Origin of the sequence: Ochrobactrum sp. AP1BH01-1, assembly GCF_018066705.1 — a bacterium.
Lineage (GTDB): Bacteria > Pseudomonadota > Alphaproteobacteria > Rhizobiales > Rhizobiaceae > Brucella.
Genome location: NZ_JAGPOU010000001.1, coordinates 286,171 through 343,841, shown reverse-complemented (window position 1 = coordinate 343,841; position 57,671 = coordinate 286,171). Strand labels below are relative to the sequence as shown.

Here is a 57,671-nt window from a genome sequence, read left to right as displayed (position 1 = left end):
GCTCGGCATGGGTGAGCGCACGCATCATCGCCCAAGCCAGCTGTCCGGCGGACAGCAGCAGCGCGTTTCCATTGCCCGCGCCCTCATAAACGATGCGGACGTTATCCTGGCCGACGAGCCAACCGGCGCGCTTGACAGCCATAGCGGCGAAGAAGTTCTCGGCATTCTTCAGGAACTCAACCGTGAAGGGCGAACCATCGTCATTGTCACGCATGACCGGCAGGTCGCTGCCCGTGCGCAGCGCATCATCGAAATTCGTGACGGTGAAATCATCTCGGATACGAGAAGCGGCGAGACGGAGCGGCCAGCGACGTCCGTGCCGGTCGATCAGGCTCCTGCCCGACCGAGACTGCTTGCCGGAATCCGCGACCGCTTCAGCGAGGCATTCGCGATGGCGCTCCGGTCAATGAACGCGCATCGGCTCCGCACTTTTCTGACGATGCTTGGCATCATCATCGGCACAGCATCGGTTGTTTGCGTGGTGGCGCTAGGACAAGGGTCGCAGAAACAGATACTCGATCAGATCAGCGACCTTGGCACCAATACGCTCTATATCAGTCCCGGCAAGGGATTTGGGGATCTGAAAGCCGCGCTTATCACCACGCTCAATCTGGCGGATGCCGCCGAAATAGCAAAACTGCCCTATGTCTTGGCGGCAACACCATCCAGTTCCACCAACTCGACGATCCGCGTCGGGGATAAGGAAGTCAGCGTTTCCGTGAGCGGCGTCGGCGCGGAATATTTCATCACGCGCAACAGCAAGCTGCTGGAAGGCCGGTTTTTCGATCAGCGCAATGTCGATGATCTGGCGCAGGTGGCGGTCGTCGATGAAACAGCCCGAAAGACGCTCTTTCCTCACGAAGCGGGGTCGGTCGTCGGCAAGACCATCCTTCTGAGCAAGGTGCCGGTACGGATCGTCGGCGTGGTCAAGGCCGAGGAACGCGGCATGGGCAGCGCCCAGCGGCTCGAAGTATACGTGCCTTACACCACCGTGCAGACACGCATGACCGGCTCCCGCTCCCTGGAGATGATCCTTGTGCGCGTCGCCGACACCATGGACCCGTCGGAAGCGGAAAAGCTGATAACGGCATTCCTGACCAAACGGCATGGCGAAAAGGATTTCTCGATCTTCAATACCGACAGCCTGCAAAAGACGATTCAGGCTACCACTGCGACGCTGGCCCTTCTCGTTTCCAGCATCGCCGGCATATCGCTATTCGTTGGCGGTATCGGTGTCATGAACATCATGCTGGTCGCCGTGTCGGAAAGAATCAACGAGATCGGCGTTCGCATGGCGATCGGCGCACGCCAGAGCGATATATTGCAACAATTCCTGATCGAGGCGATTCTGGTCTGCCTGATAGGCGGCGTTCTCGGTGTCCTCATCGCTGCCGGATTCGGCCTGCTGTTCGCGCAGTTCAACTCGATGTTCCGCCTCATCTATTCGCCGGCATCCATCGTGATTGCGCTTGTCTGTTCCAGTCTGATCGGCATCGGCTTCGGCTTTATTCCGGCCCGCAACGCCTCCAGGCTCGACCCCGTCGTGGCGCTGGCACGGGACTGACGGGTGAGTCTGCCGGCTTGAACCGGCATTCACCTTCCGGACTGCTCGGAATGGCAAAATTAACAGGCTTCAACAACTACCTGTAATTGTTTTAGTTCTTATAAAACAATATAAGAAAGTGCTTTACAGGTCTGTTCTTATTTAATTTTACGCTGCAACCGATGGTGATATGCGTCGCGATCTGTCTGCGACCGGCGCGATTTGGCTGCAAGAATTTTCTGTCTTTTGGGGTGTTTCAGAAGGGGGTTGTTAACCTTCATTTTTTATTACTTGGGCTCATTCAGGCGACAGTATCTATGGTTCAGGTATCATGCGTAATTTGAGAGAAAATTTCCCCCCATCGACAGGAAATCGTGCAGAGAACGCTCAGGACCCGAAGCAGCCTCGCGGCCAGACGGGAAGCCCCAATCCTGCCAGCGATGATGCCTGGAAAATCCATTTTTCGCTCGGTGAAAATGTTCGCTTTACCCGCACACCGGAAGTCGAGCTTATGCGCCGCCGCGGTGAGGAACTGCCGAGCATCAATGAGCGTCCGCAGGCAAATGGCACCGCGGCTTCGCCAGCGGTCAGCGTTGAAAAGATTGCCGAAGATCAGCCCATGGCTGTTGCCGAACTTCAGAAAACCGTGTCTCAGGGCATGGTTCGTTCGCCGGTGGCGCCCGTTCCTCCTGCGATACCTGCGGTTCCTGTTGCTGTCGTCGCGCGCCCTGTAGAAGCCGCCCCGGAAGTTGTCGCTGTTGTGACCGAGCCTGCTAATCCGGCGCAGCCATCGGCGTTCACCTATCTTTCCGACTCCGCTTTCTGGGAAGGCTGCGGCATCGATACCGCGATTGTGCCTGCTGAGCCTCTCGTCTCGGCTGTGCCGGCAGAACCGCGAAAGCCTTTGCCGACGGTTGAATCCATTCTGGCGCAGTTCCGCATTCGCGAATGGAACAAGCAGCCGGAAGCGGTTGCCGAGGCTCCTGTTCAGCCTGTCGCGGAAACGCCGGTTGCCCCTGCTCCGGTTGAGGTGACTCCACCTGAGCCCGTTGCAGTAGCCAAGGTTGAAGCCCCCGCGCCACAGCCTGTCGTGACCGAGCCGGAGATCGCGCCCGAAGTTGCCGGTGAAGCCACCGAAGATGAGATCGTGCTGACCGTTCCAGAAGCGGAAGAGCATATCGTCGAGGAAGTGGAAGTTCCCGAGCCGGTCATTGAAGCGCCTGCGCCTGTTGCAAAAGCCGCGCCGTCGATTGCGCTTTACCAGCCGCAGCCCCTCCCCCGTGCGGAAGCGCCCGTCATTCACGGCGCCTATGAGTTCCCGCCGCGTGACCTCTTGCAGATGCCGCCCGAACAGGACGGAAATGTCATCACGCAGGAAATGCTGGAACGCAGCGCCGGATTGTTGGAAAGCGTGCTGGAGGATTTTGGCGTGCGCGGCGAGATCATCCATGTCCGCCCCGGCCCTGTCGTCACGCTCTACGAGTTTGAGCCGGCACCGGGCGTCAAATCCTCGCGCGTCATCGGCCTTGCCGACGATATTGCCCGCTCCATGTCGGCGCTTTCCGCCCGCGTTGCGGTCGTTCCGGGCCGTAATGTCATCGGTATCGAACTGCCGAATGCCAATCGCGAAACCGTTTATCTGCGCGAAATGATCGACAGCCGCACATTCGAGGCGTCGAACTATCGCCTGCCGCTTTGCCTCGGCAAGGGGATCGGCGGCGAGCCGATCATCGCGGAACTGGCGAAGATGCCCCATTTGCTGGTGGCTGGCACCACCGGTTCAGGCAAGTCGGTTGCCATCAACACGATGATCCTGTCGCTGCTCTACCGCTTCAAGCCGGAAGAATGCCGCCTGATCATGGTCGATCCGAAGATGCTGGAGCTGTCCATCTATGACGGCATTCCGCATCTGCTCACCCCGGTTGTTACCGATCCGAAGAAGGCCGTTGTCGCCCTGAAATGGGCGGTGCGCGAGATGGAAGAACGCTATCGCAAGATGGCCCGCCTCGGCGTGCGCAATATCGAGGGCTTCAACGCCCGCGCAGCTTCCGCCAAGGGCAAGGGCGAAACCGTGATGTGCACGGTCCAGTCCGGATTCGACAAGGAAACGGGTGAGGCTACCTATATCCAGGAAGAACTCGACCTGACGCCAATGCCTTACATCGTGGTCATCATCGATGAGATGGCCGACCTGATGATGGTTGCTGGCAAGGACATTGAAGGCGCCGTCCAGCGCCTTGCCCAGATGGCCCGCGCCGCCGGTATCCACCTCATCATGGCAACGCAGCGCCCGTCGGTCGATGTCATTACCGGTACGATCAAGGCCAATTTCCCGACCCGTATCTCCTTCCAGGTCACATCGAAGATCGACAGCCGCACCATTCTTGGTGAAATGGGTGCCGAGCAGCTTCTCGGTCAGGGCGACATGCTGCATATGGCGGGCGGCGGACGCATCGTCCGTGTCCATGGTCCGTTCGTTTCCGACGAGGAAGTGGAAAAGGTGGTCAACCACCTGAAGGAACAGGGACGCCCTGATTATCTGGCAACCGTCACGGAAGACGAGGAAGAAGAAGACGCAACGCAGGAAGCCGCGGTTTTCGACGCAACCTCCATGGGCTCGGAAGATGGCGACGATGTCTACGAACAGGCCATCAAGGTGGTGATGCGCGACAAGAAGTGCTCCACGTCTTACATCCAGCGCCGCCTCGGCATCGGCTATAACCGCGCCGCCTCCCTCGTCGAACGGATGGAGAAGGACGGACTTGTCGGCCCAGCCAATCATGTGGGAAAACGCGAAATCCTGACCGGAAACCGCGACTGACCATAGCGAGTTATGAAGAATTGAAGCCGGATCGCACCTGCGATTCGGCTTTTCTTCATGCTTTGCAATAGGTTGCAGACTGTTGCACCCCTGCGCTTGTCAAGATGTAAAATTTGGTTAATACTTAGTTCATTCGTACATTCTTAACAATCGGCCGAGATAGCTTCGGAAGCTGTCTCGCGCACAGAAGACAGGGAGAATGATCGATGAAAAGCATTATTATCGGTCCTGCCGCGAGCGATAAGGAACGCACAGTTACACAGCAGATTTTGCGGCGCATCCATGAGCAGATGCCGAAGCCTTCGGAAGACAAGACACAGGTTTGCAACGTATTGCGCCTGTCGAAGGGCGGCTATTCTCACCGCAGACGCAAAATCCATAAACTTGCCTGATAAGGAAACGATATATATTGAACTCTTGCTCAGCGCCACGCATTCAAAGCGAATGCGGCAGGCGCTGTAATTTTGACCGCCAGGCTGTTCAGCGCGGAAGATCGAGTGCGCTATAGAGTTCAGCGTCCTTTCCTTCACCGGTCATACGCTCCGCCAGAATTCGCCCGGCCGTCGGCCCAAGCGTGAAACCCTGATGACCATGTCCGAAATTCAGCCATAATCCCTTGTGTTGCGGGGCTTCCGCAACGACCGGCAGCATTCTTGGCATACAGGGGCGGCTGCCGAACCATGGCGTGTGCTCCACGGGTGCGCCTATATCGAAAAGTTCGCCTATGGCCTTGACAGACCTGTTCAATTGCTTGTGCCGTGCCACGCTGCCCAGAGGTGTCAGCTCGGCCCCGGTCAGGATGCGCAATCCGGCGCGCATCGGCGTTGCGACAGTCGAATTGCTAACGTCCAGAGCAGGCACCTCCGGTCCAGCGCCGGAAAAATGCTGATGGTATCCGCGCTTGATAACCAGCGGTATTTTATAACCGAAGGTGCGAAGGATTTCCGGGCTCCACGGACCGAGGGCAAGCACGGCTTGACGCGCACTATGAGGTCCTTCTGCCGTATCGATCTGCCAGCCGGAACCATCCTGCCGCAAGCTTTGCGCATCGCCGTGCAGGAAGACGCCGCCGCGCCTGACGAACAGGCTGGCATAGGACTGGACAAGCGCACCGGGGTCGGAACATGACCAGGGGTCGGTCCAGTGGATGGCCCCGGCGAGATCTGTCTTCAAGGCTGGTTCGGCAGTCCGCACGGCCTTGCTGTCCTCAATGACGCTTGCAACGCCAAATTCCTGTTTCTTCAGTTCCGCGTCACGCGCGGAAAGATCGAACGTTCGGGCAGAACGATGCAGCTCACGCAATCCGGTCCGCCTGATAAGGTTCTCAGCGCCCGACGCTTCGATCAGGGGCGCATGATCGTCGCTGGCGCGCCGGATCATGCGTGCATAGAACTGCGAAACCGTGCGGTGGCGTCCGGCTTCCGAGTTATGCCAGTAGCGCCACAACGGGCCGATTTGCCCCGGCATATCGCGAAGCCGCCATGCGACCTGATTATTGACGCCGAACGCCGCCTTCAACAGTTGCAGAGGTGCGCGGGGCAAGGCATATGGGCTGACGGCTTCGGTCTGGATAATTCCGGCATTGCCATAGCTCGTTTCCGCTCCCGGACCGCTTCGATCGACGAGAAGAACGGACCTGCCCCTTTCCTGCAAGGCGAGCGCAGTTCCGACGCCAACCATACCGGCACCCACAACGATGCAATCCGTCATCTTCATCTACTTTTCAGAAATGGTTCGATTCTCTTTCCGCCACTATGGAAAATCCGGCTCGCAGATGACAAGTTCAGCAATCACGTTCTTTTGTGGTTCTGCCCTTTATCGCCATTGCATTTTTGCTATAGAAGGCCACTTTCTCCCTCAGGCTCTGTGGCTGCCGTGATCGAAGGACAGGATGATGCCCTCCCCCCAAAACGAAAACCCCGTCCAGAAGACTTCCTCGCGTTTCTTCCTCGGCCTGATTTCGGTGCTGGGCGCGGTTTTCTTCGTTATATTCATGGGGCTCGGCATCTGGCAGGTGGAGCGCCTGCAATGGAAGCTCGATCTTATTGAAAGGGTCGATGCGCGAGTGCATGCCGAACCGGTCGCAGCGCCCGGAAAAGATGACTGGGCCAACGTCAACCAGAAGGATGACGAGTACCGTCATGTAACGCTTACAGGCACTTATCTGAATGACAAGGAAGTGCTGGTCCATGCATTGACCGAACGCGGTGCGGGTTATTGGGTTCTGACGCCAATGCGCTCGGCTGACGGCGCGCTGACTTTCATCAATCGCGGCTTCGTTCCGAGCGACAGGCGTGATCCGTCAGCACGGCAGGAAACGCAGATTGCCGGAGAGACCGCCGTAACCGGACTGTTGCGTATGCCGGAACCGGACGGGTTTTTCCTGCGCCCCAACGATCCGGCGCGTAACGACTGGAACTCGCGCGATGTTGCAGCCTTTGCGCAGAAGCTCAATCTGGGTCAGGTCGCGCCCTATTTCATCGATGCCGACGCAAATTCCGGTTCGGGAGCGCTTCCCATCGGCGGGCTGACGGTCGTGAAATTCCGCAACAGCCATCTTTCCTATGCAATCACCTGGTTCGCGCTTGCCGCCATGGTTGCCGGTGCCGCCATTTTTCTCTGGCGGCACGAGCGTAAATCATCAAACATGTAAGGCGTGACCGAGCGCCTTCATGCTGGCCTCGGCAAAACCCTCGCTCAATGTCGGATGCGCGTGGATCGTAGCCGCTATATCTTCCAGTCGCGCGCCCATCTCCACGGCTTGCGCGAAGGAGGATGAAAGTTCGGATATGCCGACGCCGACAGCCTGGATGCCAAGGATGAGGCGGTTATCTGCACGTGCGACGACGCGGATCATGCCGTCTTCTCGCTCGACGGTCATGGCCCGGCCATTGGCCTGGAACGGAAAGACGCCAACCTGAATTTCGCGACCGGCCTTGCGGGCCTCATCCGGCGACAGGCCGACAGTCACGATTTCCGGGTCGGTGAAGCAGACGGCAGGAATGCAGCGCTTGTCCCAGACCTGATTGCCGCCCGCGATGATCTCGGCCACCATCTCGCCCTGCGCCATGGCGCGATGCGCGAGCATTGGCTCACCGGTCACGTCGCCAATGGCATAAACGCCGCGCATGGAGGTGCGGCAACGCTCATCAATACGGATAAAGCGACCATCCATATCCAGCCGGATTTCGCTGAGGCCCCAGCCATCAGTCTGCGGCTTGCGGCCCACGGTAACGAGTATCTTGTCAGCCTCGATGGTTTTTGTGGCTCCATCCGCAGTCAGAACTTCCAGTCCGCTCTCGTCCTTCGACAATCCCTTGGCCGAAGTGCTGGTCAGGACTTCGATGCCGAGCGCCTTCAGGCGCGCCATGACCGGACGCGTGAGTTCCGCATCGTATTGCGGCAGGATACGGTCTGTCGCCTCGACCACGGTGACCTTCGCGCCAAGCTTGGCAAAGGCCGTGCCGATCTCAAGGCCGATATAGCCGCCGCCGACAATGGCGAGCTTTTCCGGCACCTTTTCCAGCGACAGCGCTTCGGTGGATGAAATGACCTTTCCGCCGAATGGAAGCGCCTGAATCTCAACCGGCACCGAGCCGGTCGCGATCACGATGTTTTCGGCGTGGATTGTCTGGCGGCCAGTGTCGGTTTCAACGAGAACGGTCTTCCCGTCGAGAAAACGCGCCTGTCCATGGAACATGCGCACACGCGACCGTTTCAGCAGTCCCGCCACGCCGCTGTTGAGGCGGTTGACGATGCCGTCTTTCCATTCGAGCGTTTTGGCAAAATCGATTGCCGGATTCTCGGCAGAAATACCGAGCGCGCCCTTGGAGGCGAAGACGGAAAGGCGGTGGAACTCATCGGCTGCGTGGATCAGCGCCTTGGACGGGATGCAGCCCACATTGAGGCATGTACCGCCAAGCCGCGTCTTCTCCACCAGCACCGTATCGATCCCAAGCTGGCCTGCCCGGATGCCGCAGACATAACCGCCGGGGCCGCCGCCGATGATCAGGAGTTTGCAGGAAATCTCGCTCATTCGATCAGCCTTCTACAAAAATCATCGCAGGCGTTTCCAGAAGGCTTTTCAGCTTCTGCACGAAAACCGCCGCATCCCAGCCATCGATCACGCGGTGGTCGAAACTGCATGACAGGTTCATCATCTTGCGCGGCACGAACTGCACCCCGTCCCACATTGGACGCACGGCCATCTTGTTGATGCCCACAATCGCGACTTCCGGACGATTGATGATCGGCGTCGTGGCTATTGCACCTAGAGGACCGAGCGACGTGATGGTGATGGTGGAGCCGGTCAGTTCCTCCCGCTTGGCGGTGCCATTGCGCGCCGCATCGGTAACGCGCGACAATTCGGAAGCTGCCGCAAACACGCTCATGCTTTCCGCGTGGCGCACCACCGGCACGATCAGGCCGTTCGGCGTCTGCGTGGCAATGCCGACATGCACGCCGCCGAACTGCCGGATGATGTCGGCTTCGTCATCGAAATGCGCGTTGAGGCCCGGCTGCTCCTTTACCGCTTTCACGATTGCCCGGATGATGAATGGCAGAAGCGTGAGGCGCGGACGCCCTTCCTTCTTTTCGTTATTGAGGCCGCTGCGCAGTTCTTCCAACTGCGTAACATCAACCTCTTCAACGATGGTGATATGCGGAATGTGGCGCTTGGCCTCCGCCATGCGTTCGGCAATCTTGCGGCGAAGACCGATGACCTTGATCTCGTTGACCGAGGTGTCGGTCGCATAGCCGGATAAAGCGGGCGGAGTGCCGGTTTCCTGCTGGAAATAAAGGTCGAGATCATCATGCGTGATGCGTCCCGCCGGACCGGTGCCGCGAACCCGGCGCAGATCGACGCCCGCATCACGGGCGCGCAGCCGGACGGAAGGCGTCGCAAGCGGCTTTTCACCTTCCTGACGAACCGGGCCAGCGCCGGAGAATGGGCGGCTTGCGGCTTCGCGCTTAGGTGCTGCGGGTTTCGGAGGAACCGGCGTCTGCAACAGAACAGGTGCTTCCGTGACTGGTGCCGGTTGCGGTTTGGCTGTTTCAGCCTCAGTCGGAACCGGTTTTTCCTCAGTCTTTTCTTCCGTCGCCGTACCCTCGATCTCCAGTCGGACCAGTTCGGACCCGACCGCGATCTTCTCGCCTACCTCGCCATTGATAGCGATAACCTTGCCGCCGCGTGATGAGGGAATTTCCACCGTTGCCTTGTCGGTCATGACGGCTGCGAGAAGATCGTCCTCGCGCACGATATCGCCAACCTTCACATGCCATTCGACAAGTTCGGCCTCGGCAACGCCTTCACCAACATCGGGGAGCTTGATCGTAAAATGTGCCATGTTTCCCTCCCCTCAGGCTTCCATGATCGATGTAAGCGCTCGGCCCACGCGGTCCGGACCGGGGAAATAAGCCCATTCCTGCGCATGCGGGTAAGGCGTATCCCAGCCGGTGACACGGATGATCGGCGCTTCCAGATGGTAGAAGCAATCGCGCTGCACGAGTGCGGCAAGTTCCGCGCCGTAGCCGCAGGTCAGTGTCGCCTCGTGCACGATCACGCAACGCCCTGTCTTCTTGACCGACGCCATGATGGTTTCGGTGTCGAGCGGCAGAAGTGTGCGAAGATCGATTACCTCCGCGTCAACGCCGGTTTCCTCGGCGGCGGCGAGCGCCACATGAACCATCGTGCCATAGGCGAGCACCGTCACGTCGCTCCCTTCACGGCGGATAGCGGCCTTGCCGAGCGGCACGGTGTAGTAGCCTTCCGGCACATCACCGAGATCGTGTTTTTTCCAGGACGTCACCGGGCGGTCATGATGCCCGTCGAAAGGCCCGTTATAAAGGCGCTTCGGCTCGAACATGATAACCGGGTCGGGGTCTTCGATCGCCGCCAGCAGCAGGCCCTTTGCATCGGCGGGCGTGGATGGCATGACGGTCTTGAGGCCCGATACGTGGGTAAACAACGCTTCCGGGCTCTGGCTGTGCGTCTGCCCACCATAAATGCCGCCGCCGGACGGCATGCGGATGACGATGGGACAGGTGAACTCGCCCGCCGAGCGATAGCGCAGGCGCGCCGCTTCCGAAACGATCTGGTCATAGGCCGGGTAAACATAGTCCGCAAACTGCACTTCGATACAGGGGCGAAGGCCGTAAGCGGCCATGCCGATGGCGGTGCCGACGATGCCGAGTTCGCTGATCGGCGCGTCAAAGCAGCGTTCCTTGCCGTATTTCTTCTGGAGGCCAGCCGTGCAGCGGAAAACACCGCCGAAATAACCCACATCTTCTCCGAACACGACGACGTTTTTATCGCGTTCCATGGCGATATCGTGGGCGTTCTGGATCGCCTCGATCATGGTCATTTTCGTCATGGATTAAAACCCCGCTTCCTGACGCTGGCGGATAAGATGCGGTGGCGTTTCAGCATAGACATCCTCGAACATGTCGCGCATGGATGGCTTGCGGCCGTCGTGCAGCGTACCAATGGCTTCCGCCTCGCGCTGTGCTGCCACCACCAGATCCATCACCTCGGCTTCGGCCTGCTTGTGACGCTCGTCCGACCAGACGCCGCGCCTGATAAGATGGTTTTTCAGCCGCAGGATCGGGTCGCCAAGCGGCCAGGCGTCGCTTTCGGCCTTGGGGCGATAGGCGGATGGATCATCCGAGGTCGAGTGTCCGCCAGCACGGTAGGTCACATATTCAATAATGGTTGGCCCGAGATTGCGCCGGGCGCGTTCCACCGCCCATTTTGCAACCGCATGGACGGCCAGATAGTCGTTGCCGTCGACACGGAGCGCCGGAATGCCGAAACCGTGGCCGCGTGCGGCGAAAGTGCCGGACCCGCCGCGTGCAATGCCCTGAAAGGTCGAAATCGCCCACTGGTTGTTGACGATATTCATCACCACCGGAGCCTTGTAGGTCGAAGCAAAGACCAGTGCCGCGTGGAAATCGCTTTCGGCAGTCGAACCATCGCCGATCCATGCGGCGGCAATCTTCGTGTCGTGGCTGATGGCGGATGCCATGGCCCAGCCGACGGCCTGCGTATATTGCGTGGCAAGATTGCCGGAAATGGTGAAGAAGCCGTGCTCCTTCGAGGAATACATCACCGGGAGCTGACGCCCTTTCAGCGGGTCGTGCTCGTTGGAGAAAATCTGGTTCATCATGGTGACGAGCGGATAATCGTCGGCAATGAGCAGTCCGGCCTGACGATAGGTCGGGAAATTCATGTCGCCCTTGCGCAGAGCCTTGCGGAAAGCGCAACTCACCGCCTCTTCGCCCAGATGCTGCATATAGAACGAGGTTTTGCCCTGACGCTGAGCCATCATCATGCGCGCATCGTAGGCGCGCAGGATCATCATGTGGCGAAGGCCTTCTTTCAGTTCGTCGTCGGTGAGCGTCCCCGCCCACGGACCAACCGCCTCGCCATCACGATTGAGTACGCGAATGATGCTGAACGCCAGATCGCGCATTGCTTCCGGCTTTTCGTCGATTTCCGGTCGCCGGACACTGCCCGCACGCGGGATTTTGACATGGGAGAAATCCGGCGCGTCACCCGGACGCCATTCCGGCTCGGGAACATGCAGGGATAGTACGACATCATCGCTCATGCGGGGAACCCTCGAAACTGGCCTCGCCACTGGCCTCGCGAATTTACAGAATGTCGAAGGGGGGAATTTCAAACTGGTTCCGGATCCCCGGACCCGCTTTCGGCGCGTCAATATCACGCCGCCGATCTTGCTCCTCCCATGCGACATGGCGCCGATTTCCTCCTTCGGCACCATCCGCATTCAGGGTGGAACGGGTTCAAAAATAAAGCAAGATTATTTTTCGTGCCCCTTGGCACTCTTTCGTGAAACGGGTTCGCTCCTACCCTGACCAGGGGCGAGCTCCATTGGACGAAACAAGCTTAGTTCCACGATTTAAAAGGGATTTCAACTCGAATGTTTAGCATCCCGATACCGCAACATTATTGCTTTTGATTGACGATAACGTCAGTACCAATTGGTACTATTCCGGCTCGTTCGAGCCATCCCGCCATCACTGACGATACCGCGTGAGGCGTTTTGTCCATATAGGCCCGGCACGAATTGCAGCCACCGGACGACGCCGATTCTCCAAAAGAAAAGCCGCACCCGCGAGGGTACGGCTTCAATAGAAACTACGACATTTGGGTCTAGCGGATCGCCTTGCCGTTCGCATCGAACCGATGCACCTTGCCGTCATCGGGTGTGATGAAGATCACGTCGTCTTCATTGTAGTGATGCTCGCCGAAGAGCCGCACTGTGATCAGACCCGCTGCTTCTGTTTCGACGTAAAGGATCGTGTCGGCGCCAAGATGTTCGGCATGGATGACCTTGCCTTTCCATCTGCCGCTGTCGCGGCTGACGGAAATATGCTCAGGCCGGATACCGACCGTCTTCGCCCCGGCGTCGCCGATGCGGGTGCCGTCAACGAAATTCATCTGTGGCGAACCGATAAAGCCCGCGACAAAGAGATTGTCCGGCTTGTTATAGAGCTCCATCGGCGAGCCGACCTGCTCGATCCGGCCGGCATTGAGAACGACGATGCGGTCGGCCAGCGTCATGGCCTCGACCTGATCGTGCGTGACATAGATCATCGTCGCCTTGAGTTCGCGGTGCAGCTTGGCAATCTCGAGCCGCGTCTGGACGCGAAGTGCTGCATCGAGATTCGATAGCGGTTCATCGAACAGGAACAGCTCCGGTTCGCGCACAAGTGCGCGGCCAATTGCAACGCGCTGGCGCTGGCCACCCGACATTTCGGCCGGACGCCGGGCCAGATAAGGATCGAGCGACAGCATCGCGGAGGCCTTGGACACGCGCGTTTCGATTTCAGCCTTGGGCGCGCCTGCCTGCTTGAGTCCAAGCCCCATATTGTCCTTGACCGACAAATGCGGGTAAAGCGCATAGGACTGGAACACCATCGCAATGCCGCGCTTGGAGGGCGGCGTGACGGTTACGTCCTCACCATTGATGAGCACCTGACCGGAGGAAACGTCTTCCAGGCCGGCAATGGAACGCAGCAGCGTTGACTTGCCGCAGCCGGAAGGTCCGACGAAGATGATGAACTCCCCATCCTGCACTTCCAGATTGATGTCTTTCAGGACTTCCTGCGCACCGTAGCGCTTGTGTACCGATTTGAGTAGCAGCGATCCCACGTATCAAATTCCCTTATAGCTTTACCGGCTTGCCGGTGCGCACGCTTTCATCCGCTGCAAGGCAAATGCGCAGCGATTGCAGCGCGTCATCCATATGGCGGTTGAGATCGATATCCTCGCGGATGGCCTTCAGCATGTAGGCCTGTTCGCGTTCGCAAAGTTCCTGATGCCCCGGTTCGTCGGCCATGGACAGATCAGTGTCAGGCTTCAGAAACTTGCCGTCAGTCCCTCGCTCGGCGCGATGAACGCGAATGGTCGAGGTTTTCGTATGCGCGTCCACATCGTCAGATTTGGTCACGGCCTCGTTCATGACGATCGACACGCAGCCATTGGGTGAAATCACATCTTTCACGAAGAAGGCGGTCTCTGACATCATCGGACCCCAGCCCGCCTCATACCAGCCCACCGTGCCGTCATCGAACAGCACTTGCAGATGGCCGTAATTATACATGTCCGGCTTGATCTCGTCGGAAAGACGCAGGCCCATGCCGCGCACTTCGACAGGCTTAGCATCGGTAATCTGGCACATGACATCCACATAATGCACGCCGCAATCGACGATTGGCGATGTGGTGTTCATCAGGTTCTTGTGGGTTTCCCAGGTCGCGCCGCTCGACTGCTGGTTCAGGTTCATGCGGAAGACATAAGGTCCGCCAAGCTGGCGCGCTTCCGAGATCAGCCGCATCCACGACGGATGATGGCGCAGGATATAGCCGATGACGAGCTTGCGCCCGTTGGCCCTCGCGCAGTCGATCACGCGGCGCGCATCTTCGACCGTCGTCGCAAGCGGCTTTTCCACGAAGACATGCGCGCCCTGCTCCATCGCCGCGACAGCATAATCCGCATGGCTTTCCGAATAGGTGGCGACGCAGGCGAGATCCGGCTTCAAATCCTTCAATGCTTCGTGGAAGGAGGGATGGATTTCATAACCCGCCAGTTCGTCCGGAACCGCGACCTTGGTGCGATTGACGAGGCCGACGATCTCGAAGCCGGGATTGCGGTGGTAGGCCAGCGCATGGCTGCGGCCCATATTGCCGAGACCGGCAGAAAGTACACGGACAGGATTTTGCATTGCAGAACTCATTTTACAGCCCCCGCGGTAATGCCGCGGATCAACTGCCGCGAGAAGAGAACATAGAGGATGAGGATCGGGAACATCGCCAGCGAAAGGGCCGACAGGACGGCATTCCAGTTGGTGACGAACTGACCGATGAAAAGCTGCGAACCGAGCGTTACCGTCTTGGTGGCTTCGCTTGGCGCAAGGATCAGCGGGAACCAGAGGTCATTCCAGATCGGGATCATGGTGAAGACGGCGACCGTTGCCATGGCAGGCCGGATCAGCGGCAGCACCAGCTTGAAGAAGATCGCATATTCAGACATGCCATCTATTCGCCCGGCATTTTTCAAATCGTCGGACACGGTTCGCATGAATTCCGACAGGATGAAGATCGCGAGAGGCAGTCCCTGCGCGGTATAGACGAGGATCAGCGCCGTCAACGTGTTGACCAGACCGACCGCCACCATGCCCTGCAGCAATGCGACGGTGCCGAGCCGGATCGGGATCATGATGCCGATGGCGAGATAAAGCCCCATCAGCGTATTGCCCTTGAAGCGGTATTCAGCGAGCGCGAAGGCCGCCATCGCCCCGAACAGGATCACAAAGAAAATGCTGACGACCGTGACAATGGTGCTGTTCTGGAAGTAGGTCAGAAACGAGCCCTGCTTCAGAACGGTTTCATAACCGATGAGGCTGAAACTTTCCGGTGTTGGAAACTGTAGCGGCGTGCGGAAGATCGCATTGCGGTCCTTGAAGGAATTGATCAGCGTCAGCGCCACCGGAAATACGGCGATCAGCATGTAGAAGATCAGAGCCGCATGAACGAGCGTGGTGCGAATGGGCGATGTGCGTGCTTTCGACATGATCTCGTCCTCAGAACTGGTAGCGGCGCATGCGGCGCTGTATGCCGAACAGATAGAGCGACACGCCGGCCAGAATGATGAGGAACATCACGGCGGCGATGGTTGCACCCATTGACGGATTGCCAAGCTGCAGCTGGAAGCCGAAGAACGTGCGATAAAGGAATGTGCCCAGAATATCCGTCGATTTGTCCGGTCCCGCCAGCGCGCCCTGCATCGAATAGATGAGGTCGAACGCATTGAAGTTGGCAACGAAGGTCATCACCGAGATCAGGCCGATGGATGGCAGGATGAGCGGCAGCTTGATCTTGAAGAACTGGCTCCAGCCGGTAATGCCGTCACATTCCGCCGCCTCGATGATTTCATCGGGAATATTGAGAAGGGCCGCGTAGATCAGCATCATCGGAATGCCGACGAACTGCCAGACCGAGACGAGCGACACCGTGATGAGAGCCGTATCGGCCTTGCCGAGCCACGGGCCGAACAGCCATTTCAGGCCTACCAAATCCATCATCCATGGGGCCACACCCCAGATCGGCGACAGGATCAGTTTCCAGATAAAGCCAACGATGACGAAGGACAGCAGCGTCGGAAGAAAGATCGCGGTGCGGTAGAAGGCAGAAAAACGCAGCTTCGGCAGGGACAGCATTGCCGCCAGCAAAATGCCGATGGGGTTTTGAACGAGCATGTGAATGCAAAAGAAAATGACGTTGTTTTTCAACGCATTCCAGAAATCACGCGACCAGTTCGGATCGCCGAAAAGCGCCTGAAAGTTTGCAAAGCCTACGAAAGTGCGCTGTCCGTCGACGACATTGAAGAATGCCTGCCGCAAGGTCTCGATCAGCGGCAGCACCATCACGGCCGTATAGATGAGGACGCAAGGCAGGAGAAATACAAGTATATGCCAACGCCTCGGGCGTTTGTGCACGATACCTGTCATGTCGGCAGATTGGCTCATATAGGCATTCGCTCTTCAAGAGCATTTCCGGCAAGCACATGAACTTGGCGGTCGGAAATGCGTAAAACCGATGACTGGCGTTCTCGTTCGAAAGGGTTCGTGCGAACCGGAGAGAGCCGCAGCTCCTCCTCTCCGCACGCTCGCGTCATTTTTAAAACTGACACGGAATGCTCCGAAAGCAAAATGGCATGTCGATACGCCAGACGAAAAGATATGGGCGGCGCGCCCCCGCGATCGCCGCCCATGAAGCCCAGCGTTTTTACTTCGCAGGCTTGTACCAGCTGTCGAGGCCTTCCTGCAGCTTCTTCGCAGCATCTTCCGGCGTTACCGTGCCGTTGATGACATTGGCCGACTGAACCCAGGTTTCGTTTTCGAGGTTCGGCGTGCCACGCGACAGAATCTGGTAGGTCGAGCGAATGGTCGGCTTGCACTTTTCGCGCCAGGAAACAAATTCCTGCGCCAGCGGATCGCTCATCTTCACCGCCGTCGAGTTCAGGCTGAAGAAGCCCGGCAGCGCGTTGGCGTAGATTTCTGCGAATTCAGGCGAAGCAACCCAGTTCAGGAACACCTTTGCCTGTTCTGCGTGCTTGCTCGAAGCGTTGAGGCCGAGGCCGATGTCGTTGTGGTCGGAGATGTAGCAGGTGTCGCCTGCATTCTTGACCGGCGGCGGGAACGCGCCCATCTTGAACTGCGCCTGCGTGTTGAACAGGCCGATTTCCCACGAGCCAGCCGGATAGATGGCCGCACGACCGAGCGTGAACAGGTTCTGGCTGTCCGGATAGGTCTGTGCCTCGAAACCGTCGCCCAGATAGTCCTTCCACTTGGCGAGAACCCTGAAAGGCTCGACCCATGGCTCATCGGTGAGCTTCTGCGTACCGGCGATCAGAGCCTTGCGGCCTTCTTCACCCTTCCAGTAGGTCGGTCCGATGTTCTGGTAGCCCATGGTTGCGGCTTCCCACATATCCTTCGTGCCCATGGCCATCGGAATGTAGTTGTCGTCTGCCTTGATCTTTTCGAGAACCTCAAAGAATTCGGCTTCCGTGGCCGGAGCCTTGAGACCCAGCTTGTCGAAAGCTTCCTGATTATAGATGAAACCATGAATGACCGAAGCCATCGGCACGCAGAAGGTCTTGGAACCGTCGTCGGTGGTCCAGGCGGACTTGGCGACATCGGAGAAGTTCTTCATGCCTTCCAGATCGGTGAGATCCGAAAGCTTGCCCTTGTTGAACAGTTCGAGCGAGGTGTCGAAAGGACGGCAGGAAATGAGGTCCCCGCCCGAGCCCGCGTCGAGTTTGGCATTGAGGGCCGCATTATATTCGGTAGGCGCGCTCGGCGCGAAATTGATCTTGATGCCAGGATTCTTGGCTTCAAAGGCCGGAATGATCTTTTCCTGCCAGATCTGCAGATCGTCGTTACGCCAGCTTTCAACCGTCAGCGTAACGTCTTCGGCCAGCGCAGCCGATCCCGACGCCAGAAGCGTGGAACCCAGCAGCATGAGTTTCAACGTATTACGAACCATTTGACCTTCTCCCGTTTTTTGAGCGCGGATGCGCAAAAGAGGCGAAAGCACGCCAGACCGTTCGGTGCGATCATTCCTCGCGTTACAGGAAAGGCACCGGCCCCCGCCGGTAATCTCCCTCCCAATTCCGCGTGACCTCGCCCTCAGCGGCCCACAGCGACATTGCGCTCCCCTTCTGCTGAAATTAATGCCAAAAACGTACCAATTGTCCAGAGAAGTTTACAACTTTCGCGCAGAAAAATTTAAAGCAGTCTTTTTTCTCAAGTTCTTTCAAGGAATTAATCAATTTTTTCACAAGCCGACAAAACTGCTTGGTTAATGGTATTTTTTTGGTATCTTCAAGCTGGAGGTATCTTCATGACTGAATTCTTCATTGGCGTTGATGGCGGCGGCACGGGATGCCGCGCTGTCGTGGCGGGTAGCGATGGTGCGATTCTGGGTTCAGGGCGCAGCGGCTCTGCCAATATCGTCACCGATCCGCAGACGGCGTTGATCAATGTGATCGCGGCGATCGACAACGCTTTTGAGGATGCCGGGCTGGACAAGGTGCACTATGCGACCAGTCACGCGGTTCTGGGCCTTGCGGGCGGAAATGTCGAGGGCGCGGGCCTTCCGATAGAACGCGGCCTGCCTTTCGCGCATTCGGATGTGGAATTTGACGGCGTGATCGCGCTTCAGGGCGCACTTGGCGATCAGGATGGGATCGTCGCCATTCTTGGCACTGGTACGGCCTATATCACACGCCGGAACGGCCGCATTCAATCGGTCGGCGGCTGGGGTTTTCCCTTGGGCGACCTCGGCAGCGGCGCGCGGCTCGGCCAAAGCCTGCTGCAGGAAAGCCTGCTGGTGCATGACGGCATTCATCGGCGCACACGTCTGACGACCGATCTCCTCGATGAGTTCGACAATAATCCGGACAATCTGGTCGAGTTTGCCTGGACGGCAAAGCCCGGCGACTTCGGCAAATATGCTCCGCGTGTTTTCCAGTATGCGAGCGAAGGCGATGAAACGGCGCGGATGCTGCTGGAGCGTTCCGCCGGTTATATCAGCGAAACGCTCGACATGCTGATCAACCAGGGTGCGGAACGCATCAGCCTGCTCGGCGGCATGGCGCCGCTTTATGTGGAATGGCTGCCGCCCCATCAGCAGCAACTTCTCGTCAAGCCTGCGGCGGATGCCCTGACGGGCGCTCTTCAGCTTGCCCTCAAGCGATATGGACCGCAAAATGGAAAGGCGCGCGAATGAGCGGAAATTTCAGCGCTTTCCTGCCCAAGAACCTGCAAGGTTCCGCCCCCTCTTCCGGAGGGCCGCTTTACATGCAGCTGCGCCAGTCGCTGGAAGCCGCAATCCGCGCCGGACAGCTGGTTGACGGCGAAGCCCTGCCGCCGGAACGCGACATTGCCGAATATGCCAGTATCAGCCGTGTCACGGTGCGCAAGGCCGTGGACGACCTGGTGAAGGCCGGGCTTCTCGTGCGCCGTCACGGTTCAGGAACTTTCGTCGTGCGACCGAGCGAGCGCGTGCAGCAGTCGCTTTCCATGCTGACCTCCTTCACGGAGGATATGGCGCGTCGCGGCATCACCACGCAGTCCAAATGGCTGGAACGCGGTCTTTACTATCCCTCGCCTGAGGAAATGATGAAGCTGGGCGTTTCCTCGGAAACCCGCGTTGCACGCCTTGGCCGCCTGCGCATGGCGAGCGATCTGCCGCTGGCCATCGAAAGGGCCAGTCTTTCAAGCGAAATCCTGCCCGACCCGGATGCGGTCAAGGGTTCGCTCTATGCCGAACTGAGCCGCACCGGATTTCGCCCCGTTCGCGCTGTGCAGCGCATCGCTGCCTGCAACATAAAGGACCCTGATGCGCGGATTCTCGGCGTCAAGGAGGGAGACGCAGGCTTGTCCATCGAGCGGATTTCCTATCTGCCGTCTGGCCGCGTGGTCGAATTCACGAAATCGCTCTATCGCGGCGATGCCTATGATTTCGTGGCCGAACTCACAATCCCCCAACCTTGAGCCGATAATATCAATGAAAACGGCCCGTTTCCGGGCCGTTTTGTTGCATATCACTGGTGTTTCTTGCCTTCGCGAGCCAGATCCGCAGTCGGATCTGCTGACAAGCGCTTGCGCGCCCGGTCATCCATCAGCTCGTACCACATGGCGTTGAGCACGGCGAAAGCGGCTGCAAGCGGAAGCCCCAATAACCAGGAAAAATACCACATATCGCTTTCCTTCCCGATTAGAGCGCGTTTCGATCTGATTGCATCTGATCGGCGCTCTATCTCTTTGTTTTAACGCGCATCTTTTCCGAAAACGTTTCACACTTTTCGGGATGCGCTCTAATAGGCGTGGTTGCTGTCGTCTTCGATCATGTCCTTTTCGACCTTGCCCCACAAAACCTTGTAGACCCAGGACGTGTAGACCACGATCAGCGGCAGGAAGATGAGTGTCACGACCAGCATGATGAACAGCGTCATATGGCTGGAAGACGAATCCCATACCGTCAGGCTGGCGCGTGGATCGATAGATGACGGCAGAATGAACGGAAACATCGATACGCCGACCGATGAAATGATGCCGAAGATCGACAGCTTTCCAAACAGCAGCGGTGCGATTTCCCGGCGGCTACGCAGTGTCACAAAGACGGCAAGCGCTCCAAGGATGCCGAGCGCCGGAGCGATCAGCAGGATCGGATAGTTCGCATAGTTGGCGAACCATGCGCCGTGGTCCAGTTCAACGGTCTTGCGCAGCGGATTGGACGGCCCATCCGTGATAACGGCACTCGTAATCCGATAGCCCGAAATCCAGAGCCAGCTGATCACCCCGGCCACAACATAGAGAATGACCGTCAGAAGCGACGCGATGCTGCCATAGAACCGGGCGCGTGCCTGAATATCTCCGGTCGTCTTCAGCACCAGCCACGAGGCGCCATGCATGGAGAGCATCGTCACTGAAAGCACGCCGCAAAGCAGCGCGAACGGATTGAGCAGGCCGAAGAACGAACCTTCATAGAATATCTGGAGATCGTCAGCCAGGCGGAACGGAATGCCCTGCAGGACGTTGCCGACGGCAACGCCGAAGATGAGAGCCGGTACGAAGCCGCCGATGAACAACGCCCAGTCCCAGCCATTCCTCCAGGCTTCGCTGTCACGCTTTGAGCGATATTTGAAGCCGACCGGGCGCAGGATAAGCGCGAACAGGATGGCAAACATCGCCAGATAAAAGCCTGAGAAGGACACCGCGTAGAGCGGCGGCCAGGCGGCGAATATCGCGCCGCCGCCCAGAATGAGCCAGACCTGATTGCCTTCCCAGACAGGACCGATCGTGTTGATGATGATCCGCCGCTCGATATCGGTCTTGCCGACGACCGGCATGAGAATGTCCACGCCGAGATCGAACCCGTCCATCGCGGCGAAGGCAATCAGCAATACACCGAGCAGTACCCACCAGATGATGCGCAGGGTTTCATAGTCCAACAAGTCGCTGAGTATCATGGTCCTTACTCCGCAGGTGCGATGCTGGCCGGTGCGAGAATTGCTTCCGGCTTGCTGTCTGGTTCAGGTCCGGCCTTGATGGCGCGGATCATCAGGCCCATCTCGATGATGAAGAGAACCGTGTAGATCGCTACGAACCCAAGTATGGTCAGCAGCACTGTCGACGCCCCGAGATTGGAGACGCCTACTGCCGTCGGCAATATGCCTTCGATCACCCAGGGCTGACGGCCGAATTCCGCAACGATCCAGCCCATTTCGGCTGCAATCCACGGCAGCGGTATCGCAAATACGGCAATCCGCAGCAGGAAGGGATAGTGGTCGAGTTTGCGACGGGCAGACAGCACGAAGAAGGTGGCCGTCAGCAGGATCAGGAAAAAGCCAATGCCAACCATGATGCGGAAGGACCAGAACAACGGAAGGACGCCAGGAACAGTGTCGTTCGCCGCCTGCGTGATCTGCTCGTCGGTTGCCTGACGCGGATCATCGACATAGCGTTTCAGCAGAAGCGCATAGCCCATCCACTGGCTGTTATCGGCAAAAACGTCCTTCACATCCTGCGGAACGGCATTCGTATCGCCAGCCGCACGGATTTTCTGCAAGGCGTCATAGGCGACGATACCATTCCTGATATGGTTTTCGGCGTTCTGGACAAGATCGTTGATGCCCTGGATAGGCGTTGTGAGAGAGCGCGTGCCGATCAGCCCCATGACCCACGGAATATGCACCGCGAAATGGGTTTCGCGCGCTTCCTGGTTCGGGAAGCCGAATACGGTGAACGAGGCCGGTGCCGGTTCCGTTTCCCACATGGCTTCAATGGCCGCGATCTTCATCTTCTGGTGTTCATTGGCCAGATAGCCGCTTTCGTCGCCGAGAACGACAACCGAAAGCGAAGCGGCCAGACCGAAGGACGCCGCGATAGTCATGGAACGCTTGGCAAGTTCTACAGAACGTCCTTTGAGCAGATACCAGGCGGAAACACCAAGAACGAAAATGGATGCCGTGACATAACCGGCGGAAACCGTGTGCACGAACTTTGCCTGCGCGACCGGGTTCATCAGCACGGCGAAGAAATCGGTGATCTCCATACGCATGGTTTCGGGATTGAACGCCGATCCGACCGGATTCTGCATCCAGCCATTGGCGATGAGAATCCACAGCGCCGAGAAATTGGAGCCTGCCGCCACCGCATAGGTTGCCATGAGATGCCCGACTTTCGACAGGCGATCCCACCCGAAGAAGAACAGGCCCACGAAAGTCGCTTCGAGGAAGAAAGCCATAAGCCCTTCGATAGCGAGCGGTGCGCCAAAGATGTCGCCCACATAATGGCTGTAATAGCTCCAGTTCATGCCGAACTGGAATTCCATCACGATGCCCGTTGCGACGCCCATGACAAAATTGATGCCGAACAGCGTACCCCAAAATTTCGTCATCTGCCGCCAGATGAGTCGCCCCGTCATAACGTAAACGGTTTCCATGATGGCGAGCAGCACGGAAAGACCCAAGGTCAGAGGTACGAAGAGGAAGTGATAAAGTGCCGTGATTGCAAACTGCAATCGCGACAGGGAGACAATATCGAGTTCCATCTCTTTAAGCCGGTGATCCGGCCCTCCTGGTGTTATGAGCTGCGCCTAAACGCTGCCCCCTTTTGAAAGCGGACGGTTCCTGAAAACCGGCATTCCCGCCTCAATTCCAAGTGTCAGTCCAAACATTGGCCCAAGCACCGGTTCAACTCCGGGCACGATGCATTTGCACCAATGCCGGTACGGCTCACCTCATGGTATCGAGGATGTCGCCAAAACGTGATGTCCTCTTACCTGCAGACTCAATTAGAGCGCCTTGATTTAAAACAATGATCCGCTCACAAATTCGCGCTTCGCGGCCAATATGCGTGGCGATCAGTAATGCGCGCGCACCTGCCTGCTCCTTAAGGCGTTCAAGAACATCCTCCGCAGTCGCATTGTCGAGACCTTCGGTCGGTTCATCCAGCAGCCATAGCGGCGCATCGGTGAGGAAAAGCCTTGCAAGGGCCAGCCGACGCGCCTGTCCGCCCGACAATCCCAGACCACCCTCGCCCAGCATGGTGTCGAGCCCTCCGGGCAAATCCCTGATAAATGCGCCAAGACCCGCGGCATCCAGGGCAGCCATCATGTCCTGATCGCTTGCATCGGCGCGTGCCAGCCGCAGATTGTCGCGAAGACTGTCCTGAAAAAGTTCGGTCCGCTGTGTGAGAAGACGCGCCGGCAACACTGCGGCGCTGCCCTGCGTAGCCGGAATTTCTCCGGCAAGCAGGCTGAGCAAAGTCGATTTACCTGCGCCGCTTGTGCCGACGATGGCAACATGCTCACCGGCTCCGATATCGAGCGTGATATCTTTCAGGACATCATGTTCGGCGCCTTCATGCCGAACGGTCACGTCTTTCAGCTCCACCGCCGAACCCTTCCCCGGCCTTTGAGGCCGTGCCGGTTCAGGCTCATCCGTCAGTTGGGGCGCGATACGCTTCGCTGCGAGTACTGTGCGACCAAGTTCCATAGCGCCGCGCCGCAGCGCCGAAAAAGGCTCCATCGCGCCAAGGATGACAAGCATTCCGAGCGCTGCGACGGGCGCGCCTATCGTCTCTGCCTGCATCAACAACCCAACGGCGACGATGCCAACCGAAAGCAGGGCTGCATGAACGATCCCGAACCCTGCTCCTGCCATGATTTCTATGCGGTTCAGCCTGCGATCCGATGCGGCGACGTAGCGATCAGCGCGCGCCAAAGCGAGCTTCTGGTCTTCCAGACGCCCCGCCATCAGAAGTTCGGTCTGACCGGCCACGAGATCGACCGTGCGGGCACGCAACGCTTCCGTACCTTTAGCCCGCTGGCGCATGGATTTTTCGGAACGGCGGGCGGCTGCAAGCGGAATGCAAAGGCCCGTTGCGAGCAGAACAATCGCTATCACTAGCCCAAAAATCGGGTTCATAAGGCCGAGCGCAATACCCGCAACAAGTGCGGTGGCAAGCGCGGCACCAACGGGCACCACCACACGCAGATAAAGAGAATCGAGCGCATCGATGTCTGCGGTCAGGCGGAAGAGAAGACGAGCCGGGCGTTTCAAGAGTGCATCCGCAGCTTGTGGACGCGCCCAGTTGCGGAACAGCTTTTCGCGCAAGGCCGCAAGGATCGCAAGCGTTGCATCATGCGTTACGAGCCGTTCGAGATAACGCGATCCGGTGCGCAGGATGGCAAGCAGGCGAATGCCGGCGGCGGGAGCGAACACATCGAACACAACTGCCGTTGCCACGCTCAGGCCAGCGATTGCCGTTGCAGTTATGAACCAGCCCGACAGGCCGAGAAGTGCAATGCCCGCGAGGACCGTTACGGTTGCCGTCGCTATGCCGGCAAGGAGAGCCGTTCCCTTGGTGTGGAAAAAGAGCCGCAGAATTGGCTGCAATGACTGGAAACCATTCATTCTGCTGCCCTCCTCTGCCAGACAGGATCGTTATCCGCGCTACTATCCAGTCGGACGATGCGATCCATCCTGTTCGCAAGGGTTTCGTCATGGGTGGCGACGATCAGTGTTTTGCCCTGGGCGAGCCTGAGCAGGCTGTCGGCAATGAACTTTGCCGTTTCCTGGTCAAGATGAGCAGTCGGCTCATCGGCCAGAATAATATCTGAAGCGGGATCGATGGCTGCGCGGGAAAGCGCCAGCCGCAGGGCCTCACCGCCGGAAATGCCGGCTCCGTTTTCGCCGATCAGACTGTTACCGGTAACACCAAGAACGTGACCGAGTGCCATGTCGTCGATGACGGTGCGGATGGCTTCCGCGTCGGCGTGCCGGCCAAGCGTGACGTTCTGACGGGCCGAACCAGCAAAGACGTGCGGGTTCTGCCCTATCCAGCTCATTCTTGAGCGGAGTGCTGCTGCTGTTTCATCCGTCAGCGCAATACCGCCGATCTCTATCCGGCCAGCCTGCGCAGCGGTCAATCCGGCAACAAGTGCAAGAATGGTGGATTTCCCGTAGCCGCTTGGAGCCAGCAGCGCCACGTGCTCGCCAGCCTTGATGTTGAGGCTGAATTTGTCGAGAACCTCGGCGTCGATCCCATAACCGAAGTCGATATTGTGCAAGGTGACCGCAGGTACGCCGCCAATTGCTGTCTGGCTTTCGCTCTTCCCGACAACGGTCATCGGATGTTCTGCCAGCTTTTCCAGCGCGTCGATGGAAGCTTCGCCCGCCGCGCGGTCATGCCAGACGGCGGATAGATCGCGCAAGGGTTCGAAAAATGCTGGTGACAGAAGAAGGACGAAAAGACCTTCCGCCAGTGTCAGTCTGTGGCCCCATGCTCCGAAGTTGAGCTGTCCCAAGAGGTGGAAGCCGATATAGACCGCGACCATGGCAACGCCGATGGCGGCGAACAGCTCAAGCACGGCGGACGACAAAAATGCGATACGCAGGACGGACATGGTTTTTGAACGCAAGGTCTCCGCATTCTCGCGCAACCGGTTTGCGGTCGCATCCACGGCATGGAACGTGCGGATTGTTGCAAGGCCGCGCAGGCGGTCGAGCAGAAAGCCGTTCATACCGCCAAGGGCGATGAGCTGCTTTTCGCTGGCAGCTTTTGCGCGCCAGCCGATCAGCGCCATGAAGATAGGTATCAGCGGGGCCGCAACCGTCAGGACAAGCGCCGCAGTCCAGGAATACCAGAGGACGACTGCAAGTATGGCCAATGGAACCAGCATGACGCGAATGCGCACGGGCACGAAGCGCGAAAGATACGGAACGACCATTTCGGCCTGTTCGGCAAGAATGCTTGCGGCTTCACCTGACGACGGGCGCGCTATATCAAGGGGCGAACGCCGGGCCAGCGCCGAAACGGCGTTGGTCCGCAGCCGGGAAAGCTCCTGCCGGGCGGCATCGAAAGCCTTTGCTGCGCCTGCGCTGTCGAGAATGCTGCGCAGGCAGCCGAGAACGAAGATGCCTGCTGCGCTATAATAGATGGAAATATCGAAGCCGGTATCGGCCAGCCGCCCCATCGCATAAGCGAGAATGCCCGCTTGCGGCAGCCACAAAAGCGCGGCCAATGCCTGAAGATATGCCCCCCGCTTCAGCAAGGACGGGACAGGACGGCGTTGCGGGCGGCGCGAGCCTTGCTCTACGCCTGTCGCTTCGCCGCCTTCTGTCGTCAATGTTTCCGTTCGGGGGACAACGGATGTCACTCTCGCTTAGGCTCCTTTTTGGCCGATGTTCGTCCGCGTCCCAGCGCCACGATCCTGTCCGTGGTTTCAAGGAAGCGGGTCACCTTGGCGCCAAGCGCCAGAAGACTGGTCAAACGGTCTGTGTCGAGCCGCTTGACGTCGTCGTACCAGTTGGTCAGCCTTTCGATCAGGCCGTACATGTCCTTCATGCGATCCTGCGCATAAATATCGCTGTCGCCCTTGGGCTGCTCCATCAGGATCTCACGCAGAACTGTAAGCGTGGGATCGATCTCGCGCTTCTTGCGTTCCTCGGCGAGCGTGCGCAGGATCTGCCACACGTCGTCGGGCGTCGTGAAGAAATCGCGGCGATCGCCCGGAATGTGCTTCAACAGCACCAGGTTCCAGCCTTGCAGTTCGCGGATACCCATGGAAACGTTCGAACGCGACACACCGAGAGCATCAACGATCTGGTCCGCGCAAAGAGGCTCAGGCGATATATAAAGCAGCGCATATATCTGCCCTACGGTGCGGTTGATGCCCCAACGGCTGCCCATTTCCCCGAAGTGGAGCACGAACGACTGAACGATTGGCGACAATTCCAAAATTCTCTCTCCCGTAAATTCTGAATTTTCAGAAATTACTGAAATTCAGATAATTCAAATGGTCTGTTCCTTCAATCCGCTTATCCCGGGCAGAGGCCCGAATGGACAATTGGCCGCAGCCCCGGGGCACTCCTCCAAATGCCCGAAAAGACGATAGGCCGCTGCATTCGATCCGCAGTCGATCGGCATTGATGCCAGGGATTCGGCAAATGGCAGATATTGTTTCCAGTCGGCAGGATAGCCGGTCTTGAAGCGAACTCCAAAACAGGTCTCCGGTCACGCCGGAAGCGATAACCGCCGCTTCCTCGACGGAGCAGCGGATTTCCCCATTTGGTGCGGCGGAAAAAGCTGAATTTCCGCCCTCTCCGCACCCTCAAGCATTACCTACAGACCTATAGCGGGTCGGAAGATGAAGGCAGCTCCTTGCTGTCCTGCGTTCTGTCGCGATGAATCACGGCGCGGCTGAGCAGCATGAGCGTTACCGGCGTTGTGACGATCACAAAGACGGTAATGAGCACTTCATGCAGAATCGGCTTCGATTGCAAGATGGAGAAAAATATAATCGACGCGATCAGGATGCCGCCCGCCCCGAACGACGAGCCGAGCGTGGGAGCATGAACACGCTCGTAAAAGCTTTTGAAGCGGACAAGGCCGATGCATCCGACAAGCGTGAGAAAGGCTCCGCCGAGCAGGAAAAATGAAATGACGATAGCGGCCCAGACGGGAATTTCGCCTGCGTTGATCATTCGATAACCTCCCCGCGCATGAGGAATTTCGAAAGCGCCACGGTGGCGACAAAACCCAGAAGAGCGATGATCAGCGCCGCTTCGAAATAGATGATGCTCCCCGTGCGAATGCCGAACGTGATCAGAAGCAGCAGCGCATTCAGGTAGAGCGCGTCCGTCGCGAGAACACGATCCTGAGCTCGCGGACCGACCAGAAGACGGTAGACCGCGCAGGCCATGGCGCCGAGAAGCATCAGCTGAGCGGCAAGCAGGGACCAGAAGATGATGACTGCGCTCATGCGGTTTTTTCCTCTTCCGTGATATCTGACGCGCCGAATATCTTGATGAGCGGCTGCTCATAGCGTCCCTTGATCGTATCCCGCCACGCCTGCGCGTCGTCCAGATCGAGCACGTGGATCGTCAGCTCGCGCCTCGCGGCGTTGTAATCCACCCATGCCGTGCCCGGCGTCGCGGTGATTATGCAGGCGAGAACGGCAAGCGCGGTTCGGTTTTCCAGGTCGAGTTGAATGACGACAAAGCCCGGACGCCGCTTGCGCTTGCGCGACAGGATGATGCCCGCAACTGCAATATTGGACTGCAGTATGTCATAGCTTATGGCTCCGAACAGCCAGAGCATCGTCCGGATTGATCGAATATGGTTCTTCTGCGGCTGCAAGGCCGTCATGATCATACACGCCACCAGTGCGATGATCACGCCGAGCAGAAGCTGGGCCCGTGTGAAGCCGTTCAGAAGCAGCCAGAACAGGAGCAGCGAGACGAACAGAAGCGGATAAGGCAGGATTTTCTTCACTGGCCCTCCTCCTCCGTTTGCGCGCCTGCGCGCGGCGCATTAAGGACGCTGCTGATATAGGATGCAGGATTGTGCAAGGAACGCGCTGTTTCGTCCATATAGCGCATGGCCGGGCCGGCTTCGATCGTGAGCGCCAGACAGATTGCCAGAAGTCCCGCAATCGGCACGACTTCGCGCACCAGAACGCGGGGCACGTTGCCTTCGAGCGAAGCCCAGAAAGTGCGAATGCCGGTACGCGTCATCGCGATCAGTGCCGAGAGGCCGGATAGGAGAACAAGCGCAATCAAAGCCCAACTCGCCGGGCTGACGGGCATCGCAAGCTGTGGCGTCGGACCGTCACCGTTGAAAACCGCTGCGAGGATGAGGAACTTGGCGATAAAGCCGGAGAATGGCGGCAGGCCGATCAGCAATATCGCACATATGCCGAAACACGTACCCAGGACGGCAAGGGTCGCAGGCAATACCGCGCCGACTTCGTCCTCTTCTTCCTCCTCCTCGTCGTCACCATAGGCTTCCATGGTAACGGCAAGAACGTTGGCGGCGGCGTCCTGCCCGCGTTCGATCAATTCGATCAGCAGGAAAAACGCCGCAATGGTGAGCGTGGAACTGACCATGTAGAAAAGTGCAGCACCAGTCATGGCCGTATTGCCGCTGCCGACGGCAGCCAGCAGCGTGCCGGAGGACACGAGGATGCTGTAGCTTGCGAGCCGGCCCATCGCCTGCGACGCAACGACACCGATCAGGCCGAAGGCAAGTGTGACCATCCCGCCGAAATAGAGCCAGTCGTTGCCGAAGCCGTAGGAGGATCCGGCGCCGATGCCGAACATCAGCGGCGAAAGGCGCAGAAGCACGTAGATGCCGACTTTGCTCATGATGGCAAAGACCGCCGCCACTGGCGCCGCGGCTGCCGTATAGGTTGGGGCGAGCCAGAAATTAAGCGGCCACATGCCTGCCTTGACGAGAAACGCAACGCCCAGAACCGCGGCGCCTGCCTCAAGCAGCATTCGATCTTCGGGCGCTACCTGCGAAATTTTCTGCGCAAGATCGGCCATGTTCAACGTGCCGGTTACGCCATAGATCAGGCTGACGCCGATCAGGAACAGCGATGAGGCAACCAGATTGACGGCGATATAATGCATCCCGGCCTTCACACGCGCCGGACCGGACCCGTGCAGCGCCAGGCCATAGGAAGCAGCCAGCATCACCTCAAAGAATACGAAAAGGTTGAACAGGTCGCCGGTCAGAAATGCGCCGTTCAGTCCCATCAGCAAAAGCTGGAATATCGTATGGAAATGCGGACTGGCCTTGTGCCAGTGAGCCAGTGCAAAGCTGAGCGAGGCCATGCCGAGCAGGCTCGTCAGCACCAGCATCAGGGCTGCAAGCCGGTCCAGAACCAGCACGATGCCGAAAGGTGCGGGCCAGTTGCCAATCAGGTAAACCAGAGCGTCGGGCGCCTTGTCGCTCGCCATGCCTGCAAGCGTGACGGCAATCGCGATCAAAGCAAGTGTCGAGATCGAGTTGATGGCCATCTTGAGCTTGCGCTTGCGTTCGTCGAACAGCAGCAGGATAGCTGCCGTGGCAAGCGGCAGGACAATTGGCGCAACGATGAAGTGTGTTTTCCAATCCAACATCAGTTCTCCTTGCCGTCCACGTGGTCCGTACGTGTCAACCCGCGTGAGGCGAGAAGCACGACAAGGAAAAGTGCGGTCATTGCGAAGCCGATGACGATAGCGGTCAGAACGAGCGCCTGTGGCACCGGATCGGTATATTGTGCGGCCTGAACGTCAGCGCCGCTATCGAGCACGGGGGCCGCATTGGTGCGCAGCCGCCCCATCGAGAAGATGAAGAGATTGACGGCGTAGGAAACCAGAGACAGGCCGATCGCCACCTGAAAGGTGCGCGGGCGAAGAATGAGCCAAACGCCTGATGCCATCAACACGCCGATTGCCAGAGCAAGAACGAGTTCCATCAGTTCTCCTCCTTCGTTGCGGCCAGTTTCTCGACGCGGTGTTTACGGAGCGATTGGTGAGCGAGAGCGATCAAAACGAGGACGGTGGCGCCCACCACAAGGGTGAAGACACCGAGATCGAATAGCAGGGCACTGGCCGTCGGCATTTTTCCAATATGCGGGATTTCAGTGTAGCGGAAGAAGGTGGTGAGGAACGGATAACCGAAGAACCACGACCCCGCACCCGTCGCCGCCGCAAACAGAAGGCCGAGCCCGATCCAGCGCAATGGAAGAATACGCAAGCGGTCCTCGACCACGCGCGCGCCTGATGCCAGATATTGCAGCAGGAACGCGATTGCGAGCGTAATACCGGCCGCAAACCCGCCGCCCGGCAGATCATGCCCACGCAGGAAGAGATGCACCGCCAGCACGATAATGACGGGGAACAGCCATTGCATGATGACAGATGGCACGGCCAGATAATCGGCCAGTGTTTCACCGGCCTTGCGGTCGGGCGCTGCCTCGTCATAGGCGTCCTGAATCTTTTGCTGGGCAGTCGATCCGGTCGTGTCTGGCGCGGGACGGAAACGTCTCAGCAGGGCAAATACCGTAAGTCCGACAATGCCAAGGACAGCGATTTCTCCAAACGTATCGAAAGCGCGGAAATCAACCAGAATGACGTTGACGACGTTCTTGCCGCCGCCGCCCGAATAGGCGTTCTCGAGGAAATAGTCGCCGATGCTGCTGGGCGATATGCGCGTCATCACCGCATAGGCGATGATGGCCACCCCTGCCCCGCTGCCTATGGCGAGCAACAAGTCGCGATAGCGGCGGATACGCGGGCCGATCTGTACCGGAAGTGGATCGGGATCTTCCCAACGTTTCGGAAGCCAGCGGAGCCCGAGCAGCAGCAGAACCGTGGTGACGATCTCAACCAGCAACTGTGTCACCGCAAGATCGGGCGCGGAAAGCCAGACGAAGGTGATGCAGGTTACAAGGCCTGCCCCGCCGAGAAGGATCAATGCCGCCAGCCGATGGAACTTCGCCTGATAGGCGGCGCCGATGGCGCAGGCCCCGCCGAGTATCCAAAGTCCGGCAAAGACCGGATCCACCGGCTGTGCGCCGAGCGAACCCGGCTGCAGGCCGGAGGCGAAAATCGGCCAGGCGGCTGCAAGGACAGCGACCGCCACCACGATACGGAGCTGCGGCTGCAGACGGCGCGTACTGAGGAAGGCTTCCGCCTTACGCGCCCAATTCCACGACAAGGTCACCAGAACGCGCTCGAAAATGCGCTGCCCCTGCAAGTGCCGGAAAAGCGGAGGACCGTCCTCACTGGTTGCGAGATAATTCTTCAACATCCAGTGCAGAAGTACGCCGCCGATCATGGCGATGATACTCATCATCAGTGGCAGGTTGAAACCGTGCCAGACAGAGAGACTATATTCTGGCGTTGCCTTGCCCAGCACCGACAGTACAGCCGAATGCAGGAATGGCCCGATGGACAGGCTTGGAATGATGCCGATCAACAGGCAGAGAAGAACGAGAAGCTCGATCGGACGGCGCATCCAGTGCGGCGGCTCGTGCGGCTCATGCGGCAGATCATGCGGAGGCGGCCCGAAGAACGTCGAATAGATGAAGCGCACCGAATAGGCGACGGTGAAGATACTCGCAATCGTGGCCACGTAAGGCGTTATCGTATCAAGCCACGAGACCATATGGGTTTCCACCGCCTCTGCGAAGAACATTTCCTTGGAAATGAACCCGTTAAGCAGGGGCACGCCAGCCATGGCCGCGCTCGCCACCATGGCGAGCGTCGCCGTATAGGGCATGGGGCGCAAAAGCCCGCTCAACCTGCGCATGTCACGCGTGCCGGTCTCATGATCGATGATACCGGCGGCCATGAAAAGCGATGCCTTGAAGATCGCATGGTTGACCATATGGAAGATCGCAGCGACTGCGGCCACCGGACTGCCAAGGCTGAGCAGCACGGTAATCAGGCCGAGATTGCTGATGGTCGAATAGGCGAGCAGGCCTTTGAGGTCTTGCTGGAAAACCGCAAAGAAACTCGCGATCAGAAACGTGATCAGACCGGCCGAACCGACGATCCAGAACCACTCTTCCGTTCCGCTGAGAACCGGCCAGAGACGGGCGAGCAGGAAGACGCCAGCCTTCACCATGGTTGCTGAATGCAGATAGGCCGAAACGGGCGTCGGGGCTGCCATGGCGTTTGGAAGCCAGAAATGGAACGGGAACTGCGCGCTTTTCGTGAACGCGCCAAGCAGGATCAAAATGAGCGCAACGCTGTAAAGCGGATGCGTCCGGACGATATTGCCCGCCGCCAGAACCTTGTCGAGATCGTAGCTCCCGACGATATGACCCAGGATCAGAACGCCCGCCAGCAGGCAGAAACCGCCGATACCGGTCACGGTCAGTGCCATGCGCGCTCCGTCGCGGGCACTGGCATTGTGATACCAATAACCGATCAGCAGGAACGAGAAGATGCTGGTCAGTTCCCAGAACACGGCGAGCAATATCAGATTACCCGACAGAACGACGCCAAGCATGGCCCCCATGAAGGACAGCAGGAACGAGAAAAACCTCGGTACCGGGTCTTCGGGCGACATGTAATAACGCGCATAGATGACGACCAGCAGGCCGATGCCCGTGATAAGCATGGCGAAAAGCCAGGCAAATCCGTCCATGCGGAAGGTGACATTGAGGCCGTAGGCGGGAAGCCATTCCACGGTGCCGCGAAGCACCTTGCCATCCGACACGATGGGATAAAGGCTGGCGGTGACGATAAAGGCGACAAGCGCGATTGCTGCTGTAAACCAGGCAGACCCGCTACGATCCGCCCCTCTGAAAAGCCCGGTTATGGCGCTGCCGAGAAATGGTAGAAGGACAAGCAGGAAAAGCATTCTGCCGTCCATCGTCATGCGCCACAGGCCTCCTAGCCGAAATCAAGGTTGATCCGAAGCAGGCACCGCTCAAGAAAACAGCAACAGAATCGCTCCGGCAAGTTGTAGAGAGGAATCATATGTTCCGATGGCCTTATTATGGCGGGTCACAGAACATTATGGCAATAGCTTTCAATGGCTTATCGTACAGATTTGAATCATTTTATCGTTCCTTGCGCCGGAAAATCTATAATCCATCGACCGCTACGAACCGCGATACCTGACGACTGATCATATTGACCTGAAAACCTTTCAGCCGGATGACAGAAATCTTGTCATGAATTTTGCTGCAAACGCGGCTTCATCCTTCAAGTAAAATCGCGGAAAGCCTCTGAGCCTGGATGCGGATATCCGGCACGGCTGTGACTTCCCAGAACGCGCCTTTGGTAACCGGTCCGATGGCGAAAAACGGGCCTGACGGCTCTCCGCGCGTGTTGACGACCTGCAGATCGCGAGTAACGTCCAAGCCAAGGTCGAGCGCGTCTGGCAGGGCCAGTCCATGCTCCATAAGCCCGATCAGTGCGGCGTTGCGCGTCGTGGAAAACCGTGGATTGCCTCCACGACAATCGATGACGGTCGCTGCGTGCAGCTTTTCCACCGCTTCACTACGCCGGCGGCGATAGCGGACTTCCATTGTGTCGCCTTCGGCGCGCACCGATACCAGACGGCCTGCGATGACATTAAGTTGCCCTTTGTTCATGGCGGATTCGATACGATCTGCTACTGCGGGGGCCATGCGATGCCGATGGACATCCCACCATGGACGCAGATGCCGGAGAAGGCTGCGGCGCTGCGACAGCGGCAACCCTGCCCAGATATGCTGTGTGTGCGGACGCAGACCATCCATCACGCCACGCCAGCCGGAACCGCTTTTTTCCGCTTCAAGCATCATGGCCCGCACGCGCCGCATAAGCTTGGAAAGCCCAAGCGATACCGGGAGGTCATCCGCGGAGACAGGAAAAGTTTGTGCGGCGGCATGGCGCGCGGGAAGAAGTCCGCGGCGCGAAATCGCGTATATTTCAGCACGATGCCCATTATCCAGCAGCGACAATACGCTGTCGACCATAGAAAGGCCCGTACCGAAAATCGCAACCGGAGCATCCGCCGGCACATCGAAATAACCATTGCTTGACCAGTATTCCGTAATCTGGTTGCCGGATTTCGCGATCGCAGCCTCATTGCCCGTTGCAAGAATGACCGCATCAGCCACGAAGGTTTCGCCGGCTTCGGTGACAACGGCAGGTCTGCCGCCTTTCAGCGTCACGTCAACGATGCCGGTCTTTTCAACAGTCAATCGGGGATTGCCCTCGGAAAGATAAGGCAGGACCAGTTGCTCCAGATAGGAGCGGTAGATTTTACGCGGCGCAAAACTGTGCGGTTCCCACCGGTCGCCGCTTGCCTGCAACCAGTTCACGAAGTGATCCGGCTGATCGGGAAACGCGCTCATATTGCTGGCGCGGACATTGAGCAGGTGGCTCGGATTTTCCGTCGCGTAAGCTATCCCCGCCCCTAACCGACCCGACCGTTCGAAAATTCGCACGGTCGATTCCGGCGAACGCCGGAGTAACTGTGCGGCCAGTATGATGCCGCTTGCTCCGGCTCCAACGATGATAAATGACTTCAAACTATTGTGACCTCATCCCATTTCACGACAACGACCCGAAAAGAGCGTCGTCAAATCCGGCTCCATAAATCTCACTAATTTAGTTAGATTCCAATAAAGAACCGCTCTTGTAAACCCCGCAAAACCGGGAAGATCGCTGTGCAAGCAGTGCGTGATGAACCCGTATTCGTTCCAAACGCATAGCGGGAAAGTAAACAGTCAAAGAAAACTAGCCACGTATCGTTGACAGTGTGTTTCAGAAACACGGGCTGGCCTCCCCCGCTCGAATAACAATATCTAGCCCAACAACATCCCAACAGGTTGCCTCGAAAATCCCAAGCCAGGCACCTGCCAGACCGCTGAAACACAGGACCCTGTCATGAATAATTCCCTGCTGAATTCCATCAAGAAGCGCCGGACGCAGTATGCTCTGGGCAAGTCCCTTCCGCTGTCGAACGAAGATGTGGCCGAGCTGATCCGCGAAGCGGTCAAGCACACGCCTTCCTCCTTCAACTCGCAGAGTTCGCGTGCCGTGATCCTGTTTGGCGCCGAGAGCGACAAGCTGTGGAACATCGTGAAGGACACGCTTCGCCAGATCGTTCCAGCCGACGCTTTTGCGCAGACGGAAGCCAAAATCGACAGCTTCGCTGCCGGTGCCGGTACGGTCTTGTTCTATGAAGACCAGAACGTCGTTAAGGGCCTTCAGGAAAACTTCCCGCTTTATGCCGACAACTTCCCGGTCTGGTCTGAACAGTCGGGCGGCATGGCGCAGCATTCGGTGTGGACGGCGCTTGCCAATGCAAACATCGGCGCCAGCCTCCAGCACTACAACCCACTGATCGATCAGGAAGTTGCCCAGACCTGGGACGTTCCTGCCACTTGGAAACTCCGCGCCCAGATGCCGTTCGGCTCAAACGAGCAGCCCTTTGGCGAGAAGGCTTTCATGGATGACGCCGACCGTTTCAAGGTCTTCTTCTGATCGTCCTTTGCATCAAAAAGAGAGCGAGCCGGAGGATTTTCCTCCGGCTTTTTCGATTCAACGGTGAAATACTTCATCAGGCCGTTGTCCCCTCTCCAAAAGCTGGATGTAATGCGAAGGCTTCAAAGAGAGTCGCAAGCAAAGCGGCAAGCTTCTGAAGCTTCATCAATGCGAGGCCCAATCGCACGGCATGTGCAGATTGCGCAGCTCGAAGGGGGGAAGTTGCATGACAACCGTAATACCGCCATTTGCTCATATCTCGAAGGCAGCCCACATTAAGCACGGCCTTGCACGAAAGCTGCTCCGCGCTTCCATTCCGGCTGCGCTCGCGTTCACGCTGTTTCTTTCAGCGTCACCGAAAGCGGTGGAAGCCGCGACGCCGGCCGACACGCTCGTCATTGCGATGAGCATCGATGATGTCATCTCGCTCGACCCGGCTGAAATCTTCGAGATCACCACATCCGAAATTCTGACCAGCACCTATGAGCGGCTCATCACGACCGACACCAAGGACCCGACCAAGATCATCCCCCAGATTGCCGACAGCTGGACCTTTTCCGACGACGGCAAGTCTATCACGTTCAAAATCCGCAAGGGTCTGAAATTCGCCTCCGGCAACCCGCTGACCGCGCAGGACGCCGCCTATTCGCTGCAACGTGCCATCAAGCTCGACAAGAGCCCGGCGTTCATTCTCAGCCAGTTCGGTCTCACCCGTGAAAACGCCGATCAGAACATCGTCGCGACCGACGACGAAACGCTTGTGTTCACCACCGGCAAGGCTTTTGCGCCGAGCTTCGTTCTCAACTGTCTCACTTCCAGCGTTGCGTCGATTGTCGATAGCAAGCTGGTGAAGGAGCATGAACAGAAGGCGGAAAAGACCAAGGATTATCCCTACGAAACCGATTTCGGTTATGAATGGCTGAAAAACAACTATGCCGGTTCCGGTCCTTTGGCGCTCAAGCAATGGCGTGCAAATGAAGTGCTGCTTCTGGAGCGCAACGAAAACTATGCCGATGCAAAACCGGCAATGAAGCGCGTCATCTACCGGCATGTGAAGGAAGGCGTTTCGCAGCGTCTGCTGCTTGCGGCGGGCGATATCGACATTGCACGCAATCTGGAACCCGGCGACATAGAAGAATTGAGCAAGGACCAGAAGTATCACGTCATCAACGCACCAAAGGGGCGCGTCTATTATCTGGTGGCGAACCAGAATGTACCCGAACTTGCAAAGCCCGAAGTCAGGCAGGCGCTCAAATACCTGATCGATTACGATACGATCGAAGCGAAGCTCATCAAGGGAATCGGCCGGACGCACCAGTCCTTCCTGCCTCTTGGCATGTTCGGCGCGGTCGGTGACAAGCCGTTCACCTATGATGTCGATAAAGCCAGAGAACTGCTCGCCAAGGCAGGCCTCAAGGACGGCTTCAAGGTGACATTGGATGTGCGCAATACCCAGCCATTTGTCGGCATCGCGGAAAGCATCCAGCAGACAATGGGCAAGGCCGGAGTTCAGGTGGAAATCCTGCAGGGCGACGGCCGGCTGACGACGACCAAGGTTCGCGCGCGCAAACATCAGATGGCGCTTGGCATCTGGGGACCCGATTACTGGGATCCGCACACCAATGCCGTCACCTTCACCAACAATCCAAACAATGGCGAAGATGTCTCAATGCGCACGAGCGCGTGGCAAGCCCATTGGGATATTCCGGAATTGACGGCGGAAACCATGGCCGCCGCTGAAGAGCGCGATACCGCCAAACGGGAAGCGATGTATCACGATCTTCAAAAGAAGTTTCAGGAAACGAGCCCCTTCGCGATCATCTATCAGCAAATCGAAACAGCTGTGACCGCTCCGAATGTGCATGGATTCAACATGGTCGCCGATGCCAATTATGTTCAGACTGTAACGAAAGACTGATACGAAACGGAAAGGCCGGGCAAAGCGCCCGGCCTTTTTTAGAGCGGTTCCTGTTTCAACAGAGCCGCCGGAACCGCTCTATCTATTTGTTTTGTCGCATTATCCAACGCAAAACCGCTTCGCACTTTTGCTGGAAATGCTCTAACTTCCCTCCTCGAAACTGAAGGGCGGCAATTGCTCCAGTGCCGATTTCAGCGCTTCCGACCAGCTTTCCGATACGGTTTGATAATAAGGATCGGTAGCCTCGAACCGCTTGCGTGTTCCGGGCTCGAAACTGTCGGCTTCATAGATCTGCATGTCGAGCGGCAGCCCCACCGAAAGATTGGCTTTCAGTGTGGAGTCGAACGAGACGAGCAACAGCTTCACCGTCTCCTCGAAACTCATCTCCTTTTGATAGGCGCGGACGAGGATGGGTTTGCCGTACTTGTTTTCACCAATCTGGAAGAAGGGCGTGTCTGCTGAACTCTCGATGAAGTTGCCTTCCGGGTAGATATAGAAAAGGCGCGGCTGGCCGCCCTTGATCTGCCCGCCGAGAATGAACGAGGCGCCAAATGCATCGGCGTTCTGACCTCCGGTTGCGGAGTTCTGGATCACTTCCTTGACCGTATCGCCGACAAGACGTGCCACCTGAAACATGGAGGGCGCATCGAAGACCGACGGGTGTCTGTCTGCCGGAGCCTTCATGCGTTCTTCCAGAAGACTTGCCACCGCCTGGGTTGTCGCGAGATTGCCTGCTGAAAGCAGAACGATCACCCGTTCACCCGGCTTGGACCAGCTTCGCATCTTCGGGAAGACGGAGATATTGTCGAGCCCGGCATTCGTCCGCGTATCGGACATGAACACAAGGCCACGATCGATTTTCATTCCAACGCAATAGGTCATGAGCAATATCCGGCAGGCAACAGGCTATCCAGAGGATCACTGCCCTACATTGATGTGAACCGCAAGGCTTTCCATAGCACTGCCGAGCCGCACGCCCGAAATCGGCGCTGCATCGCGGTAGTCGAGCCCGGTTGCAATCCGCACATAGCGGTCGTTCGGGCAGATATTGTTGGCGGCATCGAACCCAACCCATCCAAGGCCGTCGATATGAGCTTCCGCCCATGCATGGCTTGCGGTCTGTTCCTCGACGCCTTCCATCATCAGATATCCAGAGACATACCGTGCCGGTACGCCTAACTGCCGAGCCGCCGACAGAAAGATATGGGTGTGGTCCTGGCAGACGCCTTTGCCGGATTCCAGTGCATGTTCGGCATCCGTGGAAACACTCGTCGTTCCGGGCATATAGGCGACTGCCTTGTGTATGGCGTTCATCAGATCGTGCGTCAGGGCAAGCCGTTCCTGCCCGGTCTCGAGATCGCCAGCCAGAGCCTTGATGCGCTCGCCCGGCATTGTCAGCGGCGTCTCACGCTGAAAGAGCCATAGCGGCGCAAAGCCATAGACAGGCCCGAGCACGCCGGCTCTGTCTTCCACGTCGATGCTGCCGCTGGCGGTTATGATGATCTCGCTGACGTTTCGTGCGTGCTGGACAAGGTCCGTCTTGTTGCCAAAACCGTCGACATAGGAAACCTCCGGCTCTCCGCCTTCGATTTTCAGCTCCCAATGCCTGACCACCTGACCGGGCACCGTTGGCGGACGCAGCCGCAACCTTTGCACGGCATAGGGAACCGGATGCTCATAGCGATAATGCGAAACGTGCCGGATATTGAGCAGCAAGCGAAGACCTCAATTGAAATTATAGGTTTCAGCGATCTCGTTGCCGAGCCGGTTGTTGCGGGTGATGAATTCGGTCAGGAATTCATGCAGGCCCATATCGAAGATCGCAGATATGTCCTGATTTTGCAGGCTCGCATAGATTTTGTCCGCTGTCTCGTGGCAGGCCGCGCGATTGTCATAATCTTTGGACAGGTAATCCAGATGTTCGGCAATGCTGCGATAGCAATAATGAAGCGACCGTGGCATGCGGCCGTTGAGGATCAGATAGTCAGCGACCTGCGCCGGACGGTAGTCGCCATCATAGACCCACCGATAGGAACGATGCGCCGAAACAGAGCGGAGAATGGACTCCCATTGGTAGTTGTCGAGCGTCGTGCCGACATAGGAAATGGCGGGCAACAGAACATAATATTTCACATCGAGAATACGGGCCGTGTTGTCGGCGCGTTCGATGAACGTACCGAGGCTTGCGAAATCAAAAATTTCGTTGCGCAGCATCGTGCCGTGAAAGGCGCCGCGAATGAGCGCCGTCTCCCGCTTTATCTGGTCGAGAAGTTGCGGAAGATCGCTTTCCTTCAATGGCTTGCAGAGCGACTTTTTCAGTGACATCCATGCTTCGTTGACGCTTTCCCACGCCTCACGCGTCAGTGCCGTGCGCACCATGCGGGCATTGGAGCGGGCGGTTTCAAAGCATGTCATCACGCTTGATGGATTGTCCGCATCGCGCAGCAGAAAATCTGCAACATTGGCGGCGTTATAGACATCATATTTAGCGGAAAAACCCTGGCTTGCACCCGCCGAAACCGCAACCGATGACCATTCTTCCGGTGCATCTGACGTTTTCGTCAATGCCATGCGCAATCCCGCGTCAACGAGACGTGCCATGTTTTCGGCGCGCTCGATGTAGCGGAACATCCAGTAAAGTCCGTTTGCCGTACGGCCAAGAAGCATAAATCATTCCCCTTTTCGCGCCCTGATCTTTTCGTCAGTTGCAGCACGTCAATCCAGTTGTTTCAGTCGTCGAGTACCCACGTATCCTTGGTTCCGCCGCCCTGGCTGGAATTCACGACGAGCGATCCCTCCTTCAAAGCCACGCGCGTAAGTCCGCCGGGCGTGATGCGGATGCGATCCGAGACCAGAACGAAGGGACGCAGATCGACATGGCGCGGCGCCAGCCCGCTCTTGGTGAAGATGGGCGTCGTTGAAAGCGCCAGTGTGGGCTGCGCGATATAGTTGCGCGGCCTTGCTTTCAATTTTTCGGCGAAAGCATCGCGTTCGGCCTTTGTCGAAGCCGGTCCGACCAGCATTCCATAGCCGCCCGAGCCGTGGACTTCCTTGACGACAAGCTCGGCAAGATTGTCGAGCACGTATGCGAGGCTGTCCGGTTCGGAACAGCGCCATGTCGGAACGTTTTCGAGAATGGCCTTGCGGCCCGTATAGAACTCCACGATTTCCGGCATATAGGAATAGATCGCCTTGTCATCGGCAATGCCGGTTCCCGGTGCGTTGGCAATCGTGATATTCCCGGCCCGGTAGACATCCATGATACCGGCAACACCAAGTGTCGAATCCGGCCTGAATGTCAGCGGGTCGAGAAAAGCATCGTCGACACGCCGGTAGAGCACATCGATGGCGCGATAACCTTGCGTCGTGCGCATCGCCACACGTCCATCAACGACGCGCAGATCGCTTCCCTCAACCAGTTCGACGCCCATCTGATCGGCAAGGAATGCATGTTCGAAATAGGCGGAATTGTAGATGCCCGGCGTAAGCACCGCGACGGTCGGCACACCCTGCGTACCAGGAGGGGCAACACTGGCGAGTGACTGGCGCAGCAATTGCGGATAATTCTCGACCGGACGCACCTTGACGTTCTGGAACAGCTCTGGAAAGAGCTGCATCATCGTTTCGCGATTTTCCAGCATATAGGAAACGCCGGATGGCGTGCGGGCATTGTCCTCCAGAACATAGAACTGGTTTTCGGCCGTGCGCACGATATCGACGCCGATAATATGAGTATAAACATTGCCCGGTGGACGGAAACCGATCATTTCCGGCAGGAAGGCCTCATTTCTGGAAATCAGCTCTTTGGGAATGCGCCCTGCCCGGACGATCTCCTGCCGGTGATAAATATCATCGAGAAAGGCGTTCAGCGCCATGACGCGCTGCTCGATGCCCTGTGACAGACGCCGCCATTCCTGCCCTGAAATAATGCGCGGGATGATGTCGAACGGGATAAGGCGCTCGCCCGCCTCCTGATCTCCGTAGACGGCAAAGGTGATACCCGTTTTGCGGAAAACGCTTTCGGCGTCATCGCTCTTCTGAAGAAGTTTGTGCGGGTCTTGGCTGTCGAGCCATTGCTTGAGAAATTCGTAAGGCTGGCGGACATTCCCGCCATGGTTGAGCATCTCGTCGAATGGCTTCACTTAATTCCCCTTCTTTTCCCCTATTATTCGGTCCGGACTCAGGGAAAAGCAAGCATGGAAATCATGCAAAAGCGCAAAGCTGGGTTGCGCAACTTCATGGCGACAAATGTTCCGCAACGCGATCTAATACGCACGCGAATGCAATATCAGCGATAGATCAGCCCGGTCGATGGGCCTTTACGACTGCCGGATCGGTGTCGATCCACCCTGCTCCAATGAGATCGAGACAATAAGGCACCGCTGGAAAAATCGCCTGCAAGGTCATGGCAATCGAAGCGGGCTTGCCGGGAAGATTGAGGATGAAGCTTTTGCCGCGGCTGCCTGCCGTCTGGCGGGACAGAATGGCGGTCGGGGTCTGCTCAAGGCTGACGCGGCGCATCAATTCACCAAAACCGGGCAGTTCCTTGTGCAAGACGGCCTGCATGGCTTCCGGTGTTTCATCACGTTGGCTCGGTCCCGTGCCGCCCGTCGTCAGGATGAGATCACAGGCCTCGTTGTCGCTAAGATCGATAAGCGTATCGCGTACAGATTCCATACCATCGGGAATGACACGGCGGATCGTTTCATAAGGCGTGACGACAGCGCTCTTTATCCATGCTTCCATGGCCGGGCCGCTCAGATCTTCGTATTCACCGCGACTTGCGCGGTCGGAAACAGTCACGAAACCGATCTTTACCATCACATCCTCACTCAAACGTCAGTGGTCTTATAAGCGTTCGCCGGTTTGATGTGAAGGTTTGTAACCGCAAATGAAAACGCCGCCTGAAGGCGGCGCTTTGCATATGATACAGGTCAGAAGTTACGGCGTAACGTCGAAGCCGAACCACTTTTCCGACAGGCGCTTGATCGTGCCGTCCGCCTTTGCTGCTTCGATGGCTTCATCGAACATCTTCTTCAACTCGGTATCGTCCTTGCGCAGGCCGACGGCAACGCCACGGCCCAGAATGCCGCCCTTGAAGAAAGGACCCGTCATGACAATGTCTTCATTGCCCGGCTTCTTGGCAGCGTCGGTGAGGTAAGCGAGCGAAGCCACAATCAGGTCAACACGTCCGGACTTCAGGTCGAGGTCATGCTGTTCCGTGGTCTTGTATTCGCGGATGTCGATATTGTCCTTGAAGTATTTGTCGAGCAGCGTCAGGCCGAGCGAAGCGGTCTGAACGCCGACAGTGCGACCCTTGATTTCAGCCGATACTTCATCGATTGCCTTTTGCGCAGCAGCTTCATCCTTGGCGAGATAAAGGGTTTCGCCGGTATGGGGCAGCTTTGCGTAAGGGCTGTCCTTCAGCGTTGCGAAGGTCTGCGGCGTCAGGCCGTAGGAAATCGAGAAGCTGATGGTTTCTTCGCGCTTTGGCGTTGCCGTCAGGCCAGCCATGATCGCATCGAACTTGCCGGCATTGAGCGCGGGAATGATGCTGTCGAAAGGCTGCGCAACCATCGTGCACTCGACCTTCATGCGGGCGCAGAGGTCCTTATAGAGTTCGACTTCATAGCCATCCAGCGAGCCATCGGGCTTGGTGAAGTTGTACGGGCGGAAAGCGCCTTCCGTGGCGATGGTGATCTTCGTCCATTTCTTTTCCTCGGCATGGGCCGAGATGCTCGTCAGAGCAAGAGCGGAAATGAACACGGCTTTGAACAGTCCGATGGTCTTCATTGCAGTTATCCTGTTGCGGGTGTTTCTGTCCGGCTGGCGCCGGAACACAGAATTTGGAAATCGAAGCGGCTCCGCTAAGGGAAGGTCATCAGAACCGCTCTGACTATCTGATTTTATCGCCAGCCCTTCGCAAAGCCGTTTTCGGGCCTTGCCGGGAATGTTCTAGGCAGCGTTCTCATGGCTGATGAACTTGCGGAAACGTTCCGACTTCGAATTGCCGAACACGTCTTCGGGCGCGCCGTCTTCCTCCACCAGTCCCTGGTGGAAAAATACCACGCGATTGGACACGTCGCGCGCGAAACCCATTTCGTGCGTCACCACCAGCATGGTGCGGCCTTCTTCGGCAAGTCCGCGCATGACGCGCAGCACTTCACCGACCAGTTCCGGATCGAGTGCCGAGGTCGGTTCATCGAACAGCATGACCTTCGGCTTCATCGCCAGCGCGCGGGCAATCGCGGCGCGCTGCTGCTGGCCACCCGAAAGGTGGGCCGGATAGAAATCCCGCTTGTCGGCAATGCCGACCTTCGCCAGCAGGGCTTCTGCTTCCGCCACGCATTCTGCACGCGGACGTCCCTGCACATAGATCGGCGCCTCGATGATGTTTTCCAGAATGGTCTTGTGGGACCACAGATTGAAGCTCTGGAATACCATGCCCAGTTCCGAACGAATGCGCGAAACCTGCTTCTTGTCCGTCGGGTAGGCTTCACCCTTCGCATTCTTCGCCATGCGGATGGTTTCGCCCGAAACCGTAACCGTGCCCGACGTTGGAATTTCGAGAAGATTGATGCAGCGCAGGAAGGTCGACTTGCCGGAACCGGAAGAACCAAGGATCGAAATGACCTCGCCCTCGCGCGCTTCGAGCGAGATGCCCTTCAGCACTTCGTTGGCGCCAAAGCTCTTGCGCAGGTTTTCGACTTTCAGCGCCACCGGTGCATTGGGGGAAACGATTTTGCTCACGATGTTTGTCCCTCGGAGGAAAGCTTGACGACCGGCTGGCGCAGATAAGGGGTGAGCCTGTATTCTGCGAACATCAGCACACGTGTCAGGACGAAGTTGATGGCAAGGTAGATCGCACCGGCGATCACGAAGATTTCTATGGCCCGATAGCTCTCGGCGATCAGCTTTGCCGCGATGCCGGTCACTTCCATGAGCGTGATGATCGATGCAAGCGAAGTTGCCTTGATCATCGAGATCATCTCATTGCCATAACCCGGCAGCGCCTGGCGGATGGCAAGCGGCATGACGATGCGGCGGAAGCAGGTGATGGATGACATGCCACAGGCTTTCGCGGCTTCGATCTGCCCATGCGGCACCGACAGCAAGCCACCGCGAATGATTTCGCTCGCATAGGCCGCATTGTTCAATGTCAACGCAATGATCGCACACCAGTAAGGTTCGCGTAGGATGGGCCATACAAACGAATAGCGAATGACCGGAAACTGGCTGAGACCGTAATAGATGATGAATATCTGCACCAGAAGCGGCGTTCCACGAAACACGAAGACGTAAAGGCGGGCAATCCAGTCCAGCACCCTGACGCCCGACAGGCGCATCATGGCAAAAAGCAGCGCCAGAATGGCGCCGAAGACGATGGAAGTTGCCGCAAGCTTCAACGTCAGCGGCACACCGCCCAGCATCTGGAAGAATGCATCGGAATAGAATTCGAGGTTCATTTTGCCCTCCGGACGCCGCGCGAGAAGTGGCGCTCGGCCAACTGCAGAAGCCCGCCGGAAACCGACGAAATCAGCAGGTAGAGCGCACCGGCAATGAGGAAGAAGTTGAAGGGCAGACCTGTCGAGCCAGCGCCGATCTGTGCCTGGCGCAGAAGCTCGACCACGCCGGCAACGGATACCAGCGCGGATTCTTTCAACGAAACCTGCCAGACATTGCCAAGGCCCGGCAATGCGTGCCGCAGCGCGAGCGGCGCGATGATACGGCGGAATTTCAGCATCCGGCCCATGCCGCAGGCGGTTGCCGCTTCGATCTCGCCCTTGAATACAGCCCGGAATGCGCCGCGGAACACTTCGGTATGATGCGCACCGCAGGAAATGCCGATTGCCAGTACACCTGCCAGAAAGCCCGGAAAGCCGATGAAGCCTTCCGCACCAAAATATTTGCCGAGAGCGGTAACGGCTGCGCTCCCACCGAAATAGAACAGATAGATTACGAGAAGATCCGGTATGCCGCGAATGATCGTGGTGTAGCCGTCGGCGACGGTGCGCAGCGTGCGCCCGCCGGAAATCTTCGCCCAGGCGGCAAACACGCCGATGGTGGCGCCAAGCAGGAAGCCCAGAACAGCAAGGGCCACGCTCACAAGCGCGCCCATCATCAGCACATAGCCCCAGCCGTCCGGACCGAAACTCAGAATATCGAGAAAGCCCATCTGCTTCATGATGCGCCAGGCCTTGTGAGAATAGAGGGGTTGAATGTCATTTGGATTGTCAAAAACTGTCTGCCTGTCTGCATTATTTCGCACTTTCGGGCAGAGCGGGTTGAACGCTGTCCGGAGTTGGATTGACGAAAACGGTTCCGCCGAGCCGTTTTGCGTGATCCTGCTTTGCTTTCTCGATCTGCGCCGGATCGCGGAGCAGCTCGATGGCCGTGCTGCCCATGACCTTCGCAGCATGGGCCATGCCCTTGTGCGCTGCCGGCAGCTTGCCCTGAGCTACCATCTGCCACGAATGAAGCGGCGTACCGATCGCGCAGGTCGCACCGCGCATCTGCACCGTTGGAACAACCCAACTGACGCTGCCCACATCGGTGGAGCCGACGAGAGTATTGTCGCCCTTATAGGGCGTATAGATATCTTCGCAAAGCGATAAGCCCTCTTTTGGCTCCACGCCGAAGCGGCGGAAGGCATCGGAAATATCTTCCTTCGAAAGCGTCTTCTGAAAATGGCTTGCGGTTTCGCGGTCCTGATCGTCGAAGTCCGGAGGTCCGAGACGCTCAAGCTGCATCTGCATCAGCTGTTCAAGTGGGGTATTGCCGATCAGGTCGGCATCGCCGCTGATAATCTCGCTGCGAACCGTCGTTTCGGTCATCAAGGCGGCGCCGTCGGCGATCTTCTTGACACGCTCCACAAGCACCTGCATTTCCGGCAGGCTGCGGGCGCGTACCAGATAGCGCACCGTTGCCTTGGCCTGCACGACATTTGGAGCGACACCGCCCGCATCGGTCACGGCGTAGTGAATACGGGCTGTCGAGGGCATATGCTCTCGCATATAGTTCACGCCAACATTCATCAGTTCAACCGCATCGAGCGCACTGCGTCCCAAATGTGGCGCCGATGAAGCATGGGCGGCACGACCGCTGAAGTGAAAATTGATTTCATTGCAAGCAAGCGAGACCGGATCGTTCACGCCCGCGAATGGCGCTGGGTGCCAGCAGAACGCGATATCGACATCGTCGAACAGCCCCTCGCGAACCATGAAACCCTTTGCCGAGCCGCCCTCTTCAGCGGGGCAACCATAGTAACGCACGCGGCCCTTGATGCCCTGTGCAGCAAGATAATCCTTTACGGCGGCAGCCGCGAGCAGTGAACCCGCACCCAGAAGGTTGTGACCGCAGCCATGTCCGTGCCCGCCTGCTTCGACAGGCTTCTCTTCGACCAGCCCCGATACCTGGCTCAAACCCGGCAGCGCATCGAACTCACCAAGAATGGCAATGACCGGACCATCCTCGCCAGCTTCGCCCATTACAGCCGTTGGCAACCCTGCAATGCCGCGTTCGACGCGAAACCCTTCGGCTTCCAGCATTGCGGCGTGGGCATCGCTCGATTTGTATTCTTCGTAATTTGTTTCAGGATTATCCCAAACCGTATCGCTCAGTTCGAAATATGCGGCGCTCTTGGCGTCGACGATATCCCAGATATCGTGATGGTTTTTCAATTTGGCTCCATCGCTCATTTTACCGCCGCCGCACCAGATGGTCGCGGACCGGAGGTTTCGGCATCAAGGTTGCCGATCCTTCCTTGGGCTGCAATTTTTGATGATGCTGATAGAACTCGGGCCCCGCTCCCGCAAGGGCAGATCGGAAAGTTGAAGCAAAATTGCATATTTTCAGGCGGTTTGCCGCCCTCTATTTGCCGTTCCGGTCCAGTTTCCCCGATTGAAGTTGGCTTCCGGCCTCCCACACGCCTCAACATTCCTCGCACCTGTACTGAGGAGTACCCGAGAGAAATGGCGATGAGTAGCCGTGATATTGATCAATATTTTCGTAATTTTTCTCAAAATGATATGTTTCACATCACAAAACGGCGAAACGCAGCCAATACTGCCCCGTTTCCCTTGAGTATCCCTTGATGAAAAGTTAGTTCGTGGAGCGAACCGAAGTTCCAGGGCAACATTTATGATAGAGACAAAGAAGCTCACAAATTTCACCATACGGCCGCTCGAAAGAAGCGAAGTGACGGACATCTGGCAAATTGATCGCAGCGAAATCATCGAGGAAATGTATCGTCTGGAAGGCGAACAGCTTCTGCTGGAGCCGCGGTTTTATGATGTGCGCGGCTGGCCGGAAGGCGAAGCGGAAATCTACACGCCTATCCTGCTCGACTGTTACGACCATCAAGGCGTGTTGCTCGGGGCCTATCTCGGTGACACTCTGGTGGCCGTCGCGGTAACGGATGTGCGCCCTGTCCGCGCCTACCCCGAACTGTACCAGCTTGGCTTCATGCATGTCGGCAATACCATCCGGGGCCTGGGGCTTGCAGGCGAACTCTACCGGCGCAGCATGGCCATTGCGAAGGAAGCCGGAGCGAAAGGTTTCTATATTTCTGCAACGCCCACTCGCCGGACCATCGATTTTTATCTGAAGCAGGGAGCGAAAGTCACGACGACACCCGATCAGCTGCTCTTCATGCGCGAACCGGAAGATATTCACATGATCCATCGCTTCAGCGACCAAGCTTCTTGACGCGGAACCGAAACCGCTATCATCGTCAGCCATGCGTATTCTGCTCGTAGAAGACAATCTTACCCTTGCAAACTGGCTGGCAAAAAGCCTGCAGCAGTCGAACTATAGCGTCGATACGGTGCACGACGGGACCGATGCGGAACAGGCGCTCGCTTTCACGGAATACGATCTGGTGGTTCTGGATCTCGGCCTGCCGGACAAAACCGGGCTCGACGTGCTGAAACATGTCCGCAGCAGAGGCAATGAAGTGCCTGTCATCATATTGACGGCCAACGCAAGCCTTGATGGACGTATCCGGGGATTGGATACCGGTGCTGACGATTATCTGGCAAAGCCTTTTGAACTCAGCGAGCTCGAAGCGCGCATCCGTGCCCATCTTCGCCGGTCCAGCCAGCGCACAGCACCTGTCGTGACCTGTGGCCTGCTGCGTTTCGACACCAACACCCGGCTGTTTTCGCTTGGAGATGAGCCGCTATCACTTGCGCCGAAAGAACATGCAGTTCTTGAACAGCTTCTCCGGCGCATTGGAACCACTGTCAGCAAGACAACGCTTGTTCAAGGCATTTACAATTTCGACAGTGAAACTGACGAAAACGCCATCGAGATTTACATTCATCGCCTGCGCAAGAAGCTGGAGGGCAGCAAGGTCGAGATCGTAACTTTACGCGGCCTCGGCTACCTTTTGCGCGAAGCGAATTGATATGGAACGCCTGTTCATCCGCCTCTCCCAAAGCCTGCGCGCGCAACTCGTTTCATGGATTGTGATCCCGCTGATTGTGGTGGCCGGGATCAATCTTTGGACTGCATGGCGCGCGTCGGAAAATATGGCCGGGATCGTGTCAGACAGAATGCTGACGGCGTCTGCGCGTGCTATCGGCGAAGCGACTGCCGCATCGCACAATGCCATCGATGCCGTCATCCCGCCGGTCGCGCTCGAAATGTTTTCAACTGGATATGGGGACCGGGTCTATTACCGGGTCGAGACATCGGATGGGCGTTTGCTGGCAGGTTTTCCCGATTTACCCAAACCGGCTGAAATTGCCAATTACGACCCAACTCATTACGAGGGCAATTATCGCGACCATCCCTTGCGCCTCGTCGTCCTGCGTCATCCTGTTGCTGCGCCATCCAGCCTGCCTCAGGCCGTTGACGTGGTCGTGGGCGTCACCCTTTCGGGATACACGGCCATGCAGCGGGAACTATGGTTGAACTCCGTGCTGGAGCAATCCCTGCTTATTATTGTCGCCGGAGCCCTATCGCTATTGGGCTTGCGCTTCGTGTTGCGCCCACTGATCCGGCTTCGCAACGAAGTCCGTAATCGCACATCGGAACTGGAACCATTCGATCCGCAGACCGTCCAGACCGAACTCCGACCTCTCGTCACAGCGCTCAACCAATATATGGAACGCGTGCGCAAGCAGATGTCGGCGCAGCACCGTTTCATCCAGAACGCAGCACATCAGTTGCGTACACCGCTTGCAACACTTACGACGCAGGCCAGTTTCGCAGAACGGGCAACCGGTGAAGATGACCGCAAGGATGTTCTGGCAGGCATCAAGAATACGGCCATGCAGCTATCGCGGCTGGCCGGACAATTGCTGACGCTTTCCCGCGCCGAACCGGGCAGCAGGCGTCCCCGTGCCGATCGGGTTGATCTGGCGGCAGCGGGGCAACAAATTCTGGAAAGCCTTGCGGGCAAAGCCTTCAACCGCCAGATCGATCTCGGCTTCGAGCTTAATGCGACCAAGCCGATCATTTCCGGCGATGGCACCATGCTGCGGGAAATGATCGTCAATCTGGTGGACAACGCTCTCACCTACACGCCCGAAGGCGGGAGGGTAACGCTCATGGTCGAACAAGACGGGACCAAGATCCACATACGGGTCGAGGACAATGGACCCGGCATCCCGGCTGGCGAATACGAACATGTTTTTGAACGTTTCTACCGCGTTCCGGGCACAGTTGCGGAGGGAAGCGGGCTCGGTCTTGCCATTGTACGTGAAGTTGCCGACGCAGCGGGCGGCGATGTGAAGCTTTCCCAAACGAAAGGCGGCGGGCTTACGGTGACTGTCACCATGCCCGCCGCCTGACACATAGCAATTATCTGGCTATCAGCTTCCCTGTTCGGAAAGTGCCTGTGGACGCCATTTCACCAGATGGTTTTCAACCAATGTGATGATATATTCCACGACGAGTGCCAGCACCGCCAGAATGATCATCGCAGCAAAGACGCCGTTGGCATTGAATGTGCCCTGTGCTGTTGAAATCATCAGGCCGACGCCCTTCTTGGCGCCAAGGAACTCACCAACGACAGCGCCGACGAGCGCAAAACCGAAGCTGACGTGAAGGCTGGCCAGAATCCAGCTCATGGCTGACGGCACGATGACGGTGCGTGTGATCTGCGACCGGGATGCACCCAGTATCTGCGCATTGGCAATGAGCGCGCGGTCGGCTTCGCGCACGCCCTGAAACGCATTGGCAAACACGACGAAGAACACCATGACCACGGCCAGCGCTACCTTGGAAGCCATGCCGAGACCAAGCGCGATAATGAAGATCGACCCCAGCACGACGCGCGGGATGGAATTGGCAATCTTGATATAGATCGAGAACACATCGGCGAGAAACTTGTTGCGGCCGAGCAGGATACCGCAAATGACCCCACCAACAGCGCCGATCAGGAAGCCAAGCGCGGTTTCCTCAAGCGTTACGATAATCTGTTCAGAAAGCGGTCCCTGTGACGTGCCTTCGGTGATCCATATCCATATCTGGTCGGCAATGCCGGACGGACTTGCAAAGAAGAAAGGATCGATCAGGCCGGTCCGTGCGCCGAGTTCCCAGCCGCCCAGCACGGCGACGAGAATAGCAAGGCGTACGAGGATAACGACCGCGCGACGACGGCGCATATCGGCACGAAATTTTGCTTCAGTGCGGGCAAGTTCGTCGGCACTTGCATTGACCTGCAAGGTTGCGGACGCGGAGAGAGCTTGTGTTGTCATATCATTTCTCCGGTTAGTTTCCGTTCGCCAAGGCGCGCTTCTGGCCGATCTGCACTTCCTCGCGCAAATCGTCCCAGATGACCTTGGCGATATCGACAAACTGGCTGTCGTAGCGGATGTCTTCCATGACGCGCGGGCGTGGTATGTCGATGTCGTAGACGCTCTTGACTGTAGCCGGGCCTGCGGTCAGCACATAAACCTTGTCGGCGAGCGCAATTGCTTCTTCGAGATCGTGCGTGACGAAGATGACGGACGCGCCGGACTGCTGCCAAAGATCGAGCAATTCGCCCTGCATCAACGTGCGGGTCTGCACATCAAGCGCGCTGAACGGCTCATCCATGAGCAGGATCTTCGGTTCGTTGATGAATGTCTGGGCCAGCGCCACGCGCTTGCGCATACCGCCCGAAAGCTGGTGTGGATAGTGCTTTTCAAAGCGGGCCAGACCGACGCGGGCGATCCAGCTACGCGCTTTCTCATAGGCTTCTTCCTTGCCCATGCCGCGATAGCGCGGGCCGACGCTCACATTGTCGATCACATTGAGCCAGGGGAAAAGAGCATCCGCCTGAAACACGAAACCGATATCAGGGCTGATGCCCTCGATAGGCTTGCCCATCAGGCGAACTTCGCCTGCACTTGGCTTGGCAAGACCGGTCACGAGATTAAGCGTCGTCGACTTGCCGCAGCCGGTCGGACCGACAACACAAGCAAATTCGCCCTGCGCGACATTCATGGTGAAGTCGCGCAATGCGGTCATCATCTTGCCGTCGGGGGTGACGAAACGGCGGGTTACGTTGTTGAGCGCGATTGCAGGCACGCTATTGCCAGCTTTCTCACGCGCAATGGTTCTGGTGGCTTCCATCAGCATGGGTTCCTCGCGGGTACGCGGCACCGCTCGCGCGACATCTTGCTGGAAATGCTCAGTCGCGTCTCTGCAATGCGGTTGAATCTGTGGAGGGCAGCGTGACTGACGCTCATGTTTGAACGTCAGTCGAAGGCCGTTTATTTCGCAGCGTCGAGCGTTGCGTTGGCCTTGTCCACGAATTCGGTCGTAAAGGTCTTCGACAGATCGATCTGCTTTTCCGGAAGCGGCTTCTTGAAGGTCGCTAGAACCTTGAGCACGGTTTCCGGGCCGTCTTTCGGCATCCGGCCGTCTGGCGTGTACTGTGCCTTACCCTCGGCAAGTCCCTTTACGTAAAGGTCCTTGTCGCCGACGTAATAGTCCTTGGGCATCTGGTCGGCGATTTCTTCGGCACTGTGCGAAGCGATATAGCGCATGGTCTTGACCAGGGCGTTGGCAAGTTTCTGCGCGTCTTCCTTGTGCGTCTCAAGCCACGCACTCTGCACGTAGAACGACGCAGCCGGGTATGGTCCGCCAAGTGCTTCGATCGTCTTGTCCGGTGTGCGCATGTCGACCAGCACCTTGGCGTCGCCGCTCTTCAGCATATTGGCGACGGTCGGCTCCGTGGTCATGCCTGCCTGAACGGCATCCTGTTTGAAGGCAGCAATGAAAGTATTGCCCGCACCAACTGGCAGCAGCGTGTAGTCACCCTGCTTGAGGCCATTGCGTATGGCAAGGTACTGGGTCAGGAAGTCCGTGGAAGAGCCGAGACCGGTGACGCCGAGAGTATGCCCCTTGAAATCGGCGGGCGACTTGATCTGGTCGGCATACTTGCTGGAGACGAGCTCCACCTCACCCGGTGCCTGGCTGAACTGGACGATGGACTGAATGAACTTGCCCTTCGATTGCAGATCGATCGTGTGGTCGTAAAAGCCCACTACCGCCTGAGCTGCACCCGCCAAAAGTTCGTTTTCCGCATCCACACCCGCGCGGCTGTTGATCAACTCGACGTCAAGTCCTTCATCCTTGAAGTAGCCGAGTTTTTCCGTCAGCACTGCCGGAAGGTAAATCTGCTTTTCCATGCCGCCGACGATCACCGTCAGCTTTTCGGCATGGGCCGCGCCTGCGCCAATTACCATCGCGCCGCCGATAACGGCCGCGCCAAACAGATGGCGACATGAATCGATAGAGATTTTCATCTATGCTCCTCCGAGAGCTCCTGTCGGCCCGGCAATGCCAGACCCCTCCTGATATGTGCCGATTCCTCAATCGGTTCTAAACGGTTACAGCAGGCAAGCTTTCAATCAGCTTTCAACAAACTTGCAGCGAGTTTTCCAATCCGAGTTCGGAACCAGGGATTATCGCTATTTGTATCGGGAATAGCCGTGTCGCCAAAACACTATCGTGATGCGCTTGATATCGCTGTCACAAAACGATTGGTTGCTTTCCCCTTAAATTAGGGGTTCAATCAATCAAACGGGGAGGACCCCATGCCATTTCGCGGTAATAGATATCAAGGAACATATGCGCCCGGCGATCTTCAGGTGCTTCAGGCAGCCTACAACCGCTGTTGCGCATTTCTGGATCGGTGTCCCACAACCCACGTTGATAAAGAAACACTGGCGCGAGTGATCATAAGTACATATGAAGCCGGTGAATACGATCCAGAAAAAATCGCGGAAATCGTAGCTAAGCTCGAACTCGCCCGCGCTTAAGGTCAGTCAGTGTTGTGCAAACGCCCGGGTGAAGGACATCTATGTAATTCTCGTGCACTTGCCACACCTGAACATTTTACATAAAGTAAACAATTCTTGCCTATAAAGTTTTGCAATTGGCTATATTTTAGTATAGCTGATCGCACGGATTTATAGGCGGCGGGTGGAATGATCCGTCAGCCAGCCATATGCGGAATGCATAGAATGCCATTTTCGAGAGACTACTACTTCGGGCGCTTCAAACCCGCCGAATTGAAAGAGCTGCAAGCGGCTTATGTGAAGTCGTGTGAAGCAATGGCGCGTTGCCCGATTACCTCTCCCCATAAAGACGAGATGGCGCGAGAAATCATACAGATCTATGAGTGCGGTGTCTGCGAGGCGGAGAAAATCGCAGAACTCATGGTGCAGATTGAGGCGGTCAAGCCGCGCCCGGTGAGCGAACTGTTGCTCGCGCAGGTAAGCGCGATCCAACCCAAGACTGCCTGATCAATATCAATTCCATGCAAACACCCGGATGCGACGACCGCATCCGGGTGTTTTTGTTCAGCGTTGCGCAACGGGGCGAACGAGCGGTGTTACGCGACGGATTGTGACGCGACGATTTTCCTGTTCTGGTGCCTGGGTGCGAATTTTGAGGAAACGTTCGCCATAGCCCTGAGTCACGAGATTTTCGGCCGGAATATCATAGACTTCCGTCAGGAGGTTGGCGACTGATTCAGCTCGTTTGTCCGACAGGACCAGATTTGAGCGATCCGATCCGACCGCATCGGTATGTCCTTCAATGAAGAAGGTCTCCCCCGGATCCTTTGCCAACACCTTTTGCATGGCGGTTGCAACCTTGCGCAGCGTCTTGGCTTGCGACATCGAAACCTCGGCGCTTCCCGTCGCGAAGTGGATCGTATCCAGATCGATGCGGCGCACCTTGTCACGCAGACGGGCGGAGTGACGAACTTCGTCAATTGTGTAGACGCGCTCCACACGCTCCACCGGTGGCATGGCGAGAAAATCATAGAAATCACGGTCCGGATCGTCCGCAACGTCAATGATGTAATCTCTCACCGGAATGGTCAGACGCATCGGGGGCAGTTCATAACCCACATCAATAATCGAAGCGCGCGGACCGTCGTCATATTCGGGCGCATAGATCATCAGATATTCGTTGCCGTCGCGGTCGATGCGGGAACGCTGAAGAATATCGCCGTAACGATCATAAATCGTGACGATCTGGTTCCCGCCGGGACGAACGATGGTTTCGCGGGTGCGTCCACGCGGCAGTTCATCGTAATATGTTCGCTCGGCATCGCGGCGCAATCTCGGGCGATCATCGCCGCGAACAAAGATGCGGTCGCCAACATCCAGAATGACACGATTGTCGACTTCCTCTAGCACTTTGACGTTCGTGACATTGTTCGTCACGTTATTGACTGTCGTGTTGTTTACAACCGTATTGTTCACCACCGTGTTGTTGATGATGTTGGTGGTTTCAGGCACGGCGAAAACAGGCGCCTCCTTGATACGGGTGCCCTCTTCCTTGAGATTGGCTTCAATCTTCTGCGGCAGTGCTGCCTTCACCTCTTCTGGAATAGCGACCTGTGCCGCCGCATCATTTGCGGGTGGCGGGGCGTTTTCCTCGGCGGAGCGCTGCTGCTCGCGTTGCTTGCGGCGCTCTTCACGCGATTGGCTTCCACCGGAATTGTCAGCATCCTTGTCGCTGTCGAGAATGGCGGCGCCATTTTCAACGGGCAAGACAACCGTATCGTCCGTCTTGGCAGGATCTTTGGCGATCTCCTGCTTTTCCTCGGTCGAACGCTGATCGACTATTTCCGGCGTCGGCTTTTGCTGGCCCTCGGTCGATTGCGGCTGTTCAACCGGCTGCGCAGGCTGCGCTTCATTCTGTGGAGCTTCTGTTGCTTTCGGCTCCTGCGGCGGAACCTCTTCAGGATGTTCAACAATGGACTCTTCTGCGGGTTCTTTCTGCTGAGGCGTCGCCGGAGATGCTTCTGCCGGAGGCTCGGCTGGCTTTTCCGCTTGCGGAGCAGGAGCTTCCTTCACGGGCTTCTCGGGTGCGGGTTGCTCGGGCTTCGCTTCGGGCTCACTTGTAGGGGTTTCCTTCACAGGCTTTTCGGCGGGCGACGCCTGCTCCTGCGGTTCAGCGCCCTTGCGAGCAGCCTCTTCCTCTGCCTTCTTCTGTTCTTCAGCGCGGCGTTGGGTTTTTTCTTCAGCAGCCTTTTGCTGCTCTTCGCTCTGGCGCTGCGCCTCTTCCTCGGCTTTTTTCTGCTCGGCAGCCTGCTTGGCCTGTTCTTCGGCCTGCTTCTGCGCTTCGTGCTCAGCAGCTTTCTGCTTCTCCTCGGCCTGCTTCTGTGCTTCCCGCTCGGCAGCCTTCTGCTGTTCTTCAGCTTGGCGTTGCGCCTCTGCTTCCGCAGCGCGCTTCTGCTCTTCTGCCTGACGCTTGGCTTCTTCCTGAGCCGCCTTCTGCTGCTGTTCCTCGGCCCGACGACGGTTTTCCTCTTCGGCAGCGCGCTGTTGTTCTTCAGCACGACGCGCTTCTTCCTCCGCTGCCTTCTGCTGTTCTTCAGCTTCCCGCTGTTGCTGCAGCAACTGCTCTTCGGATGGCTGGTCCCCGTTTTCCTGTGCCAACAGGATTGGAGCCGTCAAGGTATCCGCGAATACAGGCTGCGCGAAAATGGACGCCGACAGAACCGGCACCGCAACCGTGGCAAGAAGCTTCGAACGAATAGACATATATCCTTCTCCTTCTGGAAGGCAGAATTGATGTGCGTCTGCCCATGGATTCGCAGGCAAAGACGCCGTACGTCGCCAGCGGTACCCACTAAATTGGGACAAATTCCGGCGACTTCACAAATCCGTTATCGTAATCCACATGAACGCAGGCTGAACTCAACCGTTCCCGAATTGCGAGATTTGCCGCATTCTTTCGGCCAGAAGTTCGATACCTTCCGCAATACGGTTGATTGGAATTGAGGAATAGGCGATGCGAAAATACCGGCACGGCCGGTTGTCGCTCCAGAAGAACGGCGACCCGGATTCGATAAGCACGCCGTCCTCGCGCAGATCACGCGCAAGCTTGTCGGCATCCATACCCTCCGGTCCTTCTATCCAGAATGCAGTACCGCCAAACGCCGATTTGCCCGCGATTTTCAAACCTTCCCGATCAAGAGCCTCGATCATTGCCATATGACGCCTGTGATATTCGATCCGCATCCGGTGAATGACAGCATCATAGTGACCAAGCGCCAGGAAATAGGCGGCTG

General features: G+C 57.5%; 51 protein-coding genes and 2 pseudogenes (2 of these 53 only partly in view). 15 read left to right on the top strand and 38 right to left on the bottom strand.

The window, feature by feature from the left end:
* From J9800_RS01530 to J9800_RS01520, 4 genes and pseudogenes are all read left to right on the top strand, one after another.
* A protein-coding gene (locus tag J9800_RS01530) for a MacB family efflux pump subunit (protein ID WP_114214974.1) crosses the window boundary here: on the top strand, window positions 1-1,564 show its 3' portion. It extends 398 nt beyond the left edge of the window; only the last 1,564 of its 1,962 coding nucleotides appear in the window; its start codon lies beyond the left edge, outside the window; the stop codon is at window positions 1,562-1,564.
* Between the two features lie 310 nt (window positions 1,565-1,874).
* Window positions 1,875-2,253: pseudogene (locus J9800_RS22300) on the top strand (DNA translocase FtsK); the annotation flags it as partial.
* Window positions 2,254-2,336: 83 nt separating this feature from the next.
* Window positions 2,337-4,364 (top strand): annotated as a pseudogene (locus tag J9800_RS01525) (DNA translocase FtsK); the annotation flags it as partial.
* A 206-nt stretch (window positions 4,365-4,570) separates the two neighbouring features.
* Entirely contained in the window at window positions 4,571-4,756 is a 186-nt protein-coding gene (locus J9800_RS01520; RefSeq protein ID WP_006468822.1) for a hypothetical protein, read from the top strand.
* An 88-nt stretch (window positions 4,757-4,844) separates the two neighbouring features.
* Here the strand turns inward: J9800_RS01520 and J9800_RS01515 are convergent, their stop codons facing one another.
* Window positions 4,845-6,074, bottom strand: a complete 1,230-nt coding sequence (locus J9800_RS01515; protein ID WP_114215073.1) for an NAD(P)/FAD-dependent oxidoreductase — start codon at window positions 6,072-6,074, stop codon at window positions 4,845-4,847.
* Window positions 6,075-6,258: 184 nt separating this feature from the next.
* On the opposite strand from J9800_RS01515, the gene J9800_RS01510 reads away from it, so the two are divergent.
* A complete protein-coding gene (locus J9800_RS01510; protein ID WP_502696704.1) occupies window positions 6,259-7,017 on the top strand; it encodes an SURF1 family protein in 759 nt (252 codons plus the stop codon).
* Here the strand turns inward: J9800_RS01510 and lpdA are convergent.
* The 9 genes from lpdA to J9800_RS01465 all read right to left on the bottom strand — a co-directional run bounded on the left by lpdA (window position 7,006) and on the right by J9800_RS01465 (window position 17,933).
* Window positions 7,006-8,400 carry a dihydrolipoyl dehydrogenase gene (gene lpdA, locus J9800_RS01505; RefSeq protein ID WP_114214977.1) on the bottom strand — a complete coding sequence of 465 codons (1,395 nt, stop codon included), beginning with the start codon at window positions 8,398-8,400 and terminating at the stop codon, window positions 7,006-7,008. The two genes, J9800_RS01510 and lpdA, sit on opposite strands and share 12 nt — an antisense overlap.
* 4 nt (window positions 8,401-8,404) lie before the next feature.
* The gene (locus J9800_RS01500) at window positions 8,405-9,709 is read right to left on the bottom strand and encodes a dihydrolipoamide acetyltransferase family protein (protein WP_114214978.1); all 1,305 of its coding nucleotides are present in this window, start codon (window positions 9,707-9,709) and stop codon (window positions 8,405-8,407) included.
* Between the two features lie 12 nt (window positions 9,710-9,721).
* The gene (locus J9800_RS01495) at window positions 9,722-10,735 is read right to left on the bottom strand and encodes an alpha-ketoacid dehydrogenase subunit beta (protein ID WP_114214979.1); all 1,014 of its coding nucleotides are present in this window, start codon (window positions 10,733-10,735) and stop codon (window positions 9,722-9,724) included.
* A gap of 3 nt (window positions 10,736-10,738) precedes the next feature.
* Window positions 10,739-11,971, bottom strand: coding sequence for a 3-methyl-2-oxobutanoate dehydrogenase (2-methylpropanoyl-transferring) subunit alpha (locus J9800_RS01490; protein WP_112589147.1), 1,233 nt, complete (start codon window positions 11,969-11,971; stop codon window positions 10,739-10,741).
* A 566-nt stretch (window positions 11,972-12,537) separates the two neighbouring features.
* On the bottom strand, window positions 12,538-13,539 hold the full coding sequence (locus J9800_RS01485) for an ABC transporter ATP-binding protein (RefSeq protein ID WP_112589143.1): 1,002 nt from the start codon (window positions 13,537-13,539) through the stop codon (window positions 12,538-12,540).
* A 13-nt stretch (window positions 13,540-13,552) separates the two neighbouring features.
* A complete protein-coding gene (locus J9800_RS01480) occupies window positions 13,553-14,623 on the bottom strand; it encodes a Gfo/Idh/MocA family protein (protein WP_114214980.1) in 1,071 nt (356 codons plus the stop codon).
* Window positions 14,620-15,459: a carbohydrate ABC transporter permease gene (locus tag J9800_RS01475; protein ID WP_112589139.1), complete on the bottom strand. Its 840-nt coding sequence runs from the start codon at window positions 15,457-15,459 to the stop codon at window positions 14,620-14,622. Before J9800_RS01475 ends, J9800_RS01480 begins: the two co-directional genes overlap by 4 nt.
* 10 nt (window positions 15,460-15,469) lie before the next feature.
* On the bottom strand, window positions 15,470-16,414 hold the full coding sequence (locus tag J9800_RS01470) for a carbohydrate ABC transporter permease (protein ID WP_112589137.1): 945 nt from the start codon (window positions 16,412-16,414) through the stop codon (window positions 15,470-15,472).
* Window positions 16,415-16,673: 259 nt separating this feature from the next.
* Window positions 16,674-17,933 carry an ABC transporter substrate-binding protein gene (locus J9800_RS01465; RefSeq protein WP_114214981.1) on the bottom strand — a complete coding sequence of 420 codons (1,260 nt, stop codon included), beginning with the start codon at window positions 17,931-17,933 and terminating at the stop codon, window positions 16,674-16,676.
* A 357-nt stretch (window positions 17,934-18,290) separates the two neighbouring features.
* Between J9800_RS01465 and J9800_RS01460 the strand changes: the two genes are divergently transcribed.
* Both J9800_RS01460 and J9800_RS01455 read left to right on the top strand, forming a co-directional pair.
* Window positions 18,291-19,178, top strand: coding sequence for a glucosamine kinase nucleotide-binding domain-containing protein (locus J9800_RS01460; RefSeq protein WP_114214982.1), 888 nt, complete (start codon window positions 18,291-18,293; stop codon window positions 19,176-19,178).
* Window positions 19,175-19,945 carry a GntR family transcriptional regulator gene (locus tag J9800_RS01455; protein ID WP_112589132.1) on the top strand — a complete coding sequence of 257 codons (771 nt, stop codon included), beginning with the start codon at window positions 19,175-19,177 and terminating at the stop codon, window positions 19,943-19,945. The genes J9800_RS01460 and J9800_RS01455 overlap by 4 nt, the downstream gene beginning before the upstream one ends.
* A 50-nt stretch (window positions 19,946-19,995) precedes the next feature.
* Here J9800_RS01455 and cydX read toward each other — a convergent pair whose 3' ends face one another.
* From cydX to J9800_RS01390, 13 genes are all read right to left on the bottom strand, one after another.
* Window positions 19,996-20,151, bottom strand: coding sequence for a cytochrome bd-I oxidase subunit CydX (gene cydX / locus J9800_RS01450; protein WP_114214983.1), 156 nt, complete (start codon window positions 20,149-20,151; stop codon window positions 19,996-19,998).
* A gap of 117 nt (window positions 20,152-20,268) precedes the next feature.
* Complete coding sequence (gene cydB, locus J9800_RS01445; RefSeq protein WP_114214984.1) at window positions 20,269-21,423, bottom strand: cytochrome d ubiquinol oxidase subunit II; 1,155 nt, start codon at window positions 21,421-21,423, stop codon at window positions 20,269-20,271.
* A 5-nt stretch (window positions 21,424-21,428) separates the two neighbouring features.
* A complete protein-coding gene (locus J9800_RS01440; RefSeq protein ID WP_112589129.1) occupies window positions 21,429-23,006 on the bottom strand; it encodes a cytochrome ubiquinol oxidase subunit I in 1,578 nt (525 codons plus the stop codon).
* Between the two features lie 184 nt (window positions 23,007-23,190).
* Window positions 23,191-24,873 carry a thiol reductant ABC exporter subunit CydC gene (cydC, locus tag J9800_RS01435; protein WP_114214985.1) on the bottom strand — a complete coding sequence of 561 codons (1,683 nt, stop codon included), beginning with the start codon at window positions 24,871-24,873 and terminating at the stop codon, window positions 23,191-23,193.
* Window positions 24,870-26,618, bottom strand: coding sequence for a thiol reductant ABC exporter subunit CydD (cydD, locus tag J9800_RS01430; protein WP_114214986.1), 1,749 nt, complete (start codon window positions 26,616-26,618; stop codon window positions 24,870-24,872). Before cydD ends, cydC begins: the two co-directional genes overlap by 4 nt.
* Complete coding sequence (locus J9800_RS01425; protein WP_205315892.1) at window positions 26,615-27,199, bottom strand: GbsR/MarR family transcriptional regulator; 585 nt, start codon at window positions 27,197-27,199, stop codon at window positions 26,615-26,617. Before J9800_RS01425 ends, cydD begins: the two co-directional genes overlap by 4 nt.
* 392 nt (window positions 27,200-27,591) lie before the next feature.
* On the bottom strand, window positions 27,592-27,945 hold the full coding sequence (gene mnhG / locus J9800_RS01420) for a monovalent cation/H(+) antiporter subunit G (RefSeq protein WP_114214987.1): 354 nt from the start codon (window positions 27,943-27,945) through the stop codon (window positions 27,592-27,594).
* The gene (locus tag J9800_RS01415) at window positions 27,942-28,223 is read right to left on the bottom strand and encodes a K+/H+ antiporter subunit F (RefSeq protein ID WP_112589121.1); all 282 of its coding nucleotides are present in this window, start codon (window positions 28,221-28,223) and stop codon (window positions 27,942-27,944) included. Before J9800_RS01415 ends, mnhG begins: the two co-directional genes overlap by 4 nt.
* Window positions 28,220-28,735 carry a Na+/H+ antiporter subunit E gene (locus J9800_RS01410; RefSeq protein ID WP_114214988.1) on the bottom strand — a complete coding sequence of 172 codons (516 nt, stop codon included), beginning with the start codon at window positions 28,733-28,735 and terminating at the stop codon, window positions 28,220-28,222. Before J9800_RS01410 ends, J9800_RS01415 begins: the two co-directional genes overlap by 4 nt.
* Complete coding sequence (locus tag J9800_RS01405) at window positions 28,732-30,363, bottom strand: monovalent cation/H+ antiporter subunit D (protein ID WP_114215074.1); 1,632 nt, start codon at window positions 30,361-30,363, stop codon at window positions 28,732-28,734. The genes J9800_RS01410 and J9800_RS01405 overlap by 4 nt, the downstream gene beginning before the upstream one ends.
* A gap of 2 nt (window positions 30,364-30,365) precedes the next feature.
* Entirely contained in the window at window positions 30,366-30,704 is a 339-nt protein-coding gene (locus tag J9800_RS01400) for a Na+/H+ antiporter subunit C (protein WP_112589117.1), read from the bottom strand.
* Window positions 30,704-33,619, bottom strand: a complete 2,916-nt coding sequence (locus tag J9800_RS01395; RefSeq protein ID WP_114214989.1) for a monovalent cation/H+ antiporter subunit A — start codon at window positions 33,617-33,619, stop codon at window positions 30,704-30,706. Before J9800_RS01395 ends, J9800_RS01400 begins: the two co-directional genes overlap by 1 nt.
* A 322-nt stretch (window positions 33,620-33,941) precedes the next feature.
* Window positions 33,942-35,264, bottom strand: coding sequence for an FAD/NAD(P)-binding protein (locus J9800_RS01390; RefSeq protein WP_114214990.1), 1,323 nt, complete (start codon window positions 35,262-35,264; stop codon window positions 33,942-33,944).
* Between the two features lie 358 nt (window positions 35,265-35,622).
* Between J9800_RS01390 and J9800_RS01385 the strand changes: the two genes are divergently transcribed.
* Both J9800_RS01385 and J9800_RS01380 read left to right on the top strand, forming a co-directional pair.
* Window positions 35,623-36,222, top strand: a complete 600-nt coding sequence (locus tag J9800_RS01385; protein ID WP_114214991.1) for a nitroreductase family protein — start codon at window positions 35,623-35,625, stop codon at window positions 36,220-36,222.
* Between the two features lie 226 nt (window positions 36,223-36,448).
* The gene (locus tag J9800_RS01380; RefSeq protein ID WP_114214992.1) at window positions 36,449-38,140 is read left to right on the top strand and encodes an ABC transporter substrate-binding protein; all 1,692 of its coding nucleotides are present in this window, start codon (window positions 36,449-36,451) and stop codon (window positions 38,138-38,140) included.
* Between the two features lie 141 nt (window positions 38,141-38,281).
* Here J9800_RS01380 and J9800_RS01375 read toward each other — a convergent pair whose 3' ends face one another.
* From J9800_RS01375 to J9800_RS01330, 10 genes are all read right to left on the bottom strand, one after another.
* Window positions 38,282-39,022, bottom strand: coding sequence for a proteasome-type protease (locus tag J9800_RS01375; protein ID WP_114214993.1), 741 nt, complete (start codon window positions 39,020-39,022; stop codon window positions 38,282-38,284).
* Between the two features lie 36 nt (window positions 39,023-39,058).
* On the bottom strand, window positions 39,059-39,856 hold the full coding sequence (locus tag J9800_RS01370) for a transglutaminase family protein (RefSeq protein WP_114214994.1): 798 nt from the start codon (window positions 39,854-39,856) through the stop codon (window positions 39,059-39,061).
* A 9-nt stretch (window positions 39,857-39,865) separates the two neighbouring features.
* Window positions 39,866-40,807: an alpha-E domain-containing protein gene (locus tag J9800_RS01365; protein ID WP_114214995.1), complete on the bottom strand. Its 942-nt coding sequence runs from the start codon at window positions 40,805-40,807 to the stop codon at window positions 39,866-39,868.
* 62 nt (window positions 40,808-40,869) lie between these two features.
* Entirely contained in the window at window positions 40,870-42,282 is a 1,413-nt protein-coding gene (locus tag J9800_RS01360) for a circularly permuted type 2 ATP-grasp protein (RefSeq protein ID WP_114214996.1), read from the bottom strand.
* Window positions 42,283-42,439: 157 nt separating this feature from the next.
* Window positions 42,440-42,961 (bottom strand): molybdopterin adenylyltransferase, encoded by a 522-nt coding sequence (gene mog / locus J9800_RS01355; RefSeq protein ID WP_114214997.1) that lies wholly within the window; start codon window positions 42,959-42,961, stop codon window positions 42,440-42,442.
* Window positions 42,962-43,081: 120 nt separating this feature from the next.
* On the bottom strand, window positions 43,082-43,933 hold the full coding sequence (locus J9800_RS01350) for a transporter substrate-binding domain-containing protein (protein ID WP_112589096.1): 852 nt from the start codon (window positions 43,931-43,933) through the stop codon (window positions 43,082-43,084).
* Window positions 43,934-44,095: 162 nt separating this feature from the next.
* A complete protein-coding gene (locus tag J9800_RS01345) occupies window positions 44,096-44,890 on the bottom strand; it encodes an ABC transporter ATP-binding protein (RefSeq protein WP_112589094.1) in 795 nt (264 codons plus the stop codon).
* A complete protein-coding gene (locus tag J9800_RS01340) occupies window positions 44,887-45,606 on the bottom strand; it encodes an ABC transporter permease (RefSeq protein ID WP_114214998.1) in 720 nt (239 codons plus the stop codon). The genes J9800_RS01345 and J9800_RS01340 overlap by 4 nt, the downstream gene beginning before the upstream one ends.
* The gene (locus tag J9800_RS01335) at window positions 45,603-46,325 is read right to left on the bottom strand and encodes an ABC transporter permease (RefSeq protein WP_114214999.1); all 723 of its coding nucleotides are present in this window, start codon (window positions 46,323-46,325) and stop codon (window positions 45,603-45,605) included. The genes J9800_RS01340 and J9800_RS01335 overlap by 4 nt, the downstream gene beginning before the upstream one ends.
* A 73-nt stretch (window positions 46,326-46,398) precedes the next feature.
* Complete coding sequence (locus tag J9800_RS01330; protein ID WP_114215000.1) at window positions 46,399-47,838, bottom strand: M20 family metallopeptidase; 1,440 nt, start codon at window positions 47,836-47,838, stop codon at window positions 46,399-46,401.
* On the opposite strand from J9800_RS01330, the gene J9800_RS01325 reads away from it, so the two are divergent.
* The 4 genes from J9800_RS01325 to J9800_RS01310 are packed head-to-tail and all read left to right on the top strand — an operon-like array spanning window position 47,809 to window position 50,937.
* The gene (locus J9800_RS01325) at window positions 47,809-48,234 is read left to right on the top strand and encodes a hypothetical protein (protein WP_162792623.1); all 426 of its coding nucleotides are present in this window, start codon (window positions 47,809-47,811) and stop codon (window positions 48,232-48,234) included. The genes J9800_RS01330 and J9800_RS01325 overlap by 30 nt on opposite strands.
* 46 nt (window positions 48,235-48,280) lie before the next feature.
* Window positions 48,281-48,847 (top strand): GNAT family N-acetyltransferase, encoded by a 567-nt coding sequence (locus J9800_RS01320; RefSeq protein WP_114215001.1) that lies wholly within the window; start codon window positions 48,281-48,283, stop codon window positions 48,845-48,847.
* A 31-nt stretch (window positions 48,848-48,878) separates the two neighbouring features.
* On the top strand, window positions 48,879-49,547 hold the full coding sequence (locus J9800_RS01315; RefSeq protein WP_112589084.1) for a response regulator transcription factor: 669 nt from the start codon (window positions 48,879-48,881) through the stop codon (window positions 49,545-49,547).
* 1 nt (window position 49,548) lies between these two features.
* Window positions 49,549-50,937 carry a sensor histidine kinase gene (locus J9800_RS01310; protein WP_114215002.1) on the top strand — a complete coding sequence of 463 codons (1,389 nt, stop codon included), beginning with the start codon at window positions 49,549-49,551 and terminating at the stop codon, window positions 50,935-50,937.
* Window positions 50,938-50,958: 21 nt separating this feature from the next.
* Here J9800_RS01310 and J9800_RS01305 read toward each other — a convergent pair whose 3' ends face one another.
* The 3 genes from J9800_RS01305 to J9800_RS01295 all read right to left on the bottom strand — a co-directional run bounded on the left by J9800_RS01305 (window position 50,959) and on the right by J9800_RS01295 (window position 53,871).
* Complete coding sequence (locus J9800_RS01305; RefSeq protein ID WP_114215003.1) at window positions 50,959-51,846, bottom strand: ABC transporter permease; 888 nt, start codon at window positions 51,844-51,846, stop codon at window positions 50,959-50,961.
* A gap of 13 nt (window positions 51,847-51,859) precedes the next feature.
* Window positions 51,860-52,711, bottom strand: coding sequence for an ABC transporter ATP-binding protein (locus J9800_RS01300; protein WP_114215004.1), 852 nt, complete (start codon window positions 52,709-52,711; stop codon window positions 51,860-51,862).
* A 134-nt stretch (window positions 52,712-52,845) separates the two neighbouring features.
* Window positions 52,846-53,871 carry an ABC transporter substrate-binding protein gene (locus J9800_RS01295; protein WP_502696705.1) on the bottom strand — a complete coding sequence of 342 codons (1,026 nt, stop codon included), beginning with the start codon at window positions 53,869-53,871 and terminating at the stop codon, window positions 52,846-52,848.
* Window positions 53,872-54,174: 303 nt separating this feature from the next.
* Between J9800_RS01295 and J9800_RS01290 the strand changes: the two genes are divergently transcribed.
* Window positions 54,175-54,399, top strand: a complete 225-nt coding sequence (locus J9800_RS01290) for a hypothetical protein (RefSeq protein WP_112589074.1) — start codon at window positions 54,175-54,177, stop codon at window positions 54,397-54,399.
* Window positions 54,400-54,603: 204 nt separating this feature from the next.
* Window positions 54,604-54,885, top strand: coding sequence for a hypothetical protein (locus tag J9800_RS01285; protein ID WP_112589072.1), 282 nt, complete (start codon window positions 54,604-54,606; stop codon window positions 54,883-54,885).
* A gap of 57 nt (window positions 54,886-54,942) precedes the next feature.
* Here J9800_RS01285 and J9800_RS01280 read toward each other — a convergent pair whose 3' ends face one another.
* Both J9800_RS01280 and pdxR read right to left on the bottom strand, forming a co-directional pair.
* Window positions 54,943-57,141, bottom strand: a complete 2,199-nt coding sequence (locus tag J9800_RS01280) for an OmpA family protein (protein WP_114215006.1) — start codon at window positions 57,139-57,141, stop codon at window positions 54,943-54,945.
* Between the two features lie 156 nt (window positions 57,142-57,297).
* Window positions 57,298-57,671, bottom strand: the 3' end of a protein-coding gene (gene pdxR / locus J9800_RS01275; protein ID WP_114215007.1) for a MocR-like pyridoxine biosynthesis transcription factor PdxR. Its footprint extends 1,111 nt past the window's final position; the window shows 374 of its 1,485 coding nt (coding positions 1,112-1,485); the start codon falls outside the window, past its right edge; its stop codon occupies window positions 57,298-57,300.

Excerpts from the sequence above, each read along its gene's own strand:
- J9800_RS01520 (WP_006468822.1), top strand. The coding sequence starts at position 4,571 with ATGAAAAGCATTATTATCGGTCCTGCCGCGAGCGATAAGGAACGCACA.
- J9800_RS01515 (WP_114215073.1), bottom strand. The coding sequence starts at position 6,074 with ATGACGGATTGCATCGTTGTGGGTGCCGGTATGGTTGGCGTCGGAACT.
- J9800_RS01510 (WP_502696704.1), top strand. The coding sequence starts at position 6,259 with ATGCCCTCCCCCCAAAACGAAAACCCCGTCCAGAAGACTTCCTCGCGT.
- lpdA (WP_114214977.1), bottom strand. The coding sequence starts at position 8,400 with ATGAGCGAGATTTCCTGCAAACTCCTGATCATCGGCGGCGGCCCCGGC.
- J9800_RS01500 (WP_114214978.1), bottom strand. The coding sequence starts at position 9,709 with ATGGCACATTTTACGATCAAGCTCCCCGATGTTGGTGAAGGCGTTGCC.
- J9800_RS01495 (WP_114214979.1), bottom strand. The coding sequence starts at position 10,735 with ATGACGAAAATGACCATGATCGAGGCGATCCAGAACGCCCACGATATC.
- J9800_RS01490 (WP_112589147.1), bottom strand. The coding sequence starts at position 11,971 with ATGAGCGATGATGTCGTACTATCCCTGCATGTTCCCGAGCCGGAATGG.
- J9800_RS01480 (WP_114214980.1), bottom strand. The coding sequence starts at position 14,623 with ATGAGTTCTGCAATGCAAAATCCTGTCCGTGTACTTTCTGCCGGTCTC.
- J9800_RS01475 (WP_112589139.1), bottom strand. The coding sequence starts at position 15,459 with ATGTCGAAAGCACGCACATCGCCCATTCGCACCACGCTCGTTCATGCG.
- J9800_RS01470 (WP_112589137.1), bottom strand. The coding sequence starts at position 16,414 with ATGAGCCAATCTGCCGACATGACAGGTATCGTGCACAAACGCCCGAGG.
- J9800_RS01465 (WP_114214981.1), bottom strand. The coding sequence starts at position 17,933 with ATGGTTCGTAATACGTTGAAACTCATGCTGCTGGGTTCCACGCTTCTG.
- J9800_RS01460 (WP_114214982.1), top strand. The coding sequence starts at position 18,291 with ATGACTGAATTCTTCATTGGCGTTGATGGCGGCGGCACGGGATGCCGC.
- J9800_RS01455 (WP_112589132.1), top strand. The coding sequence starts at position 19,175 with ATGAGCGGAAATTTCAGCGCTTTCCTGCCCAAGAACCTGCAAGGTTCC.
- cydX (WP_114214983.1), bottom strand. The coding sequence starts at position 20,151 with ATGTGGTATTTTTCCTGGTTATTGGGGCTTCCGCTTGCAGCCGCTTTC.
- cydB (WP_114214984.1), bottom strand. The coding sequence starts at position 21,423 with ATGATACTCAGCGACTTGTTGGACTATGAAACCCTGCGCATCATCTGG.
- J9800_RS01440 (WP_112589129.1), bottom strand. The coding sequence starts at position 23,006 with ATGGAACTCGATATTGTCTCCCTGTCGCGATTGCAGTTTGCAATCACG.
- cydC (WP_114214985.1), bottom strand. The coding sequence starts at position 24,873 with ATGAATGGTTTCCAGTCATTGCAGCCAATTCTGCGGCTCTTTTTCCAC.
- mnhG (WP_114214987.1), bottom strand. The coding sequence starts at position 27,945 with ATGATCAACGCAGGCGAAATTCCCGTCTGGGCCGCTATCGTCATTTCA.
- J9800_RS01415 (WP_112589121.1), bottom strand. The coding sequence starts at position 28,223 with ATGAGCGCAGTCATCATCTTCTGGTCCCTGCTTGCCGCTCAGCTGATG.
- J9800_RS01400 (WP_112589117.1), bottom strand. The coding sequence starts at position 30,704 with ATGGAACTCGTTCTTGCTCTGGCAATCGGCGTGTTGATGGCATCAGGC.
- J9800_RS01395 (WP_114214989.1), bottom strand. The coding sequence starts at position 33,619 with ATGACGATGGACGGCAGAATGCTTTTCCTGCTTGTCCTTCTACCATTT.
- J9800_RS01385 (WP_114214991.1), top strand. The coding sequence starts at position 35,623 with ATGAATAATTCCCTGCTGAATTCCATCAAGAAGCGCCGGACGCAGTAT.
- J9800_RS01380 (WP_114214992.1), top strand. The coding sequence starts at position 36,449 with ATGACAACCGTAATACCGCCATTTGCTCATATCTCGAAGGCAGCCCAC.
- J9800_RS01375 (WP_114214993.1), bottom strand. The coding sequence starts at position 39,022 with ATGACCTATTGCGTTGGAATGAAAATCGATCGTGGCCTTGTGTTCATG.
- J9800_RS01365 (WP_114214995.1), bottom strand. The coding sequence starts at position 40,807 with ATGCTTCTTGGCCGTACGGCAAACGGACTTTACTGGATGTTCCGCTAC.
- mog (WP_114214997.1), bottom strand. The coding sequence starts at position 42,961 with ATGGTAAAGATCGGTTTCGTGACTGTTTCCGACCGCGCAAGTCGCGGT.
- J9800_RS01350 (WP_112589096.1), bottom strand. The coding sequence starts at position 43,933 with ATGAAGACCATCGGACTGTTCAAAGCCGTGTTCATTTCCGCTCTTGCT.
- J9800_RS01340 (WP_114214998.1), bottom strand. The coding sequence starts at position 45,606 with ATGAACCTCGAATTCTATTCCGATGCATTCTTCCAGATGCTGGGCGGT.
- J9800_RS01335 (WP_114214999.1), bottom strand. The coding sequence starts at position 46,325 with ATGAAGCAGATGGGCTTTCTCGATATTCTGAGTTTCGGTCCGGACGGC.
- J9800_RS01325 (WP_162792623.1), top strand. The coding sequence starts at position 47,809 with ATGGTTTTTCAATTTGGCTCCATCGCTCATTTTACCGCCGCCGCACCA.
- J9800_RS01330 (WP_114215000.1), bottom strand. The coding sequence starts at position 47,838 with ATGAGCGATGGAGCCAAATTGAAAAACCATCACGATATCTGGGATATC.
- J9800_RS01320 (WP_114215001.1), top strand. The coding sequence starts at position 48,281 with ATGATAGAGACAAAGAAGCTCACAAATTTCACCATACGGCCGCTCGAA.
- J9800_RS01315 (WP_112589084.1), top strand. The coding sequence starts at position 48,879 with ATGCGTATTCTGCTCGTAGAAGACAATCTTACCCTTGCAAACTGGCTG.
- J9800_RS01310 (WP_114215002.1), top strand. The coding sequence starts at position 49,549 with ATGGAACGCCTGTTCATCCGCCTCTCCCAAAGCCTGCGCGCGCAACTC.
- J9800_RS01305 (WP_114215003.1), bottom strand. The coding sequence starts at position 51,846 with ATGACAACACAAGCTCTCTCCGCGTCCGCAACCTTGCAGGTCAATGCA.
- J9800_RS01300 (WP_114215004.1), bottom strand. The coding sequence starts at position 52,711 with ATGCTGATGGAAGCCACCAGAACCATTGCGCGTGAGAAAGCTGGCAAT.
- J9800_RS01290 (WP_112589074.1), top strand. The coding sequence starts at position 54,175 with ATGCCATTTCGCGGTAATAGATATCAAGGAACATATGCGCCCGGCGAT.
- J9800_RS01285 (WP_112589072.1), top strand. The coding sequence starts at position 54,604 with ATGCCATTTTCGAGAGACTACTACTTCGGGCGCTTCAAACCCGCCGAA.
- J9800_RS01280 (WP_114215006.1), bottom strand. The coding sequence starts at position 57,141 with ATGTCTATTCGTTCGAAGCTTCTTGCCACGGTTGCGGTGCCGGTTCTG.